Origin of the sequence: Streptomyces sp. NPDC044571, assembly GCF_040647115.1 — a bacterium.
GTDB lineage: Bacteria > Actinomycetota > Actinomycetes > Streptomycetales > Streptomycetaceae > Streptomyces.
The window spans coordinates 1-43,642 of record NZ_JBEZBN010000017.1 but is presented as its reverse complement, the minus strand read 5'-3'; the positions used below and the strand labels follow the sequence as shown (position 1 = coordinate 43,642).

General features: G+C 68.9%; 38 protein-coding genes, 1 tRNA gene and 8 pseudogenes. 27 read left to right on the top strand and 20 right to left on the bottom strand.

The window, feature by feature from the left end; all coding sequences use genetic code 11:
• Positions 1-99: 99 nt before the first annotated feature.
• The 4 genes and pseudogenes from AB0B01_RS11760 to AB0B01_RS11745 all read right to left on the bottom strand — a co-directional run.
• Positions 100-496: pseudogene (locus AB0B01_RS11760) on the bottom strand (DsbA family protein); the annotation flags it as partial.
• Positions 497-539: 43 nt separating this feature from the next.
• Entirely contained in the window at positions 540-1,223 is a 684-nt protein-coding gene (locus AB0B01_RS11755; RefSeq protein WP_361716061.1) for a hypothetical protein, read from the bottom strand.
• A 120-nt stretch (positions 1,224-1,343) separates the two neighbouring features.
• Positions 1,344-1,754, bottom strand: a pseudogene (locus tag AB0B01_RS11750) (MarR family transcriptional regulator); the annotation flags it as partial.
• Positions 1,755-1,898: 144 nt separating this feature from the next.
• Positions 1,899-2,096: pseudogene (locus tag AB0B01_RS11745) on the bottom strand (helix-turn-helix domain-containing protein); the annotation flags it as partial.
• Between the two features lie 242 nt (positions 2,097-2,338).
• Between AB0B01_RS11745 and AB0B01_RS11740 the strand changes: the two are divergent.
• From AB0B01_RS11740 to AB0B01_RS11710, 7 genes are all read left to right on the top strand, one after another.
• Positions 2,339-3,010 carry a DUF4097 family beta strand repeat-containing protein gene (locus AB0B01_RS11740; RefSeq protein ID WP_361716058.1) on the top strand — a complete coding sequence of 224 codons (672 nt, stop codon included), beginning with the start codon at positions 2,339-2,341 and terminating at the stop codon, positions 3,008-3,010.
• 28 nt (positions 3,011-3,038) lie between these two features.
• Positions 3,039-4,001 carry an ATP-binding cassette domain-containing protein gene (locus tag AB0B01_RS11735; RefSeq protein WP_361716055.1) on the top strand — a complete coding sequence of 321 codons (963 nt, stop codon included), beginning with the start codon at positions 3,039-3,041 and terminating at the stop codon, positions 3,999-4,001.
• Complete coding sequence (locus tag AB0B01_RS11730; protein ID WP_361716052.1) at positions 3,998-4,789, top strand: ABC transporter permease; 792 nt, start codon at positions 3,998-4,000, stop codon at positions 4,787-4,789. The genes AB0B01_RS11735 and AB0B01_RS11730 overlap by 4 nt, the downstream gene beginning before the upstream one ends.
• A 594-nt stretch (positions 4,790-5,383) precedes the next feature.
• Positions 5,384-5,677 carry a hypothetical protein gene (locus AB0B01_RS11725; RefSeq protein WP_361716049.1) on the top strand — a complete coding sequence of 98 codons (294 nt, stop codon included), beginning with the start codon at positions 5,384-5,386 and terminating at the stop codon, positions 5,675-5,677.
• Between the two features lie 13 nt (positions 5,678-5,690).
• A complete protein-coding gene (locus tag AB0B01_RS11720) occupies positions 5,691-6,383 on the top strand; it encodes a helix-turn-helix domain-containing protein (protein ID WP_361716046.1) in 693 nt (230 codons plus the stop codon).
• A gap of 333 nt (positions 6,384-6,716) precedes the next feature.
• Complete coding sequence (locus AB0B01_RS11715) at positions 6,717-7,055, top strand: hypothetical protein (protein WP_361716043.1); 339 nt, start codon at positions 6,717-6,719, stop codon at positions 7,053-7,055.
• A gap of 281 nt (positions 7,056-7,336) precedes the next feature.
• A complete protein-coding gene (locus AB0B01_RS11710; protein ID WP_361716040.1) occupies positions 7,337-7,474 on the top strand; it encodes a hypothetical protein in 138 nt (45 codons plus the stop codon).
• A 206-nt stretch (positions 7,475-7,680) separates the two neighbouring features.
• Here AB0B01_RS11710 and AB0B01_RS11705 read toward each other — a convergent pair whose 3' ends face one another.
• The 3 genes from AB0B01_RS11705 to AB0B01_RS11695 form a co-directional block, all read right to left on the bottom strand.
• On the bottom strand, positions 7,681-8,391 hold the full coding sequence (locus AB0B01_RS11705; RefSeq protein WP_361716037.1) for a hypothetical protein: 711 nt from the start codon (positions 8,389-8,391) through the stop codon (positions 7,681-7,683).
• 456 nt (positions 8,392-8,847) lie between these two features.
• A tRNA-Met gene (locus AB0B01_RS11700) sits at positions 8,848-8,921 on the bottom strand.
• A gap of 264 nt (positions 8,922-9,185) precedes the next feature.
• Positions 9,186-10,148, bottom strand: a complete 963-nt coding sequence (locus tag AB0B01_RS11695) for a helix-turn-helix domain-containing protein (RefSeq protein ID WP_361716034.1) — start codon at positions 10,146-10,148, stop codon at positions 9,186-9,188.
• Between the two features lie 147 nt (positions 10,149-10,295).
• On the opposite strand from AB0B01_RS11695, the gene AB0B01_RS11690 reads away from it, so the two are divergent.
• Positions 10,296-11,192 carry an NAD-dependent epimerase/dehydratase family protein gene (locus AB0B01_RS11690; RefSeq protein WP_361716031.1) on the top strand — a complete coding sequence of 299 codons (897 nt, stop codon included), beginning with the start codon at positions 10,296-10,298 and terminating at the stop codon, positions 11,190-11,192.
• Between the two features lie 154 nt (positions 11,193-11,346).
• On the opposite strand, the pseudogene AB0B01_RS11685 reads toward AB0B01_RS11690, so the two are convergent.
• The 3 genes and pseudogenes from AB0B01_RS11685 to AB0B01_RS11675 form a co-directional block, all read right to left on the bottom strand.
• Positions 11,347-12,191 (bottom strand): annotated as a pseudogene (locus AB0B01_RS11685) (IS5 family transposase).
• Between the two features lie 90 nt (positions 12,192-12,281).
• A complete protein-coding gene (locus AB0B01_RS11680; RefSeq protein ID WP_361716028.1) occupies positions 12,282-12,665 on the bottom strand; it encodes a VOC family protein in 384 nt (127 codons plus the stop codon).
• Between the two features lie 202 nt (positions 12,666-12,867).
• Complete coding sequence (locus tag AB0B01_RS11675) at positions 12,868-13,692, bottom strand: TetR/AcrR family transcriptional regulator (RefSeq protein ID WP_361716025.1); 825 nt, start codon at positions 13,690-13,692, stop codon at positions 12,868-12,870.
• 89 nt (positions 13,693-13,781) lie between these two features.
• Here AB0B01_RS11675 and AB0B01_RS11670 point away from each other — a divergent pair, with 89 nt between their 5' ends.
• Positions 13,782-14,171 (top strand): VOC family protein, encoded by a 390-nt coding sequence (locus tag AB0B01_RS11670; protein ID WP_361716022.1) that lies wholly within the window; start codon positions 13,782-13,784, stop codon positions 14,169-14,171.
• Between the two features lie 593 nt (positions 14,172-14,764).
• On the opposite strand, the gene AB0B01_RS11665 is transcribed toward AB0B01_RS11670, so the two are convergent.
• Complete coding sequence (locus AB0B01_RS11665; RefSeq protein ID WP_361716019.1) at positions 14,765-15,382, bottom strand: CGNR zinc finger domain-containing protein; 618 nt, start codon at positions 15,380-15,382, stop codon at positions 14,765-14,767.
• A 103-nt stretch (positions 15,383-15,485) separates the two neighbouring features.
• Between AB0B01_RS11665 and AB0B01_RS11660 the strand changes: the two genes are divergently transcribed.
• A complete protein-coding gene (locus tag AB0B01_RS11660) occupies positions 15,486-16,334 on the top strand; it encodes an SDR family NAD(P)-dependent oxidoreductase (protein ID WP_361716016.1) in 849 nt (282 codons plus the stop codon).
• A gap of 214 nt (positions 16,335-16,548) precedes the next feature.
• Here the strand turns inward: AB0B01_RS11660 and AB0B01_RS11655 are convergent, their stop codons facing one another.
• Positions 16,549-17,076, bottom strand: a complete 528-nt coding sequence (locus tag AB0B01_RS11655) for a helix-turn-helix domain-containing protein (protein WP_361716013.1) — start codon at positions 17,074-17,076, stop codon at positions 16,549-16,551.
• Between the two features lie 102 nt (positions 17,077-17,178).
• Between AB0B01_RS11655 and AB0B01_RS11650 the strand changes: the two genes are divergently transcribed.
• Complete coding sequence (locus AB0B01_RS11650; RefSeq protein WP_361716010.1) at positions 17,179-18,576, top strand: MFS transporter; 1,398 nt, start codon at positions 17,179-17,181, stop codon at positions 18,574-18,576.
• A 398-nt stretch (positions 18,577-18,974) separates the two neighbouring features.
• Here AB0B01_RS11650 and AB0B01_RS11645 read toward each other — a convergent pair whose 3' ends face one another.
• Positions 18,975-19,742, bottom strand: coding sequence for a phospholipase A2 (locus tag AB0B01_RS11645; protein ID WP_361716007.1), 768 nt, complete (start codon positions 19,740-19,742; stop codon positions 18,975-18,977).
• Between the two features lie 117 nt (positions 19,743-19,859).
• On the opposite strand from AB0B01_RS11645, the gene AB0B01_RS11640 reads away from it, so the two are divergent.
• The 3 genes from AB0B01_RS11640 (at position 19,860) to AB0B01_RS11630 (ending at position 23,903) form a co-directional block, all read left to right on the top strand.
• Complete coding sequence (locus tag AB0B01_RS11640; RefSeq protein ID WP_361716004.1) at positions 19,860-21,008, top strand: peptidoglycan-binding protein; 1,149 nt, start codon at positions 19,860-19,862, stop codon at positions 21,006-21,008.
• 721 nt (positions 21,009-21,729) lie between these two features.
• Positions 21,730-21,984: a hypothetical protein gene (locus AB0B01_RS11635; RefSeq protein ID WP_361716001.1), complete on the top strand. Its 255-nt coding sequence runs from the start codon at positions 21,730-21,732 to the stop codon at positions 21,982-21,984.
• On the top strand, positions 21,981-23,903 hold the full coding sequence (locus AB0B01_RS11630) for a hypothetical protein (protein ID WP_361715998.1): 1,923 nt from the start codon (positions 21,981-21,983) through the stop codon (positions 23,901-23,903). Before AB0B01_RS11635 ends, AB0B01_RS11630 begins: the two co-directional genes overlap by 4 nt.
• A 460-nt stretch (positions 23,904-24,363) precedes the next feature.
• On the opposite strand, the gene AB0B01_RS11625 is transcribed toward AB0B01_RS11630, so the two are convergent.
• Positions 24,364-24,816 carry a hypothetical protein gene (locus tag AB0B01_RS11625; protein ID WP_361715995.1) on the bottom strand — a complete coding sequence of 151 codons (453 nt, stop codon included), beginning with the start codon at positions 24,814-24,816 and terminating at the stop codon, positions 24,364-24,366.
• 293 nt (positions 24,817-25,109) lie between these two features.
• Between AB0B01_RS11625 and AB0B01_RS11620 the strand changes: the two are divergent.
• A pseudogene (locus AB0B01_RS11620) lies at positions 25,110-25,629 on the top strand (leucine zipper domain-containing protein); the annotation flags it as partial.
• Here the strand turns inward: AB0B01_RS11620 and AB0B01_RS11615 are convergent.
• Complete coding sequence (locus AB0B01_RS11615; protein ID WP_361716247.1) at positions 25,577-26,251, bottom strand: hypothetical protein; 675 nt, start codon at positions 26,249-26,251, stop codon at positions 25,577-25,579. The pseudogene AB0B01_RS11620 and the gene AB0B01_RS11615 overlap by 53 nt on opposite strands.
• Positions 26,252-26,663: 412 nt before the next feature.
• Between AB0B01_RS11615 and AB0B01_RS11610 the strand changes: the two are divergent.
• A pseudogene (locus tag AB0B01_RS11610) lies at positions 26,664-26,799 on the top strand (MerR family transcriptional regulator); the annotation flags it as partial.
• Between the two features lie 195 nt (positions 26,800-26,994).
• Positions 26,995-27,198: a cold-shock protein gene (locus AB0B01_RS11605; protein WP_030224583.1), complete on the top strand. Its 204-nt coding sequence runs from the start codon at positions 26,995-26,997 to the stop codon at positions 27,196-27,198.
• A gap of 699 nt (positions 27,199-27,897) precedes the next feature.
• Here the strand turns inward: AB0B01_RS11605 and AB0B01_RS11600 are convergent.
• Entirely contained in the window at positions 27,898-28,896 is a 999-nt protein-coding gene (locus AB0B01_RS11600) for a helix-turn-helix transcriptional regulator (RefSeq protein WP_361715991.1), read from the bottom strand.
• A gap of 174 nt (positions 28,897-29,070) precedes the next feature.
• Between AB0B01_RS11600 and AB0B01_RS11595 the strand changes: the two genes are divergently transcribed.
• The 5 genes from AB0B01_RS11595 (at position 29,071) to AB0B01_RS11575 (ending at position 33,753) form a co-directional block, all read left to right on the top strand.
• Positions 29,071-29,475 (top strand): hypothetical protein, encoded by a 405-nt coding sequence (locus AB0B01_RS11595; RefSeq protein WP_361715988.1) that lies wholly within the window; start codon positions 29,071-29,073, stop codon positions 29,473-29,475.
• Positions 29,476-29,587: 112 nt separating this feature from the next.
• Positions 29,588-29,764 (top strand): hypothetical protein, encoded by a 177-nt coding sequence (locus tag AB0B01_RS11590; protein ID WP_361715985.1) that lies wholly within the window; start codon positions 29,588-29,590, stop codon positions 29,762-29,764.
• A gap of 158 nt (positions 29,765-29,922) precedes the next feature.
• A complete protein-coding gene (locus AB0B01_RS11585; protein ID WP_361715982.1) occupies positions 29,923-31,272 on the top strand; it encodes an FG-GAP-like repeat-containing protein in 1,350 nt (449 codons plus the stop codon).
• 135 nt (positions 31,273-31,407) lie between these two features.
• The gene (locus tag AB0B01_RS11580; RefSeq protein WP_361715979.1) at positions 31,408-32,541 is read left to right on the top strand and encodes an FG-GAP-like repeat-containing protein; all 1,134 of its coding nucleotides are present in this window, start codon (positions 31,408-31,410) and stop codon (positions 32,539-32,541) included.
• Between the two features lie 1,035 nt (positions 32,542-33,576).
• Positions 33,577-33,753 (top strand): hypothetical protein, encoded by a 177-nt coding sequence (locus AB0B01_RS11575; RefSeq protein ID WP_361715976.1) that lies wholly within the window; start codon positions 33,577-33,579, stop codon positions 33,751-33,753.
• A gap of 19 nt (positions 33,754-33,772) precedes the next feature.
• Here the strand turns inward: AB0B01_RS11575 and AB0B01_RS11570 are convergent.
• The 3 genes and pseudogenes from AB0B01_RS11570 to AB0B01_RS11560 form a co-directional block, all read right to left on the bottom strand.
• Positions 33,773-34,752 (bottom strand): annotated as a pseudogene (locus tag AB0B01_RS11570) (IS5 family transposase).
• Positions 34,753-34,864: 112 nt separating this feature from the next.
• A complete protein-coding gene (locus AB0B01_RS11565; protein WP_361715973.1) occupies positions 34,865-35,464 on the bottom strand; it encodes a MepB family protein in 600 nt (199 codons plus the stop codon).
• A 374-nt stretch (positions 35,465-35,838) separates the two neighbouring features.
• Positions 35,839-36,030, bottom strand: a pseudogene (locus AB0B01_RS11560) (hypothetical protein); the annotation flags it as partial.
• Positions 36,031-36,065: 35 nt separating this feature from the next.
• Here AB0B01_RS11560 and AB0B01_RS11555 point away from each other — a divergent pair.
• Entirely contained in the window at positions 36,066-36,542 is a 477-nt protein-coding gene (locus AB0B01_RS11555) for a hypothetical protein (RefSeq protein WP_361715970.1), read from the top strand.
• Between the two features lie 89 nt (positions 36,543-36,631).
• Positions 36,632-37,357, top strand: coding sequence for a peptidylprolyl isomerase (locus AB0B01_RS11550; protein ID WP_361715967.1), 726 nt, complete (start codon positions 36,632-36,634; stop codon positions 37,355-37,357).
• 978 nt (positions 37,358-38,335) lie between these two features.
• Here AB0B01_RS11550 and AB0B01_RS11545 read toward each other — a convergent pair.
• Positions 38,336-38,692, bottom strand: coding sequence for a hypothetical protein (locus AB0B01_RS11545; RefSeq protein ID WP_361715964.1), 357 nt, complete (start codon positions 38,690-38,692; stop codon positions 38,336-38,338).
• Positions 38,693-39,868: 1,176 nt separating this feature from the next.
• Between AB0B01_RS11545 and AB0B01_RS11540 the strand changes: the two genes are divergently transcribed.
• Genes AB0B01_RS11540 through AB0B01_RS11530 form a run of 3 tightly spaced genes read left to right on the top strand, consistent with a single transcriptional unit; the run spans position 39,869 to position 43,019 of the window.
• A complete protein-coding gene (locus tag AB0B01_RS11540; RefSeq protein WP_361715961.1) occupies positions 39,869-40,981 on the top strand; it encodes a transposase family protein in 1,113 nt (370 codons plus the stop codon).
• Positions 40,982-40,984: 3 nt separating this feature from the next.
• Positions 40,985-41,770, top strand: coding sequence for an ATP-binding protein (locus AB0B01_RS11535; protein ID WP_361715958.1), 786 nt, complete (start codon positions 40,985-40,987; stop codon positions 41,768-41,770).
• A gap of 1 nt (position 41,771) precedes the next feature.
• Positions 41,772-43,019 (top strand): hypothetical protein, encoded by a 1,248-nt coding sequence (locus AB0B01_RS11530; RefSeq protein WP_361715955.1) that lies wholly within the window; start codon positions 41,772-41,774, stop codon positions 43,017-43,019.
• Positions 43,020-43,642: the final 623 nt, after the last annotated feature.

The following is a 43,642-nucleotide window of genomic DNA, read 5'->3' as shown; positions in this document are numbered from 1 at the left end:
GCCGGTGGGCGGCTTGCCGTGCGGAGTGAAGGGGCTGGGCAGGCGCGGGTCGAGGGTGAGGGAGGACACCGCGCCCGCGCCCCCGACGGCAGAGCCGGCTCAGTGCGGGGCCGGGCAGCCGTCCAGACCGCACACGTGCCCGCCGCCCGCACCGCTCCACCACCACCTGGAGCGGCGACCGGCTCCCCCACGCCTCCGCCGGCGCCCGGGAGAAGGCGTCCACCGGCTGGGCCCCGGAGACCCCGTACGTGCGGTCGAACACGAAGAAGGGCACCCCCTGCGCCCCCAGCTGCGCCGCCTCCCGCTCATCGGCCCGCACGTCCTCCGCGCAGGCCTTGGGATCGGCGAGCACCGCCCGGGCCGCACCGGCGTCGAGCCCGGCCTCGACGGTCAGCTCGACCAGCCGCTCGTCATCGTTGAAGAGGGAGCGCTCCTCGGCGAAGTTCGCCCGGTACAAGAGCCCGACCAACTCGTGCTGGCGCCCCTGCGCCTTGGCCCTGACCGCCGTCACCTTCGCCGCCTGATCCCCCGAGGCCGTATCAGCGGGCCGCAGCTGCGTAGTGGTCGAGGTACTCCTGCAGATGAGGGGCGAGCGTGCCGTCCTGGTTGCTCTCGTTGAGGTGCATCCACAGCTCGTTCTCCGCGACGAACCGGTAGGCGAACTCCTCGAAGGTGGTGGCGCACCGCACCAGCGAGGCCGCGGCCGCCGCACGGAGCGCGTCCAGGTGCTCCTCCCCGACCTCCGCGTAGGCGCTTTCCAGCTCCAGATGGGAGCAGACGACGAACGTCTCTCCCGAGGGCCGCAGGTACAGGTACCAGATGACACAGTCCTGCTGGTCCCTCAGGAACCGTATGAGGCGGGCGCCGTCCTCGGCGGGGCTCGGCAGCGGGTCGGACACATCGCTCCAACAGGCCGTCACCGACACCTCGTCGAGCCCACGGCACAGGCGCTCGCTGCCGTAGAAGGTCCGGAAGTCCTCGGGCAGGTGCAGGCCGATGGCCGCCAGCTCCGCCTGTATCGCCGCCAGGCGGTCCCGGTGCCCGGACGGCTGCTCGTCCGGTGCGTCCGGACCGCCGAGCCATCCGAAACCGCCGTCGAGGCGGGCGGAGTCCACGACCGGCAGGCTCTCCAGGGGATACACCTCGTAGGTGAACTCGCAGGGCCGGTACGAGCCCAGATCAGAGGCGCACCATCCGGAAGTGAACTGGACGGGTGTGGACATGGGACATCCCCTTGCTCGGTACCGGGTTCACCATCCCGGCGGTTCAGCGGTACGCCCCAGCGTCGCACCCGCCACTGACAACCAGCCTCCCGCGCAGCCTGCCGCCGGTGCGGCCGCCCCTCAGCGTTCCGAACCCGGCGTGGCAGCGCCCTCGGAGACCGTTTCGGGTTTCGTGTGGAGGACTTCGCGGGCCTGGTTCGCGGCGCGGGTGATGCTCTCGGTGACGAAGTCGAGGAAGCGGGCGATGTTCTCCATGCGGGCGCCGGCCGGGGTGTGGGCACCGAGGACGGCGACGCCCTGCCGTGCGGTTTCGGCGACCTGGGTGGTGCCGCGGGCGCTGGCCATCATGGACTGGTACCAGACGTCGTCGTCGACGATGTAGCGCTCGCGGCGGCGTTCGTCGCGTTCCCGGCGGACGAGGCCCTGGCCCTCCAGGAACGTGATCGCTTTGGAGATCGACGCCGGGCTGACCTGGAGGCGCTGGACGAGTTCGGACGCGGTGAGGCTGCCCGAGTCGCTGGTGCACAGGCAGGCCAGGACCCGGGACATCATCTTGGGCGCGCCCGTCTGCATGAGGATGGTGGTGAACGTCTCCTCGTACTGGCGCACGGCCTCCGCGTCCCGCCCGTGGGCCTGCTCGGGCGCCTGCGGCCCTCGGGGCGCGGCCTGCCTGCGCCGGTGGGCGCGTTGTTCGGTGGCCCGGTGGGCCAGGTCGGCCCGGTAGGCGGTGGGGCCGCCGTTGCGCATCACCTCGCGCGTGATCGTCGAGGTCGGACGGTCGAGGCCTCTGGCGATCTCTGCGTACGCGAGGCCGTCGGCCAGTCCCACCGCGATCTGCCGGCGTTCCTCCTGGGTGAGCCTGCCTCCCGGCATCGCGGTCTCCTTCGTGGTCTGAGGTGCCTCCAGTATAGCGTTCACTCCCAGTTCATTGCAACGCTACCGCAGGCGTTGTTGCATTGAACACCAAACCATTGCAACGATTTAATGCCTATGACCTGCATAAATAACATCTATACGCAACGATGGCGTTGCTGTATCTATGAATGCAACGTAGCTTTCCATCATCAGAAAGCAGCGGGCCGGCAGGGCGCACGCTGCACACGAAGGAGAGCACCGTGCAGAAGTTCGACACCCCCGCCGCCGTCTCGACCGTCCTCGACATCCCCGCCGGCCGCATCAGCTTCATCGCCGCCGACCGAGCCGACACCACCGTCGAGATCCTCCCCGCGGACCCCTCCAAGAGCCGCGACGTGAAGGCGGCGGAGCAGATCGAGGTCGCATACCGCGACGGCGTCCTGCGGATCGAGGCCCCGGCGGCGAAGAACCGGATCCTCGGCCCTTCCGGATCCGTCGAGGTGACGGTCCAGCTGCCCGCCGGCTCCCGCATCGAGGCGAAGGCGGCCAGCGCCGAGCTCCGCGGCGTCGGACGGCTCGGCGACGTCGCCTTCGAAGGTGCGCTGGGCACCGTCAAGCTCGACGAATCCGCGAGCGCCCGCCTCACCCTCGCCTCCGGCGACATCTCGATCGGCCGCCTGAGCGGCTCCGCGGAGATCAGCACCCAGAAGGGCGACCTCCACATCACCGAGGCCGTGCACGGCACCGTCACGCTGCGCACCGAGTACGGCGGGATCTCGGTCGGCGCCGCCCGCGGAGTCTCCGCCTCTCTGGACGCCGGCACCTCCTACGGCCGGATCCACAACGCGCTCAAGAACACCGACGGCGCCGCCGCCGGCCTGAGCATCCACGCGACCACCGCCTACGGCGACATCACCGCCCGCAGCCTGTAGTCCGCAGCCCGTCGAAGGAGCACCCCTCATGACCAACCTGGCCATCGCGGCGAACGGGCTGCGCAAGTCCTACGGCGACAAGACGGTCCTCGACGGCGTCGACCTGGCCGTCCCGGAAGGAACCGTCTTCTCCCTGCTCGGCCCGAACGGCGCCGGCAAGACCACCGCCGTCAAGATCCTCTCCACCCTCGTCTCCCCCGACCCGGGCACCGGCGCCATCCACATCGGCGGCCACGACCTGGCCGCCGCCCCCCAGGCGGTGCGCGCCGCGATCGGCGTCACCGGCCAGTTCTCCGCCGTCGACGGCCTGATCACCGGCGAGGAGAACATGCTCCTCATGGCGGACCTGCACCACCTCTCCAAGCGCGAAGGCCGGCAGACCACCGCCGAACTACTGGAGCGCTTCGACCTCACCGAGGCCGCGAAGAAGCCCGCCTCCACCTACTCCGGCGGCATGAAGCGCCGCCTCGACATCGCCATGACCCTGGTCGGCAACCCACGGATCATCTTCCTCGACGAGCCGACCACCGGCCTCGACCCGCGCAGCCGCCACAACATGTGGCAGATCATCCGCGAGCTCGTCGCCGACGGCGTCACCGTCTTCCTCACCACCCAGTACCTGGAAGAGGCCGACGAACTCGCCGACCACATCGCCGTGCTCAACAACGGCAAGATCGCCGCCCAGGGCACCGCCGAGCAGCTGAAGCGGCTCGTCCCCGGCGGACACGTCCGGCTCCGCTTCACCGACCCGTCCGCGTACCAGCGCGCCGCCTCCGCCCTCCACGAGGCCTCCCGGGACGACGCATCCCTCGCCCTCCAGATCCCCAGCGACGGCACCCAGCGCGCCCTGCGCACCCTCCTCGACCGCCTGCACTCCATCGCCATAGAAGCCGACGAGCTCACCGTGCACACCCCCGACCTCGACGACGTCTTCTTCGCCCTGACCGGCGGCGCCGCCATCCCCCACCAGCCCAAGGAGAACGCCCGATGAGCTCCCTCTCCCTCGCCGTACGCGACTCCACCACGATGCTGCGCCGCAACCTCCTGCACGCCCGGCGCTATCCGTCCCTCACCCTCAACCTGCTGCTCACCCCGATCATGCTGCTGCTGCTCTTCGTCTACATCTTCGGCGACACCATGAGCGCAGGCATCGGCGGCGGCACTCCGGACCGCTCCGAGTACATCGCCTACATCGTCCCGGGCCTCCTGCTGATGACCATCGGCAGCACCACGATCGGCACCGCGGTCTCCGTCTCCAACGACATGACCGAGGGCATCATCGCCCGCTTCCGCACGATGGCGATCCACCGCGGCTCCGTGATCATCGGGCACGTCATCGGCAGCGTCCTGCAGTCCGTCATCAGCGTGGTCCTCGTCGGCGCCGTCGCCGTGGCCATCGGCTTCCGCTCCACCGATGCCACCGTCCTGGAATGGCTCGCGGCCTTCGGACTGCTCGTGCTCTTCGCCACGGCGCTCACCTGGATCGCGGTCGGCATGGGCCTGATCAGCCCCAACGCCGAGGCCGCCAGCAACAACGCAGTGCCCCTGATCCTGCTGCCGCTCCTGTCCAGCGCCTTCGTCCCCCTCCACTCGATGCCGGGCTGGTTCCAGCCCATCGCCGAATACCAGCCCTTCACCCCTGCCATCGAAACCCTGCGCGGACTCCTCCTCGGCACCGAAATCGGCAACAACGGATGGCTCGCCCTCATCTGGTGCCTGGGCCTCGCGATCCTCGGCTACTTCTGGTCGACCTCGAAGTTCAACGACGACCCCAAGTAACCCCGTGACACCCCCGAGGGCGGCGCACCCCGACACCCCGTCGGCGTACGCCGCCCCGTTCGCGTACAAGGGAAGCCACCCGGCCACGGCCGACTCCGCGGCACAACGGGTGCCCAAACACACAAAAGCCGATGACCGCCAAAGGGCGTCATCGGCTTTCGCGGCAGTCCACGCGCCAACGTGACCTGCAATGTCCCTGTGCGAGCCATGGTTGGAGCCAGTAGCAGTCAGGGCGCATAGGTCGGGTCCGGCCTCCCCGGTTCCCCCCACCTTTCGAGGTCAATCTTCGGCCCTCCGTACGGGCAGCTTGAGGCCCCCTACGTGGACGGATGCGGAGCCAATCCCCGGGTCCGGCTCTTCGCCGCAGGTCAGGCCGGGTCGGGCTGTCCCAGCGGCCCGGTTCGGCATGGACAGATGTCGGGCCAACTTTCCGGGCTGCTCCAAAGGTGCTCCGGGACTGGAATGGTTGTCGGTTGAGTGGACGTGTATCGCTGCTCGGGTGACGCCAATCGCCCTGCGATCCGCGGCCAGTTGGAGCCAGTGGCAGCCGGGCGGCGGCCGAAAGGTCGCCGCCCGGGTACAAAGGGAGCCTCAATGAGCCGTACCGGCGGGGCATCAGCCCCCACCACCCCCTCGCCCTCCACCGCGAGCGTCCGCTTCGGCATGGCGCACGCCTTCGTGATCACCGCCTTCCTCGCGGCGGCGGTCATCCTCAGCCTCACCGCGCACATGGCCGTGCAGGACATCCTCATCCTCCTCGGCGGCGCGGGCTCGGTCAGCGTCGCCGTCCTGATCTCCGCGAACATCAAGACCGGCGGAAAGGGAAGCGGCGGCGGCCTCCTGCGGCGCCTGCTCAACGCCGCCCTCACCAACGGGTCCGGGAACTGAGGGGGGCCGCGCCATGGGACGCCCCGAAGCACCCGTCGACTACACCGTCCAGGAACTCGGCGACCTCGCGGCGTTCCTGCGCGGCGCGCGCACAAAGGCCGGCGCCATCCCCTACGCCCGGCTCGCCACGCGCACCGCATGGTCGGCCTCCGCACTCAAACGCGCCACCTCGGGCAAGACCCTTCCCCCCTGGGACCTCGTCCACCACTTCTTGGCCGTCTGCGGCGGGGACCCGATCCTCGTACGGCACGCGCGCGAACTCCACGAGCGTGCGGCGCAGGCACTGAGGCTGAGGGCGCGCCAAGCCAAGAGGTCCACCATCGCGCCGCGGCCCGAGCTCCTCCGCGACAAGGCGGACCTGAGCGGGGCCCTACGCGACGCATACGCGTACGCCGGCAGGCCCACGGTCCGCGCCATGGCCCAGCACGCCGGCCCGTACATCCTTCCCCACAGCACGGCTCACGCCATCATCACCGCACGCGCCCTACCGACCGGCATCGACCAGTACATCGCCTTCCTCGACGCCTGCCACGTCTCCGTCCACCTGCTGCCGCTCTGGTTCGCCGCCTGGCACAAGGCCATGAACGAACCGCCGCCCGCCCCCCTGAAGCACAGTCCGCTCCAGTGGTGGCTCTGGCATCCGGCCCTGCGCGCGTACGGCGAATGGGCGCAGCGGATGCGCGAGGAGGCGCACCTCGCAGCATGACCGGGCAGCCGGAGAACATGCGACACCAGGCGGGATACTTGTCTGATGGACATGTCGAGGGCTTCCTGGGTCAACACGACGCACGATTGGTCCAGCGTCGTTGATGCGGATCATCTGGCACAGATCCGACAGAGCCCCGCGGAGTTCGCTCCGGATGGACCTTGGCACCTCGTCCTTGAGGTACTCGCCTATGCCGCCGACGAAGCGTCAAGCAAGGGCGGGGGATGCTGCGTCGTCGTTCTCCATTCCGACGGTTCCCTGTCCGTCCGGGATGACGGACGGGGCACTGACACCCGTGTGGACGAGCACGGCCGGAGGGTGAAGAAGCCGGTCATGGCTACGAAGGACCTCCGGTTCTTCGATTTTCCGCAGGTCGAGTCTCTGCCTGACGGCCATCCTCGGCGCGGCATGTCCGTGGTTGCGGCGCTCAGCGAGTGGCTCGCCCATACCAACCGCCGCCTCAACGGGGCCTGGACTCAGCGCTACGAATACGGTGTCCCCGTCACTGGTCTTGAGCCCCTTGAGGTCGACGGCACGACCGGGACGCTGGTCCATTTCAGGCCGGACGGGTCGTTGGGTTCGGTGACCGTGCCGGCGGCCGGCGACCTTTCGCGCCTGGCCACGGCCTGGCCGCATCTGGAGGTTCAGGTAGATGACCGGCGCAATCACTGACGGATCCGGCGGCGGTGACCGGTCTCTCATCACAGTGATCAGCTCGCTGTGACGACCGTCGCGGCCTGTGGTCGGCGGGGCCGGAGGACCAGTCGGTGCTCATGCCGAAGGCGACGGCGTCGAGGTCGGTAAAGGCCGCGATGTCGCCCGGCAGCCGGCGTTGCCGTGCCAAGCCCAGGGCTCGGCGACCGGCTGTGCGCGGTCGGCCGCACAGTCCCGCTACGCCCGGACGCAGCCCGACAGGTCGGCGAGCACCTGACCGCAGCCGACGCCCGGACCAGGTGGCGGAGATCAGCGCCGACACCGCCATCGACCGCGGCGTCTTCCGCCACCCACTGCGCTTCATACGTCTGCGGCTGGACACGGCGGTGGAGGACGTACCCCGCTTCGGGGCGGGTCCGACCGCGGCCGCCGGCTGAGAGCGGGTGGGGCCAGCCGTCGAGCGGTGCGGCTGGCTCATGGCCAGCTCGGTCGGGGTCACGGGGGCGCGTGTACGTCCCCGTGGTCGTCTCGCACCGGAAGGCGATGCCGGCTCTTAAAGGGCAGAGGGGTTTCCCCGCCGGGATACGACGGAAAAACCCCTCTGAATTCTGCCTTGGGTCGGACAGCGGGAAATCGCCGCCTATCAGACGCCGCTACCGCCGATTGCGGTCTTGCCGTTGCCCCAGACCTTCACCTGGGCCCACGGGTGCAGAGTGGCGTAGCAGCCGTACTTGAAGATGCACAGGTCCACTTCGCGCTTCATCATCGACGAACCGGAGGATGCCGGGGTCGCCGACTTGGTGTCGACGAGCCGCTTGGGCGTGACCTTGACCTGGGCGACCAGGTCTTCGTCGGTGAAGTCGTCGTACCGCTCGCCCCAGGCGCGCACCTTGCCGCCGCCGTAGTTGAACTTGGCGTACGTGTGGTACTTGAAGATGATCGCGCCCGAGTAGCTGCGGTGCGTGTGCGTGATGTGGGTCATCTTCCACGAGCCGCCCGTGATGCCCGTGAGGGACGAGGTGGTCGCGGCGGCGGTGTCTCCCTCCGCGGCGGTCGTGACCACCTCGGCGGGATTGCTGGGTACGGCGTCGGCGGGCGGCATGACGTCGGCGAGCTGCTTGGCCGTCAGCGCCGAACCGTCGGTGGCGGAAACCGCCTGGCCGCCGGCGGTGAGGACGGCGGAGGCGCTGGTGACCTCCGCCGGGCGGGTGACGTCCTCGACCACGGCGGCGAGCGACGGGATCGAGCGGATCAGAGCGACGTCTGCCTGGGTCCACGTGCCGTCACCGTGCCGCTTCAGTGCGGCGCTGATCTGCGCGTCGGTCGGCGTGGCAGCGTGAGCGGCCGGGCCCACCGTGACGGCCAGAGCGGCCGCTGCGACTACAGCGCCGATACGAGCCTTTGAAAGGAACTGCCCTCGTGCAAACAACAGAACTCCCCATATGTCTGTACAGTCGGCAAGAGGGCCTCTATTCGGTGGCAGTGGTCGGCTGCCGGAAAGGGCTGAAGATTGCCCGCTTCCCCCGCGGCCGCTCTTGCTGGGCTAGACGCTACGCGCAAGATCCACGGGCCGGGAAGGGAAGATCGCTCCTTCTGAGGAACAATTGAGGTACCGCAGCAGTCGCTGGACATCCACACCCGACTCGCGCCGCGCGGCTGCCGCCCTCCTCGACGTCCTGACCCACAGTGGCGTGGCGAGCCGCTGTGCCATCGGCGTTTTGAGTAAGCGAAGAGTGCCGCGATGCCCGCCCGCGCTGCGCTACGGCAGAAGGGCCCGGATCCTGGGGGATCTGGGCCCTTCGACGTTCAGTAGCGGGGACAGGATTTGAACCTGCGACCTCTGGGTTATGAGCCCAGCGAGCTACCGAGCTGCTCCACCCCGCGTCGGTGAACCCCACCCTACGCCATCGCCACGCCGCCCCCGACCAGCTTCGACATGCTGGTCGATCTTCTCCGGGGTCGCGTGGGCAGCCTTCGGGACGCGGGTGTTCGCTGACGAAGTCCTGGCTTGCCGGCCACCACCGCGGCCGCCGCCGAAGAAGAGGGGCGGGCGGTGCCGCAGGTCCTTCCGATCGGGGTGGCGGTGACCTCCCTGCCGGTCGCGGGCGTCGATGAACTGGCCCCTCCCTCAGGGTGGGTCATCCTCGCTCACCGACCGGTCTTCATGCTGGGGCGCTGAGTGAAGGCGCTTCGGTAGGCGGCCGGGGTCATGCCGATCTGGCGGCTCAGGTGCTGGCGGAGTGACTCGCCCGAGCCCAGACCGCTGCGGTGGGCCACATCGTCGACGGTGAGATCGGTGGTCTCCAGCAGCTCGCGGGCCCGCAGCAGCCGCTGCTGGAGCAGCCATTGGAACGGGGTCACACCAGTCTCGGTGGTGAAACGGCGGGTCAGGGTCCGCACGCCGACCCTGGCCTGACCGGCCAGCTCGTGCAGGGAGATCGGCTGGTCCAAATGCTGCAGCGCCCAGACGCGGGCGGCATCCAAGGGGGAGTCGGTCCTGGCTGGTAGCGGGGTCTGCACGAACTGCGCCTGCCCGCCGTGGCGCACCGGGGTGACGACGGCGGCGCGGGCTGCCGCGTTGGCCACGGCCGCGCCGTAGTCGGAGCTGATCAGGTGCAGGCACAGGTCGATCCCGGCGGCCGAGCCCGCGCCGGTGACGATCGCTCCGTCCTCGGCGAACAGCCGGTCGGCGTCCACGCGTACCGAAGGAAAGGTGCGCTGGAGTTCCTCGGCCAGGGCCCAGTGGGTGGTGGCAGCACGGCCGTCCAGGAGCCCGGCCTGGGCGAGGACGAAGGCGCCGCTGCAGATCGAGGCAACGCGCTTGCCTGCGGCGGCCGCCCCCCGCAGGGCGTCCAGTGCGGCCGGCTCGGCGTCGTGCCGGCTGGCCGTCGAGGGAACGATCACCGTGTCCGCCGCCGCGACCGCCTCAAGGCCGTGGCGGATCACCACCTCGATGCCACCGGAAGCGGCGACCGTGCCGGGCATGGCGGTGCACACCGTCACCTCGTAGCCGGGGCGCCCGTCGACTTCGGCGGCGCCGAGCAGCGTCGACGGCATGGACAGGTCGAAGGGCTTGACCGCAGGGACGGCCAGGACGGCAACACGATGCATGGCTGGATCCTTGGACCTCGTGGCTATCAGGCCACTGACCCTACCCCCCGTTCACACAGCAGAGTTGGGCAGGCAATCGGGGCCCGAATGGACCACGTTTCCCTCTTCAGGGAAGCGTTCCACTCTTGAGGAGAAGGAGACAGCGTCATGGCTGGATCAGTCGTCATCGGGGCAGGCGCGACCGGGATCGCGACCGCAAGGCAACTGGCCGACAGCGGCAAGCAGGTCCGCCTCATCACCCGCAGCGGCAGTGGTCCTGAACACCCCGGCATCACCCGGATCGCCCTGGACGCGGGCCGCACTGACGAACTGGCCCAGGCGCTGGCCGGAGCGACCACGGTCATCAACGCCGCCATGACCGCTTACCACACCTGGCCAGAGACCATGCCGCCGTTGTTCGCCTCGATCCTCGCCGCGACCGAGCGGGCCGGGGCCGACTATGTGATGCTCGGCAACCACTACGGCTACCAGCAGACGACCGGGCTGGTCACCGAACGCACCCCGATGGCCCCGCACACCCGGAAGGGCCGGGTGAGGGCCGAGCTGTGGCGGCAGGCCAAGGATGCCCACGACCAAGGACGGCTGCGGGTCACCGAAGTGCGAGCCGGCCAGTACCTGGGCCCGGGCGCAGTCTCAGCGTTCACGCTGCTGGTCGCGCCTCGGGTCCACGCGGGTGAACTGGCGCTCGTCCATGGCAATCCCGATGCGGCGCATTCGTTTTCGTACACCGAGGACGTCGCAGCGGCGCTGGTGGCTGTCAGTGGCGACGAGCGGGCCTGGGGACGGGCCTGGCACGCCCCGGTCATCACCACGACCCTGCGCCAGGCCGCGACCGAGCTCGCCGAAGTCCACGGAGCGCCCCAACCCCGGTTGGAGCCGCTCACCGAACGGGATATGACGCTGCTGTCCTTCAGCGACCCGCTGTGGCGGGAGTTCGCCGAGATGAGCTACATGTCCGAGCGTCCGTTCCTCGTGGACGACAGCGATATCCGCGACGCCTTCGCACTCAAGCCCTCAACGCTCCGCGAAGCGCTGGCGACCTGATGCACGGTGGGCGTGCCGGGTCTCCGGCCCGCTCACGCCCCCACGCCTGGACATGAGGTGCTCGACGATCGCCGCGCGGTCCACTGCGCGGGCCCGCACCAGGCCGAGGGTCCGAGCACTGCCCCTGCAGCGCGGCTAAGCCGTTTCTTTTGGATCACCTTGCTGACCAGATGAAGATGGCGGCGAGGTGGAGTCCGGCGAGGTAGATGGTGGCGGTCTTGTCGTAGCGAGTGGCCAGGCCGCGCCACTGCTTGAGCTTGTTGATGCAGCGTTCGACGGTGTTCCGCTGCTTGTAGGCCTCGCGGTCGAATGCCGGGGGCCTGCCTCCGCGGCTGCCGAGGCGTTTGCGGTTGGCGGCCTGATCGGCGGGCTGCGGGATCACTGCTCGGACTCCGCGTCGACGGAGGTGGGAACGGATCGCGCGGGACGAGTACGCCTTGTCGGCGAGGACCGCGTCCGGCTTCGTCCTCGGCCTCCCGACCGGCCGGGGCACCCGTAAGCGGGCCATGACCTGTGGGAACGCGGGTGCGTCACCTGCCTGGCCCGGCGTGAGCACGAAGGCCAGCGGCCGGCAGCGGCTGTCGGCGGCGAGATGGATCTTTGTGGTCAGTCCGCCGCGGGAGCGTCCGAGGGCATGGTCGGCCGGCTCGCCGGGCGGGGCCCCTTTTGACGGGCGCCGGCGGCGTGCTGGTGGGCGCGGACGACGGTGGAGTCGACGGCGACGACCCAGTCGAGGTCGCCTTCGGCGTCGGCTTGGGCGAGCAGGGCGGTGAAGACCTTCGCCCAGGTCCCGTCCGCGGCCCACATGCGCAACCGGTTGTGGGCACCCTTCCACGAGCCGAAGTGCTCGGGCAGGTCCATCCACGGGGTCCCGGTGCGGTACTTGAACGCGATCGCGTCGATCACCTGCCGGTGATCACGCCACCGCCCACCCCGCCGAGGGGTACGGTCCGGCAGCAACGGCTCGATTCGTGCCCACTGGGCATCAGTCAACGACACACATCAACAAACGATCAGATGATCCGAAGGAAACGGCCTAGTGGCTGTGCCCAGCGGGCATACCAAACCGGCCAGGATGGCGCCTGGGCGTCAGGAACCCATCGCAGCTCGGTCGGATTCGCTGCGAAGAACGCAGAACTCGTTGCCCTCGGGGTCAGCAAGGACTGCCCAGCCAGAGCCATCGGGATTCCGGTGATCGGTGACCAAGGTGGCACCGAGGTCGAGCAGCCGTTCCACCTCCTGCTCACGCGATGTCTCAGGGCGCAAACACAGATGGATCCGATTCTTGATCTTCTTGGACTCGGGCACCTGGTTGAAGTACAGCACTGGGCCCTCCGCCGGCAGCACCTGAGTCTCCCGATCACCCGGTTTGTCCTCCGGATGCAGTGGACGGCCAGTCACTCTGCTCCAGAACCGGGCCGGCTCGTAGGCATCCGCACAGTCAATCGCCACGTTCTGCACTACCGAAACCATGCACGCGAGCCTTCCTCACTTCCACTCCAGACGCCACCGAGTTGCGCTCAGCCTTGGCGCACACGGCTCAGGCGCATGGCGGCACTTTCGATACACCCTCCAGCTGGACTGATGAGGCTCTTTCCACCCTCCTGTGCTCGGAGAAGAGCCAGACCTCCGCACCGAGTTCCCCAGCCGGGGCATCGGCGGCAGGTGCTGCGACTCAGGGGGCCGGCTCAGGGGCAGTGGCGTCGTGCCGGTGCGAGGAAGTCGACGTCTTCGCGTCTCCGCTTCGGTCGATCAGGGCGGCGAAGGCGTCGAGGACGCGTTGCAAGCCGAAGGAGTAGGCGTGGGCGGGGTCGTGGGCACTGTTGTGTGCGGCGCCTGCGGCTGCGCCGACGCGGACGGCGGTGGGGTAGGCGTTCTCGTCGAGGACCCGGGCGAGGAGCGGGGCGTTCAGCTCCCACCATTGTTGGTCGTTCAGGGCGCTGTCGTGCTGTGCGGCGCGGGCGTCGGCGACGGCACGGGCGCATGCCTGCACGAAGGTGAGCAGGTGGGTCAGGCAGTCATCCATCTCGACGTCGCTGAGGCCGAGGCCGTCGAGCCCGGACAGTTCGTGCTCGTACTTCGACATCTGCCCCGGCCCCAGCGGAGGCCTGATGGTGGAGACGGCCGCGGCCCATGGGTGGCGTTCGAAGAGGGCTTTGTTCTCCTCGGCGATGGCGGTGACGCGTTGGCGCCAGGGCTGTCCGGTGGTGTCGGTGCGGGGCATGCGGGCGTAGGCGGCGTCGAGCATGAGGTCGAGGAGCTCGGCCTTGCCGGGGACGTAGGTGTACAGCGTCATCGGCACGACGCCGAGTTCCTTGGCCACCCGGCGCATGGTCACCGCGTCCAGGCCTTCAGCGTCGGCGACGGCGGTGGCGGCCTCGACCACCGCGTCGATGCTCAGCCCCCGTCGCGGTCCTCGGCGACGGTCGGAGGAGGAGTCGCGCCACAGCAGTTGCAGGGTGTGGGCCGGGTCGCCCGAGCTGGTTCGTTCCGTTGGCACGAGGTCATCCTCTCGCATCCGAACTCTGTACGGTGTACATTGTACTGCGTACAGAGAATAGGCTCATGCGATCTCTCGGAGGAGTTTTCATGAAGATCACCTCTAGTGCCGTGTCGCTCAACGTCGACGATGTCCCCGCATCCAGCGCCTTCCTCATCGAGCACTTCGGGTTCCGCGAAGAAATGGCGGCGGACGGTTTCGCGTCCCTGACGCGCGACGACGTCGGCATGAACGTCATCTTTTTGCGGCGGGGGCTGGAAAGCCTCCCGGCAGACCAGCGCGGCGAGCACGCCGCAGGTCTGATCCTCGCTTTCGTCGTCGAGGACCTCGAAGGCGAGCTGGCGCGCCTTCGCTCCGAAGGCGTCGCGATCACCATGCCGCTGACCGACGAGGAGTGGGGCGAGCGCGCCTTCCAGGTCCGAGACCCCAACGGCGTCATCGTCCAACTGGTCGACTGGAACGCACCCACCAGCCGCTGAGACAACCGACGGCACCGCCTTCCGTGCCCGAGAAGCGGTCGCCTCGTACTCGCGGAGCAACCGCACCGCTGCCGACCTCACGCGGCTGGGCTCACGGCGAAGGTCAGCGCTCCCGGAGCTCGTGAGCTGGACGGCGAACCGGTCGTCTGGGACGCCGCAGCGGGCCGGCTGTCGTTCGAGGCGTTGCAGCGCCGGGCCGCTGCCCGAGCCCGTGGCGCCGCCGGCCCGGCCTGACGGCGCCGTGGACGCTCGCCCCGATGACGACGGACCTGGCCAAGGCGGGGGAGTGGAGTCCTGGACCGACGTATCCGGTGTGGAGGGGATCTTGGAGCCGGAGTCTGCGACGGACCGGTTGACCAGTCATCACGAGCTCCGGTGCAACCGCTCCAGCCACCGCCTGCCCTCGCCTTGGTAGGCCCTGTCCTCCCGAGAAACTCCGGCGAAGTGACAAGTAGCTCAGAGTGTCAGAGTGGCCGGTCTCGTGCTCGGCGACGGCCGGACGCCCGGTAGACGCCGGCCAGGTCAGGATCCCGGCCTTTGCGCTTGCCGGTGGGCCGGTCGGGATGTTCATCATCCTCGTGGGAAGGGCGGTCTCACGCCTCGCCCTCGGACGGCGCACCATTGCCACGGCGCTGCCGCTGGCGGTGTTTGCGCATGGACACCTGGGAGCCGCAGCCTGTACTGCAGTACAGCCCTGCCCCATTGCGGGTGCGGTCGAAGAAGCCGAAATGGCAGGGGGGGTTCCGGCACGCCTTGATGCGCCCCCAGTCGCTGCTCTGCGCAAACGTCGTCACCGCAGCCAGTACGGTTCCGAACACGCGCGGCACCCCCGCCTGCGGCGAGGCCAGCTCTACGCCGCCGGCCGTGACCACCGTCGCCAGCGGGTAGAGCGACCCCACACGTCGCAGGTGCCGCTCGGCGCGCAGCAGCGGCTCACCCAGGCTCTCCTCATCGCCCGAGTGTGCGAGCAGCACCGTCACCAGGGCATCACGCAGCTCGCGCGCGACCGCGGCGTCAGCGTCGGTCACCACGGTTTCGCCGCCGAACTCGTCGCGCTCCGCCAGCCACGCCGCGAACGAGTCCCCGTCCCCGAACAACTCTCTGCGACCCGATCCGTCCGCGCGCGTGTTCACGAACGCGAGAACGGTCTCCACCGTCGGCGTGACGGTGCGAGGGCTGGGTTTGGGGGATCCGGCTGCCGCAGTGATCATCCTCCCACAGTACATCAGCGTGAGCGGTGCTAATCCATCTAGAGAGTAACTCCCCAGCCGATCTAGGTTGACCCGTTGCGAGCTAACAGCTTACGGTCGCAACATGAACGGAACATCCAACCCCCAGACCCACCTCCGCACATGGCTGATCACCGGCGCGACGTCCGGCATCGGCCGCGAACTGACGCTCCAGGCACTGCAGAGCGGCGACACCGTCTCGGCCCTCGCCCGCGACACCTCCTCCCTGGACGAACTGGCGCAAGCGCACGGTGAGCGCCTGCTTCTCATCCAGGCGGACGTACGTGACGAGCAAGCCGCCCGGGACGCGGTGAAAGGCACGCTCGCCCGCTTCGGCCGTATCGACGTGGTGGCCAACAACGCGGGATACGGACTGTTCGGAGCCGTTGAGGAGGCCTCCGACACGCAGGTCCGTGCCGTGTTCGACACCAATGTCTTCGGAGTGCTCAACGTGCTCCGCGCAACGCTGCCGGTGCTCCGCGCCCAGCGGTCCGGGCACATCCTCCAGGGCTCGTCGGTCTACGGGCAGTCCGCCCATCCCGGCGTGGGTCTGCTGGCCGCCACCAAGTACGCGGTCGAGGGGCTGTCTGACGCGCTCGCGGCCGAGGTCGCACCGCTCGGCATCAAGGTCACGATCATTCAGCCCGGGCTGACCGCGACCCCTTTCCTTGCCAACCTCGATGTCGCAGCCGGCCTGGGCGACTACGACCAGACCGTCCGCGAGGTTCAGAAGGGCATCGGAGAGCTGCCGGCGTCCGCGTTCTCCGCCGCGGCGCGGATCGTCGCAGGCATCCGGACCGCGGTCGACAGCCCCAACCCGCCGCTGCGCCTGGCCCTTGGCGCCTCCAGCGCGACGAGCATGCGCCCCGCTTTGGAGGCACGGATCGCAGACCTGGACAGCTGGCAGCGTGTGACCAACGCCGTCGACAAGTAGTAAGCCACGAATCCCGCCGGGAACACGGTCATGGCGATCCGCCCGTCCAGTCCAGCAGCAGGCCGCCGAAGGCCTCGTAGCCTTCGGCGGCCAACTGACCTGTAGCGGCACACGACTGACAGCAGCTACCCCCGTGATAGACGTCCCGGATCTTTCACAGGTCCGATCGAGGCGTTCCCTTCCCTCCTGATCGCTGCTGGGATCGCTGCTGGGTTCAGGAGTCTTCGATCGGTCCGGCCCGATCCCATCCAGGCGCCCGCACGTCGATCGTGATTCCTCCCGGCCTGACCTCCTCGCCGCAGGTCCGGCACGTCGACGTCAGATCGAGGTCGTGCTCGGTGTCGTGGTCGGAGCCGGGCCCGCCGCGATGGCGGAAGGCGACCGGCGGAGTGTCCACCGCCCAGCGATCACCCCAGGCCAGCAGCGCGCGCATCACCGGTGCGAGATCGCGGCCGGCCTCCGTGAGGTGGTATTCGAAGCGCAATGGGCGCTCGCTGTAGGCGCGGCGCTCGACCACGCCCGCCTCTTCCAGTGCGCGCAGTCTGGCGGCGAGGCGGTCGCGGGGGGCGCCGGTGTTGCGGACGATCTGGTCGAAGCGCTGGTTGCCGTAGAAGATCTCGCGGATCGCCAGGAGGGCCCAGCGTTCGCCGACGAGTTGCAGCGCGGCGGCCACGGAGCACGGCCGTCCGGGCACGTCGGGGTGCGGAACCGAGTTCTTGCCCTGCGTCGCGTTCGAGGTCACGTCTCCCATCCTCTCCCGAGTGCGTTGCGTTTTCAAACCCACACGGCTAGCCTCCGGGCCATGAGAGTTGGAATTTCAAACCCACAAAGGGCGTCCCGAGCCGTGTTCGCGACGGTCACGGCCGCGGTCTTCATGTCGAACCTCGACCTCTTCATCGTCAACGTGGCCCTCCCGGCGATCGGCCGCTCGTTCGGCGGCAGCGGTCTCGGTTCCCTCTCCTGGGTCCTCAACGGCTACGCGATCGTCTTCGCGGCGCTCCTCGTAGTCGCCGGCCGCGTCGCCGACCGCTCCGGCCACAAGCCGGTCTTCCTGACCGGACTGGCGGTGTTCACCCTCGCCTCGGTCGGCTGCGCACTCGCTCCCGACGTCGGGACGCTGGTCGCGGCACGGCTCGTGCAGGCCGCCGGCGCTGCGCTGCTGATGCCGACGTCACTCGCGCTGCTGCTCGACACGACGGCGCCCGAGAAGCGCGCCGGGGCGGTGCGGGCCTGGGCGTCGATCGGCGGGATCGCCGCCGGACTCGGGCCGGTGGCCGGCGGGCTGCTGGCCGAGGCCGGATGGCGCTGGGTGTTCCTCGTCAACGTGCCGGTGGGCATCGCGGCGTTCGCGCTCGGTGTCAAGGTGCTGCCGTCTCCCGGACGCGCTGGGGCGGAGAAGAGCCCGCTGCCCGACCTGTTCGGCGCCGCCCTTCTCACCGGATCGATCGCAACGCTCGCGCTCGGCCTGGTCAAGGCTCCTGACTGGGGTTGGACGAGCACCGGCACCCTCGGCAGCCTGGCTGCCGCGGTGCTGCTCGGCGTCTGGTTCGTCCTGCGCTCGGCCCGCCACCCCGTGCCGATCGTCGAACTGCCGCTGCTCCAGGTTCCGGCGTTCGCATCCGCCGCGGCCGCCTTGACGCTGTTCACCGTCGCGTTCGCCGGAATGCTGCTCGGCGCGGTGCTGTGGTGCCAGGGCGTGTGGGGCTACTCGGCTCTGCGCACCGGCCTCGCCATCGCGCCGGGACCCTTGCTGGTGCCGCCGGTCGCGTTGCGGATCGGGCCCGCCGTCGCCAGATTCGGTGCGGGCCGCATCGCGCTGGCGGGAACCGTCCTGTTCGCGGCCGGCATCCTGTGGTGGGCCGCGACGCTCGACACCGGCTCGGCCTACGCGGCCTCGCTCCTGCCCGGCATGATGCTGACCGGCCTCGGCGTCGGCATGACGCTCCCGGTCCTGACCGGGGCGTCGGCGGCCGCCCTGCCGCCGGCCCGCTTCGCCACCGGCTCGGCCATCACCTCGATGGGCCGCCAGATCGGCGCGGTCCTCGGCGTCGCGATTCTGGTCGGCATCCTCGGCACCCCGGCCCCCGAACACGTCGTCGCCGCGTTCCAGCAGGGTTGGTACGCGGTCGCCGTGGCGTCCCTGCTCGCCGCGTGCGCGACGGTCCCGCTCGTCCGCACGCCGCGACCGGCCGCCACCCACGCGGCCGACGCCGCAGAGGCCGCGAAGGTCGGCGCCACCTGAGAAGCGGGTGATTCTCGGGATGTTGTGGTCTTACTGAAGGCGTGGGCCGTTGTGCTGCTGAGGAGTGCCGCCGGAGTGGGCGTGCGGGTGGCGCTGAGTCTGTAGGCGTTCGAGGATTCGGAACGGCAGCGCGCTGGTGCGGGGCACGACGGAGCTGTTGCACGCGGTGGATGCGGGGGGCTCCGCCCGACCCGGGACTGCGTCTGCCCGGCCAGCTGGGTGCTGGCCGGGCAGGTGGGTAGTGCTTGGTCCTTGGGGTCCCGAGTGTGTCGTCTTCCAAGATCACGTCGATGTGGTTGTGGCCGTCGTCGTTGTTCTGGAAGGCCTTGCGGCTGTATTCACCGCGGGTCGTTCAGATCCTTGACGAAGGCAGGCTTCTCCGCGCGTGACGGGTCGGGTCATCGCATCCACGGGGGCCCGGCGAATCCCTCGGCGAGTTCCGTGAACCATTCCTTGGGGTTGAAGCTGTCGGGGATGGCCGAGACGTCTGCCACAGCTGTGTAGTACGTCCAGGCAGTGCCCTCGCACGATTGCTTCACAACGGGGGCCCTGTTCTTGCAGGTGTCGCGCATGTCCTCCCGCAGAATGGTGTCGATGTGCTTCTGGCCGTCGGGGTTGTTGCGGAAGGCCTTCTCCCCGTACATGTCGCGGTAGTTGCGGGACAGGAAGTCGTGCCGGGCGCACGCGTCCCGGAAGTCGTACTCCTTGAACGGAATGTCGCGGGAGTAGTTGCAGTAGTTCGTGGACCACCGGAATTCGTAGGGGTCGGGTACGCCACGAAGGTGTTCGTTGCGGGCGGTCGTCCAGGCCTTGCGGCTGTCGTCGCCGGGCTGGTTCAGGCTCTTGTAGAGGGCGGTCTTCTCCTCGGGTGACGGGGCGGGGCCGGCTGCGGGTGCCCCGAGTGTGCGCCACTCCTCCGTCACGCCATTGCCGTTGTACCTCTGGACGGAGCGGTGGTCGGTGGCGAGGCGGTAGAGGTGGTCTCCGCTGCTCGCGAAGGCAGCCGCGGGACCGCTGATGCGGTTCCACAGGCCGGGGCGGCCGTTGTACTTGAAGAGGTCGCCGCTGCCGGGGCTGGTGGCGTAGAGGGTGTTGCTGGCGAAGATGTTTCCGGCGGGCCCGCCGACCTTGTTCCACTTCTTCTTGCCCGCGTCGTACTCGACCACCGAGGCGCGGTCGGGGGTCAGTCCGTAGAGGTTGTTGTCGGTGACGGCGAACGTGGCGCCGGGGCCGCCGACGGCGCTCCACTGACCGTTGTACTTGTAGAGGTTGCCGGTGTCCGGGTGCGCCGCATCAGGGACGAACAGGAGCTGACGCTCGACGCTCTGGAGCGCAACACGCGGTGGTCGAGGTCGTCCTGGCGCCGCTTCCTGCGCGGCGAAGGAGTCGCCTTCCCCAAGCGGGGGCCGATGGAGGCCTTCTGCCGCAAGTACGCCAAGGACCAGGCAGAACGGCTCCTTGCCCTGTGGAAGGCCGCGCAGGTGGAGGAGCAGCGCGCGACCACCGCGACTCCAGTGCCACCGGACACCACGACGGCGGAGCCGATGGAGGCGGGCGGCCAGAGCTCGGCGGTCAACCCCCCGACCGTGGACGCCACGACCGCGGAGCCGACAGGGAAGGGCGACCGGGAGCCTGCACCCGACACCCCGGCCGCGGACAACACGGCGCAGCCGGCGGAGGAAGAACAAGCCGAGGCCACCTCGGCGGCCGCCCCGACGCCGGCTCCCGCTCCCACCCCTGCTCCAGCTCCAGCTCCGCCATCAGCGGAGCGCACGGAGCCGGCCCGGCCTCCGTCTCCGGGCAGCAGCGCCCCGTCCGCCGCTCGTGCGGGCGCACGGAAGGGCGGCCTGTCCAACGTCACGAGGGCGTACGTGATCGCGGCCGTTACCGCGGTAGTCGTGTTCGGGGGTGCGGCCGGGCTGATAGCCACCACTGCAGATCAAGGCACCCCTGAGGCCAAGAGCTCAGGTCACAGCTCTGCTGAGCCCTCAACAGAGTCACAGAGCGAGCCTCCGGCTGGGGCCGGGAGCGCGGCGAGCAGCAGCCGACCGAGCACGGGCTCCTCCAAGAACCCGCCCTCACCCCCCGAGTCGCGCGCGGGCGCCACGTCAAGCCCGTCCCGGCTCTCGGGCACGTCCTCACCTCCGGCCTCGGCGGCGACCACCGGGGCGGCTGGCGCGGCGAACTGCAAGTACAACTGGGACCGCACGCAGACCATGGCCAAGGGCATGGTCGGGTCCAAGGTCAGCCAGATCCAGTGCCTGCTCAATTACGCCTACGGCCAGTCCCTCCCAGTCGACGCGAAGTTCGGCTCCGGTACGGAGGCCGCGGTCAAGACGGTCCAGGCCTGCAGCGGCCTCAAGGCCGACGGACAAGTCGGCCCGGACACCTGGGCCTACCTCGACCACCCCAAGCCGGCCTGCGGCCACTGAGCTCCTGCGCCTGCCGTTTGGCTCGCTCCGAATGTGCCCGTGCTCCTTCCGGCATCGCGCGGAGGGGGCACGGGCACGTGTCCAGCGGAATTACGCGGTAGGGAGCAGCTCGTCGATCGGCCACTGGGGGCTGAGGGTGCGTTTATGTCTTTATCGTGTCCGGGGCATGTGCGGTCGGTACGATCGCGGGGATCCGCGGGGCTTGTTCGGAATGGCGGCGGTGGTTGCGGAGCGTGTACGGAAGAGGGCCCCTGCCGGTAACAGGGGCCCTCTCATATTCCGTGGGTGTCCGCGCCTGGCCCAGGAGGACTTGACGGGGGGTTTCACGGCCGTGGCCGCCCCGGGGAGCGGCTGCACACGTTCAGTCTCACCACGGTCGGCGGGCAATAGCAAGATCCAATGGCCGTTCCGCCGTGTTCCGAATGCCAAATGGCCAGGCCAGCGTCCTGGACGGTAGGGCGGTGGGGCCGTGTGCGGAACGCCCGCAGACCGGTTGCGGCACCGGTTGCGGCACCTCGTGATCGGGGCCGGAATCCTGACCGTTCGGGCGCGGAACGCCCTGCTGGGAACGGATTTGGGGGCTGAGCGTTCCGGCGGGGTCAAGTGCTTGCCAGGGCCGATCACCCCACGCTTGTATTTCATCACGGTCCGTAACTCGGCGCTCCGGTAAAGCACCGCTCGGGCCTGGCCCTGCATGCCACGTCGCCCAGGAGGCTTTCTCATGCACGTTCATCGATCTTCCCGGCGTCACAGCCGCTCTGCTGCCGACGCCCCGTCCTGCGGGACGGCTTCGCTCTCCGGCGGCCTTCGTGTGGTCGTCTTCGTGGTGGTGGTGGCGGTCGTCGTCGCCCTCCTGAAGTCCGGCCAGTCCATGCTCGACGCGTTCGGACTCGTCACGGTTGCGGCCGGCGCGGCCGTGCAGATCAGTTCGTGGCTTGACCGGCCCGCTGCGGCCCTTCCGGGGGGAGCGGCGTGACGGGCCTGTCGGGGCCCGGCGGCGCTGCCGCCTGGCGGGAGCAGCTGTACACGGTAGAAACCCACCAGGAGTTCCGCGGGCTGCTCGCCGGCGTCCCGAGATCCATGGGATTGTCGTTGGACCAGGTCGCCGGCAAGGCAGCAGAGCTGAGGGGTCTGCCGCTTCCGAAGGCCACCGTGGGGGCGACCCTGTCCCGGGACAAGCTCCCGAAGGCCGAGTTCGTGGAGCAGCTGCTCAGGGTCTGCGGGATAGAGGAAGCGGACCAGGCCCTGTGGATGAAGGTCTGGCAGGCCGTGGCAGACGGCCGGGCCCCTCTGGGGGAACCGGAGGACGCCGTGCCCCCGAAGGACGCCATGCCCCCGCAGACGGATCCTCCGGTCCTGACTGGGGATGAGGACTCCGCAATCAAGGGGTCCTCCGGTTCAGCCCGGCTTCTTCGCTCCGTGCGTGACCGGCTTCCCCGGCCTGTGCCCCGGCGCTGGCTGGTCGGGCTGACCGCGGCAGCGATCGTGGCTCCGGCCGTCGGCGGTGGCCTGTGGTGGTACAGCGCCCACTGCGGGACCGCGAACCCGGCGCTGCGCACCGTGCTGGGCGGGGAGTGTTCGGGGGTCACCGACGGCAGCGACGGGCACGGCGTGTTGGGCAAGGAGCTGGAGCCGGTCCTGGCTGCGATCGATGCCGAGAACCAGGCGGTGGTGAAGGCCGGCGGCTACGTCACGGTGGCGCTGATGGCGCCGTTGACCAAGGGCGACAAGAGCCTGACGGGCAACCGTGCCGTGCATCAGGTCGAGGGGGCCTTCATCGCCCAGCACGAGGCCAACAAGGACAACGCCTACCCCAGGATCCGGCTGGTGCTGGCCAACATGGGCAGCAACGAGAAGAGCTGGCCTGCCGTCGTCGACCAGCTCAAGACGATGACCGGCGGAAGCGACAGGCTCGTCGCGGTGACCGGGATGGGCTTGAGCCAGCAGGAGTCGCTCGACGCTGCGCGCTCCCTGTCAAAGGCGCACATCCCGATGGTCGGTGACCTCCTGACCGCGGACGGCTTCGACAAGAGCGGTGCGATCGACGGCGGCGGCGAGATCAGGGGCCTGGTGCGGGTGGCCCCCAACGTCAGCACGCAGTTCAAGGCACTCGCCCAGGAAATGGCCAAGCATCCCGAGATGAAGACCGCGGCCCTGGTCAGCGCCCCGTACACCCCGAACGAAAGGCCTGACTTCTACACGCGGTCCCAGGAAGCGGCCATCCGCAACCCGGATATCGGACTGCTGCCCTACCTGGAGGCAGGAGGACTCTCGTTCAACTTCACGGTCCAGCAGGGCGCCGAGGACAGCAGCCTGACCACCATCGCCAACAACACGTGCGGCAGCCCCAAACCTGACGTGGTGTTCTACGCGGGCCGCGCGACGTACCTGCAGAAGTTCATCGAGAAGCTGCACGCCCGCCCGTGCCGCACCACCCCGATCACGGTGGTCACCGGCTCCGACGCGGCCACCCTGGACCCCAAGACCGAGGGACTGAACGACCCCGGGGCCCCCATCTCGGTGCTCTACGTTCCGCTCGCCGATCCCGACCAGCTCGCGAGCAGCGCCAATCCCGACCAGACCCTGTACCAGGACTTCGCCACCGAGTTCACCCGCACCCACTACGGACAGGAGTTCGACAAAAGCCACCTGGCCAGCGGTTGGGCGGTCATGGCACACGACGCCGTGCTCACGGCGAAGCAGGCCATCCGCAACGCCACCGGCACGCCCCAGACACCGCCCAGTGTGCGCGCGGTGGGAGACCAGCTCTATCTGTTGGACAGCATGAACGTCGTCACGGGAGCCGGTGGCGTCTTCCGTATCGACCCGCAGACCGGCAACCGCAAGAGCACCCACGATCCCCAGGTCGTACGCAAGGGAACCCATCGCCCGTAGCCGAGCTGCCCCGGTGGCCCGTGTGGCCTGCCGGCGCCCGGAGACAGACAGCGGCGCTCGGGACCCTCCCCAAAACGGGGGCCCCGAGTGCCGCTGAGGGCGTGGCAAGTGCCTGCCGCTGGTATGTCCGTTGTGGTGGGCGGGGTGATCTCGGCCTGTCGACCGCGTTCGGCGTGGCGCTCGCCCTCCGCCAGCGGTGGCGATCGCCGGGCCCGTCATGCCGGGTCCCGCCGTTTTACGGCGTATTCGCGTGGGGCGGCGTGGCCGGGCCCTTGGGGGGCGCCATTCGCGGTTTTGGCCGGCGGCGGTGATTACGGCGATGAGGGCGAGGAGGCTGACGGCGAGGGTGGTGACGTGTTCGTCGTCCTCGCGGGCAGGTCGCTGCCGAGCCGCGCGGACGGCCGTGGACGCCGGGTACATGAGGCCATGATCCGCCGGGCAGTCCTCAAGCTCGGTCGTCCTACAGCTGAGAACTCAGCCGCACTTCAGTGAGCTCTTCGCCCGTCAGTACCTTGTTTCGCAACTGACGAAAGCCGTGCAGCGCATCCTCGTCGTGGACGGTACCAAGCGCCTCTTGAATTGCCTCTTTTATCATCGGGAGGTCTCGCGCCCAGTTACGAACGTGCCAGTGGATCATCTCGTCCAAGAAACGGCATGATGGACTTTTTTCTCCCTCATCACGGACAATGACCTCTCGCCCCGCCCAGATACGTTCAAAACACCACAGCAAGGTGAAGTAGGCAGAGCGCGCCGCAACAAGATCGCTCCCCTGCTCGCGGTACCGGACAAGAGTACCCAGCACGTCACGGGCTGCCTGCACGTGACCCGATGTCAGATCGGCGTGCAGAGAACGCGCAAGCTCCAAGCTGGTTCGACGCCTCTGGTTTCGATAGGCCGCGAAGGAGAGAGCCACTGCCCCAACGGACACAAGCAGAGCCAACACGCTTATCGCACTCTGCACTGCACACCCTCCCCGCCCTCGTTGCCGTGCCAGCCACATGGCCCAGAGCAACTGGCAGCCATCTCAGCTGACAGCGCCCCTGTCGGAGAAGCTACCAAGGGGATGGGGCGACCAACCTGGTGACCCGTCGGACATGTCCTAGGTGTATTGATCACGAGCGTTGTTGACACTCGGCAGGTCTTGAACATGGCGAAGACCTCCGGTGTGGTGGGAGCTGTCTAGGAACTCACCGCACGGAGGTCTTCGTGTCCCACCGTAATGCCCGGCTCACCGTCTTCGGTAGGCGCCTGGTCGAACGTGTCGTCTCCGGCCGTCCGGTCGCCCACGTCGCCGCCGAGATGGGCATATCGAGGGCCACGGCCCACAAGTGGATGCGGCGGTGGCGGTCCGAAGGCCCGGCCCGGTCCTGGGCATGCCCGCCTCGACCGTCCACCGGATCCTGGCCCGCCACGGTCTCAGCCGGCTCGCCTGGCTCGACCGTCCGACCGGCTCCGTGATCCGCCGCTACGAACGCGAGCGTCCCGGACGCCCACAGCGAGATCCACGCGGACGAGAAGGTCGCGACCTGCGCAGACTTCCTGGCCCGAGCGGCCGAGTTCTTCCACCGCCACGGCATCACCCGCATCGAACGGGTCCTGACCGACAACGCGTGGCCTACCGCAAGGCCTGGCCTGGAAGAGCGTCCTCGCGGACCTCGGCGCCACCGGCAAGCTCACCCGCGCCTACCGGCCGCAGACCAACTGCGAGGATATGAGAGGGAGTCGGCGTTGGCCGCGGCCAGCGCCAGCGCCCCGGCGCACAGCAGTAGGAAGCCGGCGGTCCGCCACCCGCTCGCGGGGGCACCGGGCCGCGGGCCGACCTGCGCCGGCACCCGCATGCGGGGGTCGTAGGTCACGAGCACCGGTGTCCCGCCGGCCCGCCTGCTGTGGAGATCGTCGACGGCGGTCAGCTTCGTGCCGTCGGCCAGCCGGATCTCGGTGTAGCGCTCCGCGGCCTCACTGAAGCCGTAGCTGTCCCACTGGCGGACGACCACACCGGTCGCCTGCACACCGCGATCGTGCAGTGCCTGCTGCTGGACCATGTCGATTTCGCTGAACAGCAGTACGCCCGCGGACACAACGACGACCGTAGCCGCCCCGAAGGACCAGCTGTGCCCGTCCTCCGCGCTGAGCCACAGCGCGATCGCCCCGGCCAGGCACACCACGGCGAACGCGATGACCACCACTGACGGCCAGAGGTCATTCCTACCCTCGCCGACCGCGAGCACCGCCCACACCAGCGCGATCACGACCCCGACCTGCATCGCCCCCAGCACCAGGACGCGTGCCAGTACGCCCAGCCGCCCTCCGCCCCTCATGTCGCCGCTCATCCGCATGGCGCTCAGCATGGAATCACGGCGAGAAGTGCGCAAGCGGCTCCAGAATCGGGTACTTGGCGCACACCGGGGAAGCCAACGCCGTAGACCAAAAGCGGTTTGCCCGTCGGGCGGTGCTCTCGCTGTTGCGTCTCTCGGTCTGAGGGGTTCACCCACAGGCGATCGAGCGCGGCCGGGCTGGAAGCGGGTCGGCGTCCGGGAGGAGGGAACCGGGCGGAGTCCCCTGAGGACAACTGAAGCGGGCTTTCCACCTCGCCGCGTCCGCCTCACCTCCCCTGCCCGAGTCACGCGCCGACTACGACCGCAGACGCCGCGAGGGAGGCGACCTCGGTCCGGAATTTCCACGCGATCCCGATGAGGACCATCCGGTCGTCCTGCCGAGCCCTCCCAGCACCGGCCGGGGGGCAACGGACGGAGAGCTGCCATGACGGCAGACGACTCGTTCGACCGTCACGACGACGACTACCCTGCCCACACCACGCGCCACCGACATGCTCGGCACCAGCCAGAGTTTCCTACGCGCCCTTGGCGAGGCCCGCCTCATCACTCCGCTCCGCTCAGCATGACGCGTACTCGTTTCCTGTGGTGACAGCATGTGCGGACGTGTAACGTCTGCGTCAGCTGTCGTGGTTCGGAAGTTCCCCTTTGCCCACGCCTCGGCGTGGGCGTTTTGCTGTGCTGTGCCGCAGGAACCAGGGCGATCACCTCCGCCTTCCGCACGTCGTGGGAGGCGATCATCGACTGGAAGGCATGACATGGCTACGGGAACTGTGAAGTGGTTCAACGCGGAGAAGGGCTTCGGCTTCATCGCCCAGGACGGCGGCGGCCCGGACGTCTTCGCCCACTACTCCGCGATCAACTCCTCGGGCTTCCGCGAGCTCCAGGAAGGTCAGACCGTCACGTTCGACGTCACCCAGGGCCAGAAGGGCCCCCAGGCGGAGAACATCAACCCGGCCTGACCCCAGCCCCCGCCCGTTGTGGGCAGCTGAGCCTGCCCCGAAATCCCCTGCTCCTCCCGGTTCACTCCAGGGAGCAGGGGCTTCCTGACGCCCGCCGCCGGGCGGACAGCCTGCGGGCGGGCATGACGCCTGTCACGCCCACCGCGTCCCGACCTCGGACAGCTGCTCCACCCGCTCCGGCGTCAGGGCGGCGGGCCCGACGGCGCTGGTTGTCGACCCACGTCCCGAGCTTCAGCGACATTTTCCGCTGTGTTCGGCCGTTGTTCCCGTCCTTGCCGAGGGTGATCATCTCGACGTGCTTGCGGGGTACGGCCAGGTGTCCTTCGCGTGCGAAGTACTTTCTGACCGACAAAGGCCCTCGATCCGCCGCACCGCATCGACCCGGGCGGACTCCGCTTCCGCGTACGCGGCCCAGGAACCATGGCCAAGGACCGTCCGACGCGGCCTCTTGGGCTGTACGCACGCGGCCGGCCAGGACGGCGGCCGAGCGGCGGACATCGTCCAGCGCCTCCCGGATCCCGGCGGTTCATCGCCCGGGCCGCCGGCTCGTCTCGGGCCTGTTGCGCATGCGATTCGTTCTCGGCGCGCCAGCGGGGTAGGACCTGGAGCCCTTCAGCCACGTCATTGGCCATGGTGAACTCCTGGCTCCTCAGACCTTGCCGTACGGGATCGGGCGGTAGGGCACGCAAACGGCTGTGTTCAGACGGGCTGTGCCGGCAGCCACCCGTGCTGCACCGCCCGCACCCCCGCCTCGAACCGGCTGCGCGCCCCCAGCCGTTCCATCAGGTCGGTGGCGATCCGCCGCGCTGTGCGCTGCGAGACGCCGAGCCGCTTGGCTATCGCCTCGTCCGTGAAGCCCTCGGAGAGCAGCCGGATGGTGGTGGCTTCCGGGCCGGTCAGGCCCTGGGAATTCCGGACTCCCGCCTGCCCCAGCGGCTGTGCGGCCGCCCAGGTGGTCTCGAACAGCGCGCACAGCGCGGTGAGGGTGCCCTGCCCGGTCAGGACCACGGCCCCGGCGGCCGTGTCGTGGCTGTTGACCGGAATGACGGCGGCCGAACGGTCCGTAATGATCATCCGGGTGGGCAGGACGGGCACGGTACGGATCTGCGCGCCCCGCTCCGACAGCCAGTTGACGTACTCGACTGTGTGCGGGCTGTTGCGGGCACTGTCGAGGTAGATCGTCCGCATCCGGATCCCGCGCTCCAGCAGCTCCGCGTTGAGCGAGCGGGCCGCCGCGATGGACTCCGGGGTGTGGGCACCGTCGGGCGCGAAGGTCATCACCTCGGTGGTCATCTCACGGGTGAGCCGGGCCAGGCAATCCCTGATCTGGTCGAGGCCGACCAATTGCTCCACGCCGGGGCTCGGTGCCTGCGGCCGCAGGTCGGCGAACTCGGCGATCAGCTGCGCCGCGGCAGCTCGCGAGGTCTCCACCCGCTGCTGCTGGGCGGCGAGCTCCGCCTGCTGGCGGGCCATCAGGATCTCCATCCCGATGTCCGGCGAGACGGCCCGGAGCCGGCCCTCCTGCTCGGCGGACGGCCGTACGAGCGCCAGCTCGCTCAGCAGGTCGAGCGTGTCCCGCACCTGCTCCTCGGCGTGACCCGTGTACTGCGCCAGAGCGGCCACGCCGTCCTGCGGACGGGCCAGCATGGCGCGGTAGACGGATTCCGCAAGTGTGTCGAGACCGAGTACGGCCAGCATCTCCAACCCCCCGCAAGAGACTTCACCAGCAGTCCTGTTCAGGTTTCGTGATCATGCCATAGCGGTTCTTGAGCGGTCACCCTCCGTTCAGCGCATGGCCGGAAAGGGCCAAGACCCAAAGGGGCCCGTGCCCAGTGGTGCCGCCCGGGCCGCATCCCTGTTTGAGTCGTATGTATGTACCTCATCCACGCGAGCCTCAAGGCGCTCGGTGGCGCCGCAGCCCTTCCCTCTGACACCCGTGCTCTCGTCCTCGGCCAGGCCCTGCCCGAGGAGCGTGTCGAGCACGTGTCCGTCCACGCGCACGCGCTGCCCCACCCCGTACTCGGGCTGTACCTCCTGTCGGACCGACTGCTGGAGGCGGAGGCGACGGCGCGCGCGCTGTGCCTGCGCGCCCTGCTGAACTGCCACGAGCTCAGCGGCTGGACCCTGCTCGCGGCCCAAGCCCCTCTGGCCGCAACCGCCTTCGAACAGATGCTGTCCGGTTCCAGACCGCCGCAGGGGGCGATGGACGGAAAGGTCCAAGGCCCATTCGGTCCACCCGGAAGCTCTTCCGGCGCCCCTGACCAGCGACGAAAGTAGTGATCGCCGGCAGGGAACACCGACCGGCAGGCAAGATCCGAGAACGCATCACCGCGGGATGTAGACCGGTTCGGGCCACTCGAACGCTCCGACTCAGCAAAGGACTCCTGTCGTGATCCGCACACGTATCGCCCTGGCCGCCGCGGTCGCCTCTCTCGCTCTCACCGCCCCCGCCGCCGCCCTGGCCGCAGACTCTGCCGCCGGCGCGGTCACCATGAACTTCACCGCGGCCGCCACCCTGGGCGAGAAGCCGGTCGTCGCCACCACCGACGACATGATCTGGCAGTAGGCCCCTCCCGGCTCCCTGGCCCGACTCGGCACCATTCGGACCCACCTCTTCTTCCGCCCCGGTTCACCCCTGACCGCTGCTCCTGCAGGGCAGCAGTCACACGAACTGCGCGGGCCCCACCCACTTCTCCCCAGCAGCACCCGACCCTAGGATCTGTCATGTCCCTGTCGCTTCGTACCCGCCGCAACCTCTCCGCCGCCGGTGTCACCCTCGCCGCCATGGGCTATGCCTTCACCATTGCAGCCGCCCCCGCCTTCGCCGACACCACCACACAGGCCGCCTCCCTGGCCCGGGCACAGGTCGGCGACAACGCCTGCTCGACCAACAGCCTGGGTGGCAGAGGCTTCCTGACGAGCTGCAACACCTCCACCGGTTACGAGGCGGAGCCCTGGTGCGCGGACTTCGTGAAGTGGGTCTGGAAGAACTCGGGCTTCAACGTCAACGGGACGGACGCACGGGCAGCTTCGTTCTACTCCTACGGCCAGTCGAACGGCACCCTGCACACCTCGTCCGCTTACCAGCCCCAGGTCGGAGACGCGGTGGTCTTCGAGTACTCGAACAGCTGGGCCCAGCACGTCGCCATGGTCACCGCCGTCTACTCGGACGGCTCGATCATGACTACTCACGGCAACTGGAGCGACAAAGTCGCCGACGTCGCGGTGAGCGCCTCGCAGAAGCAGGTGGGCGACACACCCAGCTCCATCGGCCAGCGCATCAGCGCCTACGTCACGCCGCTCGGCGCGACCCCGACCTCATACAGCAAGGGCGACCGCGACTTCACCGGTGACCTCAACGACGACCTGCTGGGCGTGAGCGCGAGCGACGACAAGCTGCGCATGTACGCCGGCAACGGCGACGGCGAGTTCGCCTCGCACGAGGTCGGCGCCGGTTGGGGCGGCATGGACAAGATCAGGGCGGCCGACTTCAACAACGACGGCGACGGCGACCTGGTCGCCCGGAACGCCTCGACCGGTGACCTGTACCTCTACCTCGGCAACGGCAACGGCGGCTTCAAGAGCACCACGAAGATCGGCAACGGCTGGAACAGCATGTCCGATTTCGTCGCGGGCGACTTCACCGGGGACGGCAAGGCTGACATCGTCGCCGTCCGTAAGGACGACGCGACCCTCCAGCTCTACACCGGCACGGGCACGGACGTGACGTACACCAAGCAGATCGGGCAGGGCTGGGGCGGCATGTCCAAGCTTGCCGCTGGTGACTTCAACGGCGACGGCCGCGCCGACCTGGTGGCGCAGGTCAACTCCACCGCCGACCTGAACCTCTACGTCGGCACGAGCACCGGCGTCGCCCCCGCCATCCAGATCGGCCAGAACTGGTCCGGCATCGACAAGCTCACCCTCGCCGACATCGACAGCGACGGCCGCGCCGACGTGGTCGGCACTGTCGCGAGCACCGGCGACCTGTACCTCTACAAGAGCCAGAGCAACAGCCTCAAGGCGGGCGTGAAGGTCGGCCAGGGCTGGGGCGGCATGAGCCACCTCATCTGACCGGCATCCGGCCGGGGCCCGGGGCCCGTCCTTTCGGAACGGGCCCCGGCCCCCGCCTTCCCCACCACTGCTTCTCCCTCCTCACCCCACTCCTTCCCCGCTTCCGCGTCGTACGAGATGAAGGTCCGCCTCGCCATGTCCCAGCACGCCCTGCGCCGTTCCGCCCTGACGCTCCTCGCCGCCTCCGCCCTCAGCGCCCTGATCCCCCTGGCCGCCGCGGCCCCCGCCTCCGCTGCGTCCGTCGCCACCTGGGACAAGGTCGCCCAGTGCGAGAGCAGCGGCAACTGGTCCATCAACACGGGCAACGGCTACTACGGCGGACTTCAGTTCTCGAAGTCCACCTGGGACGCCTACGGCGGCGGCGCGTACGCCTCGTACCCACACCAGGCCTCCAAGACGGAGCAGATACTCATCGGCGAGAAGGTCCTCGCCGGTCAGGGTGAGGGTGCCTGGCCCACCTGCGGCCCGGCCGCCGGCCTCGGCTCCGACCACGCGGTCCCGTACCCGACGCAGCCGGCCGTCCAGCGCGACCACGACTTCACCAGCGACGGCAATGACGACCTGCTGGGCGTGAGCGCGAGCGACGACAAGCTGCGCATGTACGCCGGCAACGGCGCGGGCCAGTTCACCTCCCATGAGGTCGGCGCCGGCTGGGGCGGCATGGACAAGGTCAAGGCGGCCGACTTCAACAACGACGGCGACAGCGACCTGGTCGCCCGCGAGGCCTCGACCGGCGACCTGTACCTCTACCTGGGCAACGGCGGTGGCGGCTTCAAGTCCACCACCAGGATCGGCACCGGCTGGAACGCCATGTCCGACTTCGTGGCCGGTGACTTCACGGGCGACGGCAAGGCCGACATCGTGGCGGTCCGCAAGGACGACGCCACCCTGCGCCTCTACTCGGGCACCGGCACGGACGTCACCTACACCAAGCAGATCGGGCAGGGCTGGGGCGGCATGTCCAAGCTCGCCGCCGGTGACTTCAACGGCGACGGCCGCGCCGACCTGGTGGCCATGGTCAACTCCACCGCCGACCTGAACCTCTACGTCGGCACCAGCACCGGCGTCGCCCCCGCCATCCAGATCGGCCAGAACTGGTCCGGCATCGACAAGCTCACCCTCGCCGACATCAACAGCGACGGCCGCGCCGACGTAGTCGCCACCATGGCCTCCACCGGCGACCTGTACCACTACGCCAGCATGAGCAACAGCCTCAAGACCGGCGTCAAGATCGGCCAGGGCTGGGGCGGCATGAGCCACCTCATCTGACCAGACACACGCCAACGCACGAGAAGCCGCCCGGCCGCACAGGCCGGGCGGCTTCGCACCGTTCCCCACCAGCCCGGACGGTCAGCCGGCCTGCTGCTGCCTGCGGCACTCCGGCACCGGGAGCCGGACCCCCGGTCCTCCATCTCACGTGCCGTCCCTGAACCGGCGAAAGACACCGGCGACGTCCCCCGCGAGAGGGGGGCCAGCTGGGGCCGGGTCGCAGTAGGCCGCAGTCGCCATCGACGACGTCCGTCGGCACAAGAGCCTCCGCAACGCTGCCGAACACCTCCCTCGCAGCTTCTGTCCGGCCACCCACCGCCTCTACGCCCGAGAACCGATCCCGCGCGACGGCCCGGTACACCCGAACCGCCGAGACCACCGCAACCACCACGACCGCCGCCGGGAACCACCAGCCCGCGGCCATCGACGTCACCACGCCCACGTCCACCTCCTCATCGTTCACCACCCCACTGACAACAGCCATCGTCGGCGCCTTCACCGGCACCCTCGCCCACCCCCACATCCTCCTCCTGGGCCGGCACTACACCAGCGGCGCACTACCCGCCACCGGCCGCACCGTCCCGCTACGTCCCGACGCGGCACGCCAGCTCGCCGAACACCTCCGCCCCGCAGGCCCGGGCCATCCGTGGACCGGTGTGACGTTCTCTTCCGGCTGGGGCGCCCGCGACCTTCTCGACGTCACCCTCGTCGCACCCGATCTCGTCGCCGTCGACTCCGGCAGCTACCGCCACCCCTGCGCTACGCCCGCCTGCGCATGGACGTGGCGGTGGAAGACGTGCCCCGCTTCGCCAAGGGAGCGCGGCGGGGGCCGGATGAGGCACACGCTGCGACGGGGCCTGTGCCACTGCTCCGGGCGCGGGACTGGCACATCCAGCTGGTTCCCTGCCGGGCGGCCTGGTCGACGGCACCCGGTGGGGGCGGCTGGGCGCCGATCCTCGGAGAACAAGGCCCGCCCGGGTCCCGGTTGTGCTGAGATTCGATCATGGACAGGCCTGGTCAGAACACGGCCCCCGCTTGCGGCGGCGTCTGGAGCAGCGGCAGCGGGCCCGGCTTGCCCTTGCGGCCCGGGCGTGCGACGCATCCGAACTGGCGAGGCTCCTCGACATGCTGGCACTCGGCGTCGAATGGGACGCGGAGCCGGAGCTTGTCTGCGGGGGGATGGACCTGGCGGGGTTCAACGACGCGGTCTAGGGCCTGTGTGATGTCCTGATCATTCGTTGGTCTTGAGTAGGTCGTCGATCCAGATCATTGCGGCGCGGAGGTGGAGGCCGGCGAGGTAGCTCTCGGGCGATTTGTCGTAGCGGGTGGCGATGCCTCGCCAGGCCTTCAGCTTGTTGATCAGGCGTTCGACGGTGTTCCGTTCCTGGTAGAGGGCTGCGTCGTAGGTGACGGGCCGGCCGCCTCGGGTGCCCTTCTTCTTCCGGTTGGCGGCCTGGTCCTTCTTCTCGGGGATGACTGCCTTGATACCTCGTTTGCGCAGGTAGGAGCGGTTTCCGCGGGATGAGTAGGCCCTGTCCGCGGCGACCGCGCCGGGCCGGTTGCGAGGACGGCCGACGGGCAGGCGGACGCACACCTTTTTGAGCACGGGGATGAACTGAGGGCTGTCCCCAGCTTGCCCGGCGGTCAAAACCAGCGCGAGTGGGCGGCATCTGCGGTCCGCGGCGAGATGGATTTTGCTGGTGAGTCCGCCCCGGGACCTGCCGAGCAGGGCTTCCTTCAGGCGGAGCTTGTGCCTGCGCCGGATCCGTCGGCGCTCAGCCTGTCCGTTCTGTTCCTCCGGTCCGCCCCCTTTTGCCGTGCGGCCTCCTGCTCCTGCGAGGCCTCCTCCAGGGCGTCCATGAGGTGCTTGCTGACGCGCATCCCTGCGGCGTCGTGGTGGGCGCGGACCGTTGTGGAATCCACGCTGACCAGTGACAAGTCTGTTTGTCCGGCGCGGGCTCCCTCGGCGATCAGGCCTTCCAGCAGGGCGGAGAACACGCCAGCGTTCCGCCAGACCCGGAAGCGTCCGTAGACGGTGGCCCACGGCCCGAACTCGGCAGGCATCTCACGCCACTGACCGCTGGACCGGAACCGCCAGATCACCCCTTCGAACTGCTCGCGCAGCCGTTCGGGGTACGGGCCGTACCTACCGATCGGCAGGTACGGCTCGATGAACTTCCACTGAGCATTGGTGAGTTGCCTGCGCGTCACGACCACAGTCCTACCGGATTCCGCCCCGGGAACAGGACAGAACCCAGGAACTGATCACGACACCACACAGGCCCTAGACGAGTCATTCCGAATGATCAGTGGTCGTAGGCGATCAGTGGTGGTGTGACGGCTGGCCGATGCCAGCACTGTCCTGCGGGTGGTAGAGCTCTTGGGCGCGGGCCAGGTTGATGGGCCCGTCCTGGTGCAGGTGCAGGAAAAAGTCCAGCTGCCACGCTTGCGTAGTGCTGGCCTGGCGGTTGGCAGGGGTCACCCAGGGCGGGTAGATGCGAAAGGCTCGTTTCCCACCTGAACCGTTTGCTGATACGACGCCGTACTGGCGGAGTGCGTCCATGGGAAAGACGAACTGGCCGAAGTTGTGATCGTCGCGGGTGCTGATGACAAAGAGGTCGACGGGGTCCGTGGCATCGAAGGGCTGGATGGGCCCGGCCGGGGACCTCTTCCAGACAGTGACGAACTGGCCGGCCTTGGTCGGGGTCGTCTTGGCGGCGCGAAACCGGACGGCGAGACCGTCGAGGGTGAACTGGTAGGCGGCATACTCGGCACTCTCGGCTTCGGGGACTGGCTGCGAGCAGGCAAATCCGCAGCGGTCGTAGACGAGCGCCTTCGCCGCGATGAGATCTCCGTGGGCCGGGGCGGTCCCCAGCCACGGTTCCGGGCGGAGATCGGCTGATTGCTTGCGGTCCGTGGTCATTTGTCTACTCTGTCACGAGCGGTTTGACGCGGTCGGCTTGACCGGGGACGTCGCTCTCGTTTGAAGTGATCAGAATACTGACGGTGTGTCCGGGAACGCGGGCAGGGCGTCCAAGATCGTTGTGTGACGAACAACCTGGACGCCCTGCTGACCGCACTCTACGTGAAGATCGACGACGAGATCGGAAGCCTCCGACGGCTGGGGCGGCCACCGCGGCTGACGGACTCCGAGCTGGTTACCCTCGCCGTCGCGCAGGCACTGCTGGGCTTCACCTCGGAGTCTCGGTGGCTGCGGTTCGTGAATCACGGCTGGGTGCGATGTTCCCGTACGTGCCCAGGCAGCCGGGCGGGAACAAGCGACTGAGGGCCGCATTGCCGCTGGTCAAGAAGGCGACAGGGCTGCTGGCGACGGACACGGACTTCTGGTTCGACCACCACTGGATTGTCGACTCCCGGATCCGCGCGCTCTCGCCGTAGCGCGGTGAGCAGCTTGCCGAGCTGACGTGGGCTCAACCCGGTGAACGGGGCTGTCCAGGACGGCTCGGACGCCGTGATCACACCAGCCACAGCGAGATCGTCTCGAAGACCGACGCTGTGGAACGATGATCGTCATGGCAGGTCAGGTCTGGGTGTCACTCATATCGTTGGGCGGCGTTGTCCTCGGCGGCGTGTTGTCCTACCTCGTTCAGCACAGGACTCAGCAATCAGCGGAACGCGCCGAACAGCAACGGCAGCGGATCGCGTTGTCGGAGACCCGACGCGCGGAACGGCTGGCGCTGCTGGAGCGGTTCATCGAGGTATCGGCAGAGGCGGAACGATGCGCCTACACCCGGCCGTCCGAGTGGGAGGACACCGATGACTGGTACCTCACGACCCGGGACGTCATGTACAGGTTGTGGGTCGCGGATCGGCTCCTCCGCATCCAATTCCCCCGGCCCGTGCATGACGCCGCACACGCGCACTTCCTCGACCTCAACAGGACCGTGTGGCACGGCTTGCCCGACGGTGAGAACGTGCGGGACTACCTGGAGGACAACCGGTCGGCGTTCCTCGACGCGGCCCGCGAGGTCATGGGGTAGCGCACCGCTGACTCCCGAAGATCTTTTGCGGGACAGCCCTTAGACTGCGACCGCTCCAGGGCTTGGCGATTATCGGGAGGGCGTGCGAGATGAAACGGGCACTGATCAGCGCATTCGCGGCCGTGGCGTTAGTCGTGGCTGGGGGGAGCGTCGCCACCGCTTCCGACGGCGCTCCGCCGCGCACCACGCACGGCCCTTGCCAGTACACGCAGACCCCGGACGAGCCGCCGGCGCGCTCTGTTCCGCTGCCGCCTGACCCGCGGCGCACCCCCAGTCGTGGCAGGGTTGATATGGCTGTTCCGACCAGCCAGGGCCCGCTCCCGCTGCACTTGGACCGGGCCAAGGCGCCGTGCGCGGTCCAGAGTTTCCTGCACCTGGCACGGCATGGGTTCTATGACCGTACGGTGTGCCACCGTCTGACGGCGTATCCGACGCTGAAGGTCCTGCAGTGCGGCGACCCGACCGGTACCGGTGAGGGCGGGCCCGGGTACAAGTACAAGGACGAGCTGCCGGTGGACCTGCCGCCGGCACCGACCGACCCGACCGGCGCGCGCCGCCTCTATGGGCGCGGCCTGCTGGCGATGGCCAACGCCGGTCCGGACACGAACGGTTCACAGTTCTTCGTCGTTTACGGCGACTCCGCGCTGCGACCGAACTACACGGTGTTCGGCACGGTCGGCGCCGACGGCCTGACGACACTCGACAAAGCCGCCGCCGCAGGCATCGAGCCGACCGCGCAGGACCCGGCACCGGTCGACGGCACACCCGTGCTGCGGACCGAGCTGCTCCGCGTCCGGCCGTCCTGCCGGCATTGACGGACCGCGGCGTGGCCACGTCCTCGATGATTGTGCCTTGCGCCTGTGGGTTGGGGGTGTGGTGGTGGGGTTTGGGTGTTATCGGTGTATGACATGAGGAACTACCGTTGATCAGCGCAGTAGTGGTTCGTGGTGGCTGTCATGGGATGGCCGAGGGGCTGCCGTTTGCGGATTGCATGGGGGTTGTTTGGTTGTCATGGGGTTGAAGGTTCCTGTGTGTGGGGTCGCTGGTATGAGTTGTGCTGGCGGTATGGCTGCTGGGTTGGGTTGTGGTGTATCGGATGGGGACTCGTCGCTCACTGTGGGGGTGGCTGCGGGGCGTGGTGTGGTGGTTCGGCGTTTGCTCGTGGTGGACGAGTTGGGGGTTGTGTCACGGCTGCATGTGAAGGTTGCTGCGGAGCTTGTTGGGGTCGCGGAGCGGGCGGTGTGGCGTTGGCATACGGGTGGTCCCAGACGAACCGGAAATATTCGAACGTCTCTCGATTCAGCCACTGAGCCTCGGGCCGATCCCGCGGACATCGCCTTCGCCGACCGCCACGCGACCCATGGCAACTTTCGTAACTGGGCCCGGCTAACAGCCCACACTCTGACCGCACTCGAACGGACAGGCCGCGACCACCCTGACCGGGACGTGCTGCGCTGGGCGTTCAGCAGACTGGGCAGCTGGCGTGGCTGATTGCGACACCGCGTGTGAGTGTCACTGGGGTACCGCGGTTGTTGTCGTGGGTGGTTGGCAGCGTTGGTGCTGGTGAGGACGTCTTGATTCGTTGGCGGTGACATTGTGGTGCGGTCTGTTTGGTGTCATCGGGGTGAGTGGTCGCTGGACGGTGGAGTGCGGTCCGTGTGGCCGTGGTTGGGCAGCCGGCTGCTGGGGCCTTGGAGCGGGTGGCCTGTCTGGCCCTGCCTGCCCCTCGGCGTTTCATGGTCCGAGGGGCAGAGGCGTTCCCGCAGGCCAGGGGCTGGGGGGCTTCTCTGTCGCTACGCGGGTGCTGCTGTCTGGCTGGTGTCTTGTGTGTCGGTGGTGGTGCCGGGTGGGAGTGCGCCTGGCGGCGGTTCGGGTTGTGGGGATGTTGTCGCTTGGCGGTAATTGATGATGGCCTGGATTCTTTTTTCTGGGTCGGCTATTTGATCCAGGGCTGATGCGAATTTTTCGTCGAGGGCGTTTCCTTTCCGCTGGCGGATGTGGTCGAGGGTCATGCCGGTGATGGGGACGGCGAGGTAGGCCACGACGAGGATCGCTCCCGTTGCCCACCACGGGGTGCCGCCGAGGGTTGCGAGGGCGGCGGGCAGCCCGGCGAGGAGGCCGGTCACGGGGCTGAGGGAGGGCAAGGTCATGGCTTGGATGCCTTTCTGGCATCCAGCGGCCATGCCGCCTCATGCCTGAACAGGCCGGGTGTGACCGGCTTGGAGGGAAGGAGGCGGCATGGTGGTGCCGGGGTGTGCGGGCATGCCGAGGGCCGGCGCCGCCGAGGGGCGGGCCGGTGGTGTTTTACGGCAGGCTTGTCTGACCCCTGGGTGGTGGAGCTATTCCCGGGGTTCTGTCGAGCTGAATTAGTGGGTGCTTTTTGCGGGGGAGGTTTTCTTCGGCTTTTTGGGCAGGGTGGGCTATATGCAGTCGTTAACAAAAAGAATGCTTATAAAACCCTTGAGCCGATTCATCTGACCTCTGCCGCACCACCTTTTCTCTGCTTGCCGGCGTTCTGGGCCCTTCTGCGGGCACGCCGGACGTGGGCTCAGTATCGCGCATGCGGGCGGCGTTCGGGGCCCGTTCTGCCGGTGTGGTGGATCACGGTCATTCGGACGTCGGAGTGCGTCTGTTAGGCCGGTCCTACGGCGGCTGCGCTTGTACCGCAACTCACCGGCCGCTGTCTCCGGTTCGCGCCTTTTGGGTCTGTAATCCGTTTTCTGGCGGTGTCATGAGGATGAGCCGTTTTGTTGGCCGGGGTCGGGCCGGGGTGGTGATGTGCGGTGGCTGTACTGCCGGAAGACGACGCGTGGGCCGGGGTGCTGCCGTCCGGGGCGGGGCGTGAGGGCGCGGTTGCCCGTCTGATGGCGTTGGATGCCCGCGGTGAGCTGACGTCGGCTCATGTGCGTTTGGTGGCGTCGGGACTTGGTGTTTCGGTACGTACGGTGCGCCGTTGGGTTGAGGTGGCCCGCAGGGAGGGCCGGACAGGGCCTCTACCGCGGCCGCATTTCACGGTCACCCCTCGCGTGCGTCGGCTGTTGGCAGTGTGGGGCGGTAACGCGGCTGCGGTGCACCGCGAGCTCCTGACCCGAGCCAGCCAGACCGGGGACGAGCAGCAGGTGCCGTCGCTGGCAACGCTGCAGCGCGCGATCGTACGGGATCTGTCGGGTGGGGAGCGGGCGGGGTTGAAGGGCGGTGAGGCTGCCCGGCGTCGGTTTGATGTGTATGGGAAGCGTCCGCGGACGCATCGGAATGCGTGTTGGGAGGGTGATCACAAGCGGGTCCCAGTCCGTGTGGATCTTGAGGGATCTGCGGTATCTCCGTGGGTGACGTGGTTCATCGATGTCGCGACGAAGGCGATCGTGGGGGTGGCGGTTACCCCGCACCAGCCGGCGAGGGATGCGGTTCTGGCTGCGCTGCGCACGGGGATCAGTCGCGCCGAGCCGTATGGCCCGTTCGGTGGCCTGCCCGGGGTGGTGCGGGTGGACCGGGGCAAGGAGTTCTTGTGCAGGACGGTGGAGCGTGCTCTGGGTGCGTTCGCGGTCCCCGTCCATGATCTGCCGGCGTACAAGCCGTACCGCAAGGGCACCATCGAGTCGTTGAACGGCGCGGTGGAGGAGATGCTGCTGGTCTCGCTGCCGGGCTATACGCATCGTGCGCGCCCCGCGGAGGCGTACCACCCGGATCCGGTGGAGGATCTGCTCTCGTACCCGGACTTCGTGAAGGTCCTGCTGGACTGGGTGGCCTGGTGGAACACCGAGCACCACCCTGCGGGTCTTGCGGGCGGGATGACGCCGTTGGCGGCGTGGGAGGCGGATCCGACGCCGGTCGAGGACGTTGCGGAGGAGCGGCTGGCGTTCTTCGCAATGGAGGATGACGGCCGGGTCCGGAAGATCACCACGAACGGGATCAGCTGGCGGCGCCGCGCCTACATCGCGCCGTGGATGGCCGGGCACGTCGGCATGCGGGTCCGGCTGCGGTATCTGCCGCACTACGACGGGCAGATCGAGGTGTTCTCCACCGAGGCCTGGGGCCGTCACCTGGGCAGCGCCTATCTGGCCCAGGCGGCGACGCTGGAGCAGCGTCGTGCGCTGAGTTCGGTCAGGGAGAAGAAGGCCCGCGCGCTGAAAGCGGATCTGAAGGCGGCGGAGAAGCTGCGCAAGGCCCGCTACACGACGACGACGACGGCTGCCGTGCCCCGTCCGCGGCGCACGGTCACTTCCTCTCAGGCCGAGGCGGAGATCTCCCGAGCCCGGGGCGCGGATCTGGCGGCGCGGGCTCTGCCGGACTTGATCCCTCCCCGCGAGCCCCCGGCCTCCTGGGCCCGGCCGGTTGTCCGCCCTCGTCGCGCGGCCGACTCGCAAACGGATGCCGGGCAGGCAGCCGACGGCGCGGCGCCTGGAGCGGCTGGTGTACGTGACGACAGCGGGGAGCGTTGAGCGATGGTGACTGCTGAGCGACAGGGCCGGCTGCCTCGTGAGCGGGAGGACCACTTCATGCGCCTGCCGGGCGCGCAGGTGGTTTCCACGCGTGCCCTACTGATGGTGCGGGAGAACATCCGTGCCGCGATCGAGGCCAGGGCGATGATCTGTATCTACGGCCAGGCGGGCCGGGGCAAGTCGTTGGCGGTGAACACCTCGCTGCGTGAGCTCGCGCCGAAGCTGACGCGCCGGATCCAGTTCCGCTCCCGCCCCTCGACCCGGGACCTGCGCCACGAGCTGTTCCACGCTCTCGGCCTGCAGGGCCGTCCGCCGGGGCAGCCGATCGAGTTCGACCGGATGCTGCGCGGCGCCCTTGAGGAGACGCACGTCCTGGTCTGTGACGAGGCGCAGTGGCTGTCGAAGATGTGCTTCGAGTACCTGCGCTACTTGTGGGATGACATCGGCTCGGACCTGACGATCGTGTTCACGGGCGGCGACGGCTGTTTCGAGATGCTGCAGAGCGAGCCGATGCTGGAGTCGAGGGTGTACGCGTGGCAGGAGATCGAGCCCATGCCGCTGGAGGAGGTCCTCACCGTCATCCCGGCCTTTCACCCCGTGTGGGCGGACGCGGACCTGGACCTGATCGCGATGTGCGATGACGAGGCCGCGCACGGGAACTTCCGGGCCTGGGCGAAGATCACCCATCACCTGACCGCTGGAATGAAGGAGTCCGGACGCGATGGTGTGGACGAGGACTTGCTGCGGTGGTCCTACAGCAAGCTGCGCCAGCGCCCGGTGGTGGCCTGAGGTGCTGGACTGCCCGAACCCTCCGCCGGTCACGGTGGTCCTGGACCCGTACGACGACGTCGTCCACACCCGGGCGGCGCTGGCCTCCCACGCCCCGCAGCACGGGCGCCTCACCGTTCATCCGACCCCGGGCACCGACGCCGCGATCGCGCTCGCCTACGACATCCTCGCCGCCCTGGGCAAGCCCGTCCCCCTGGACGGCTACCACCAGCTCGACCCGGCCCCGGTCTGGTCGATCGCGGCCGCCTGGATCCTCGCCACCCCCGTCACCCACCTCACCCTCCTACGAGCCCACCTGCTGACCCCGCACCGCTTCAAAAGCCTGCTTGCCTTGCGCCGACGCACCGGGGTCCGGCTGGTCCTCGTCTGCCACCACCGAGCCATGCGGGCCTTCCTGGAACGCGAACTGCAGCAGGTGGAGCACACGATCGCCGAGGCCTCCGCCCTACTCCCCGAGGCCGATCCCACCGCTCCCGGACGGCGGGCACCGGGGCGGCCGCGCCCGCTGGCGAACCGCTGGATCGGCCTGCCGGCCCTGACCACCCTGACCGTAGACGAGGACCCGGCCAACCCCTGCCAGTGCGCTGCGCCCATGGCGGCCGAGCGGGACTTCTTCCCGCCGGTGATGCCCTCCCTCACCCAGGCAGAAGTCGCCTGGCGGCTCCACCGGGCCACCGCGCATCCGTACCTGGCGGCGCACCTCGCCACCGCGGTGTTCACCGCGGCTTCCACCACCCAGCTCGATACCGTCCACGTCCACGACCTGGCTCCAGACGGCACGGCCGTCACGCTCCACGACCACGGGCTTCGCCGGGGCTGCATGACCCATCACGTCTCCGCCTGGGCCCGCCCCCTGCTGCGGGCCGCAGCCTTCCTCTGGAGGATCGAGGCAGGCACCAACGGCCCTCTCTTCACCGACCCGTTCGACAGCACCGGCCTGCCGCCCCTGACCGCCTTCGCCGAGAGCTGCAAGCTACGCCCTCCCCAGCCGCCTCGCCCCAAGTCCCGCCGGCCCCGGAAGGCAGCGAAACCGGCTCCGAAATCGCCGGAGAAGACCGTCTGGCCTGTGTGCACGGTCCACTACCGGCGCCCGTGGGCTGCGCCTGGCCCTGAGCGGATGTACGGGTGCCCGTACCCGCCGCCCCACACCCAGAAGACCATCGACAGGAGGAAGAAGGGATGGCTGCCGCCCGACTACGGTCTGCGCGGACTCCAGCCTCCACGCTGGGAATCGGACCTGTCCCAGTAGCGAGACAGCACAACGCCGTGGACCCTGGTCGCCTGCTCACATCCGCCAAACGCCGTGCAGTTCCACTGATCGACGCGCGCACAGCCGGCCGCCAGCGATGCAACCCATCCCTTCCAGAGCCAATCCGGGATTAAGAATGAAGCAACCCCGGGGGTCGGGTTCATCTCTCGCATGCTTCAGACTGCTCGGCCCCCGGCTGACAGCAAGCTTCGTCACCCGCTACATCACGGGTACAGCCCCATGTCATTTAGCCTCCTCCCAGCCAGCCCCGGAACCCTAGGACCGGAGCCGACCAGAGCACGCACCCGTCTCCGTTGCCAGCCGCCCGCGGAGCGGGCGGGTCCTGAAGGCGGAGCCGGAAGGACCGGGCGGGGGAGCGAAGCGGACCCGCCCAACGGGCCGAAGGCCCGGACTCCGTGAAACGGAGTCACCCAAGCCTGCGAAACAGGCGGTTCAGGGTGGAGCGCAGCGGAACCCTGAACAGTCCGGAGCGCAGCGCAGGACTCCGGCCCGAAGGGCCGGCCATGGCTCGGCGAAGCCGAGCCCCGCTGAGCGCAGCGAGGCGGTTCCGGATTCGAACCGGCGCTACCGCCTTGAGAGGGCGGCGTGCTAGGCCGCTACAC

What these genes read in the sequence shown, in the direction of transcription:
- AB0B01_RS11755 (WP_361716061.1), bottom strand. Translation starts at nt 1,223, where the DNA reads ATGTCCACACCCGTCCAGTTCACTTCCGGATGGTGCGCCTCTGATCTG.
- AB0B01_RS11735 (WP_361716055.1), top strand. Translation starts at nt 3,039, where the DNA reads ATGACCAACCTGGCCATCGCGGCGAACGGGCTGCGCAAGTCCTACGGC.
- AB0B01_RS11730 (WP_361716052.1), top strand. Translation starts at nt 3,998, where the DNA reads ATGAGCTCCCTCTCCCTCGCCGTACGCGACTCCACCACGATGCTGCGC.
- AB0B01_RS11725 (WP_361716049.1), top strand. Translation starts at nt 5,384, where the DNA reads ATGAGCCGTACCGGCGGGGCATCAGCCCCCACCACCCCCTCGCCCTCC.
- AB0B01_RS11720 (WP_361716046.1), top strand. Translation starts at nt 5,691, where the DNA reads ATGGGACGCCCCGAAGCACCCGTCGACTACACCGTCCAGGAACTCGGC.
- AB0B01_RS11715 (WP_361716043.1), top strand. Translation starts at nt 6,717, where the DNA reads ATGGCTACGAAGGACCTCCGGTTCTTCGATTTTCCGCAGGTCGAGTCT.
- AB0B01_RS11695 (WP_361716034.1), bottom strand. Translation starts at nt 10,148, where the DNA reads ATGCATCGTGTTGCCGTCCTGGCCGTCCCTGCGGTCAAGCCCTTCGAC.
- AB0B01_RS11690 (WP_361716031.1), top strand. Translation starts at nt 10,296, where the DNA reads ATGGCTGGATCAGTCGTCATCGGGGCAGGCGCGACCGGGATCGCGACC.
- AB0B01_RS11680 (WP_361716028.1), bottom strand. Translation starts at nt 12,665, where the DNA reads ATGGTTTCGGTAGTGCAGAACGTGGCGATTGACTGTGCGGATGCCTAC.
- AB0B01_RS11670 (WP_361716022.1), top strand. Translation starts at nt 13,782, where the DNA reads ATGAAGATCACCTCTAGTGCCGTGTCGCTCAACGTCGACGATGTCCCC.
- AB0B01_RS11665 (WP_361716019.1), bottom strand. Translation starts at nt 15,382, where the DNA reads ATGATCACTGCGGCAGCCGGATCCCCCAAACCCAGCCCTCGCACCGTC.
- AB0B01_RS11660 (WP_361716016.1), top strand. Translation starts at nt 15,486, where the DNA reads ATGAACGGAACATCCAACCCCCAGACCCACCTCCGCACATGGCTGATC.
- AB0B01_RS11635 (WP_361716001.1), top strand. Translation starts at nt 21,730, where the DNA reads ATGCACGTTCATCGATCTTCCCGGCGTCACAGCCGCTCTGCTGCCGAC.
- AB0B01_RS11615 (WP_361716247.1), bottom strand. Translation starts at nt 26,251, where the DNA reads ATGCTGAGCGCCATGCGGATGAGCGGCGACATGAGGGGCGGAGGGCGG.
- AB0B01_RS11605 (WP_030224583.1), top strand. Translation starts at nt 26,995, where the DNA reads ATGGCTACGGGAACTGTGAAGTGGTTCAACGCGGAGAAGGGCTTCGGC.
- AB0B01_RS11600 (WP_361715991.1), bottom strand. Translation starts at nt 28,896, where the DNA reads ATGCTGGCCGTACTCGGTCTCGACACACTTGCGGAATCCGTCTACCGC.
- AB0B01_RS11595 (WP_361715988.1), top strand. Translation starts at nt 29,071, where the DNA reads ATGTACCTCATCCACGCGAGCCTCAAGGCGCTCGGTGGCGCCGCAGCC.
- AB0B01_RS11585 (WP_361715982.1), top strand. Translation starts at nt 29,923, where the DNA reads ATGTCCCTGTCGCTTCGTACCCGCCGCAACCTCTCCGCCGCCGGTGTC.
- AB0B01_RS11580 (WP_361715979.1), top strand. Translation starts at nt 31,408, where the DNA reads ATGTCCCAGCACGCCCTGCGCCGTTCCGCCCTGACGCTCCTCGCCGCC.
- AB0B01_RS11565 (WP_361715973.1), bottom strand. Translation starts at nt 35,464, where the DNA reads ATGACCACGGACCGCAAGCAATCAGCCGATCTCCGCCCGGAACCGTGG.
- AB0B01_RS11555 (WP_361715970.1), top strand. Translation starts at nt 36,066, where the DNA reads ATGATCGTCATGGCAGGTCAGGTCTGGGTGTCACTCATATCGTTGGGC.
- AB0B01_RS11550 (WP_361715967.1), top strand. Translation starts at nt 36,632, where the DNA reads ATGAAACGGGCACTGATCAGCGCATTCGCGGCCGTGGCGTTAGTCGTG.
- AB0B01_RS11545 (WP_361715964.1), bottom strand. Translation starts at nt 38,692, where the DNA reads ATGACCTTGCCCTCCCTCAGCCCCGTGACCGGCCTCCTCGCCGGGCTG.
- AB0B01_RS11535 (WP_361715958.1), top strand. Translation starts at nt 40,985, where the DNA reads ATGGTGACTGCTGAGCGACAGGGCCGGCTGCCTCGTGAGCGGGAGGAC.